The organism is Pseudobacter sp. (assembly GCF_051955275.1).
In the GTDB taxonomy this organism is placed as follows: domain Bacteria; phylum Bacteroidota; class Bacteroidia; order Chitinophagales; family Chitinophagaceae; genus Pseudobacter.
In genome coordinates this window covers 1-57,671 of record NZ_JBQCGW010000033.1, presented here as the reverse complement: position 1 = coordinate 57,671, position 57,671 = coordinate 1, and the positions used below count along the sequence as shown (strand labels likewise).

Annotated in this window: 42 protein-coding genes and 1 pseudogene (1 of these 43 running past the window's edge); 34 read left to right on the top strand and 9 right to left on the bottom strand. The window is 47.5% G+C overall.

What is annotated here, in order from left to right; translation table 11 throughout:
• The 3 genes in view from ACTHMC_RS03690 to ACTHMC_RS03680 are tightly spaced (at most 53 nt apart) and all read left to right on the top strand, a layout consistent with a single transcriptional unit that may run on beyond the window.
• Window positions 1-2,218: the 3' portion of a SusC/RagA family TonB-linked outer membrane protein gene (locus ACTHMC_RS03690; RefSeq protein WP_440410916.1), read on the top strand. Its footprint begins 1,439 nt before the window's first position; only the last 2,218 of its 3,657 coding nucleotides appear in the window; its start codon lies off the left edge, out of view; its stop codon occupies window positions 2,216-2,218.
• A 16-nt stretch (window positions 2,219-2,234) separates the two neighbouring features.
• Window positions 2,235-3,542, top strand: a complete 1,308-nt coding sequence (locus ACTHMC_RS03685; protein WP_440410914.1) for a RagB/SusD family nutrient uptake outer membrane protein — start codon at window positions 2,235-2,237, stop codon at window positions 3,540-3,542.
• Between the two features lie 53 nt (window positions 3,543-3,595).
• The gene (locus tag ACTHMC_RS03680) at window positions 3,596-5,026 is read left to right on the top strand and encodes a TlpA family protein disulfide reductase (RefSeq protein WP_440410912.1); all 1,431 of its coding nucleotides are present in this window, start codon (window positions 3,596-3,598) and stop codon (window positions 5,024-5,026) included.
• A gap of 202 nt (window positions 5,027-5,228) precedes the next feature.
• On the opposite strand, the gene ACTHMC_RS03675 is transcribed toward ACTHMC_RS03680, so the two are convergent.
• Together ACTHMC_RS03675 and ACTHMC_RS03670 are read right to left on the bottom strand one after the other, a co-directional pair.
• Window positions 5,229-8,618 carry a DEAD/DEAH box helicase gene (locus tag ACTHMC_RS03675; protein WP_440410911.1) on the bottom strand — a complete coding sequence of 1,130 codons (3,390 nt, stop codon included), beginning with the start codon at window positions 8,616-8,618 and terminating at the stop codon, window positions 5,229-5,231.
• A gap of 70 nt (window positions 8,619-8,688) precedes the next feature.
• A complete protein-coding gene (locus ACTHMC_RS03670; RefSeq protein ID WP_440410909.1) occupies window positions 8,689-8,898 on the bottom strand; it encodes a hypothetical protein in 210 nt (69 codons plus the stop codon).
• 57 nt (window positions 8,899-8,955) lie between these two features.
• On the opposite strand from ACTHMC_RS03670, the pseudogene ACTHMC_RS03665 reads away from it, so the two are divergent.
• A pseudogene (locus ACTHMC_RS03665) lies at window positions 8,956-9,078 on the top strand (DUF2196 domain-containing protein); the annotation flags it as partial.
• Here the strand turns inward: ACTHMC_RS03665 and ACTHMC_RS03660 are convergent.
• Together ACTHMC_RS03660 and ACTHMC_RS03655 are read right to left on the bottom strand one after the other, a co-directional pair.
• Window positions 9,042-9,542, bottom strand: coding sequence for an FMN-binding negative transcriptional regulator (locus tag ACTHMC_RS03660; protein WP_440410907.1), 501 nt, complete (start codon window positions 9,540-9,542; stop codon window positions 9,042-9,044). The pseudogene ACTHMC_RS03665 and the gene ACTHMC_RS03660 overlap by 37 nt on opposite strands.
• Window positions 9,543-9,551: 9 nt before the next feature.
• Window positions 9,552-10,442, bottom strand: a complete 891-nt coding sequence (locus tag ACTHMC_RS03655; protein ID WP_440410905.1) for a DMT family transporter — start codon at window positions 10,440-10,442, stop codon at window positions 9,552-9,554.
• Between the two features lie 91 nt (window positions 10,443-10,533).
• Here ACTHMC_RS03655 and ACTHMC_RS03650 point away from each other — a divergent pair, with 91 nt between their 5' ends.
• Window positions 10,534-11,970, top strand: a complete 1,437-nt coding sequence (locus ACTHMC_RS03650; protein WP_440410903.1) for a PLP-dependent aminotransferase family protein — start codon at window positions 10,534-10,536, stop codon at window positions 11,968-11,970.
• Between the two features lie 8 nt (window positions 11,971-11,978).
• Here the strand turns inward: ACTHMC_RS03650 and ACTHMC_RS03645 are convergent, their stop codons facing one another.
• From ACTHMC_RS03645 to ACTHMC_RS03635, 3 genes are all read right to left on the bottom strand, one after another.
• Window positions 11,979-13,016 (bottom strand): cupin domain-containing protein, encoded by a 1,038-nt coding sequence (locus ACTHMC_RS03645; RefSeq protein WP_440410901.1) that lies wholly within the window; start codon window positions 13,014-13,016, stop codon window positions 11,979-11,981.
• A gap of 87 nt (window positions 13,017-13,103) precedes the next feature.
• Window positions 13,104-13,868, bottom strand: a complete 765-nt coding sequence (locus ACTHMC_RS03640) for an alpha/beta hydrolase (protein ID WP_440410900.1) — start codon at window positions 13,866-13,868, stop codon at window positions 13,104-13,106.
• 30 nt (window positions 13,869-13,898) lie between these two features.
• On the bottom strand, window positions 13,899-14,372 hold the full coding sequence (locus ACTHMC_RS03635; protein ID WP_440410898.1) for a Dps family protein: 474 nt from the start codon (window positions 14,370-14,372) through the stop codon (window positions 13,899-13,901).
• A gap of 145 nt (window positions 14,373-14,517) precedes the next feature.
• Between ACTHMC_RS03635 and ACTHMC_RS03630 the strand changes: the two genes are divergently transcribed.
• From ACTHMC_RS03630 to ACTHMC_RS03600, 7 genes are all read left to right on the top strand, one after another.
• Complete coding sequence (locus ACTHMC_RS03630) at window positions 14,518-15,210, top strand: LytR/AlgR family response regulator transcription factor (RefSeq protein WP_440410896.1); 693 nt, start codon at window positions 14,518-14,520, stop codon at window positions 15,208-15,210.
• Window positions 15,211-15,341: 131 nt separating this feature from the next.
• Complete coding sequence (locus ACTHMC_RS03625; RefSeq protein ID WP_440410895.1) at window positions 15,342-17,504, top strand: response regulator; 2,163 nt, start codon at window positions 15,342-15,344, stop codon at window positions 17,502-17,504.
• 64 nt (window positions 17,505-17,568) lie between these two features.
• The gene (locus tag ACTHMC_RS03620; protein WP_440410893.1) at window positions 17,569-18,165 is read left to right on the top strand and encodes an RNA polymerase sigma factor; all 597 of its coding nucleotides are present in this window, start codon (window positions 17,569-17,571) and stop codon (window positions 18,163-18,165) included.
• A gap of 92 nt (window positions 18,166-18,257) precedes the next feature.
• Window positions 18,258-19,424 carry a FecR family protein gene (locus ACTHMC_RS03615; RefSeq protein ID WP_440410892.1) on the top strand — a complete coding sequence of 389 codons (1,167 nt, stop codon included), beginning with the start codon at window positions 18,258-18,260 and terminating at the stop codon, window positions 19,422-19,424.
• 134 nt (window positions 19,425-19,558) lie between these two features.
• Entirely contained in the window at window positions 19,559-22,840 is a 3,282-nt protein-coding gene (locus ACTHMC_RS03610; RefSeq protein ID WP_440410890.1) for a TonB-dependent receptor, read from the top strand.
• 32 nt (window positions 22,841-22,872) lie between these two features.
• Window positions 22,873-24,264, top strand: coding sequence for a RagB/SusD family nutrient uptake outer membrane protein (locus ACTHMC_RS03605; RefSeq protein WP_440410888.1), 1,392 nt, complete (start codon window positions 22,873-22,875; stop codon window positions 24,262-24,264).
• Between the two features lie 2 nt (window positions 24,265-24,266).
• Window positions 24,267-26,072, top strand: coding sequence for a TlpA family protein disulfide reductase (locus ACTHMC_RS03600; RefSeq protein ID WP_440410886.1), 1,806 nt, complete (start codon window positions 24,267-24,269; stop codon window positions 26,070-26,072).
• A 36-nt stretch (window positions 26,073-26,108) separates the two neighbouring features.
• Here the strand turns inward: ACTHMC_RS03600 and ACTHMC_RS03595 are convergent, their stop codons facing one another.
• On the bottom strand, window positions 26,109-27,392 hold the full coding sequence (locus ACTHMC_RS03595; protein ID WP_440410884.1) for a cation:proton antiporter: 1,284 nt from the start codon (window positions 27,390-27,392) through the stop codon (window positions 26,109-26,111).
• Between the two features lie 106 nt (window positions 27,393-27,498).
• On the opposite strand from ACTHMC_RS03595, the gene ACTHMC_RS03590 reads away from it, so the two are divergent.
• From ACTHMC_RS03590 to ACTHMC_RS03510, 17 genes are all read left to right on the top strand, one after another.
• Window positions 27,499-30,048, top strand: a complete 2,550-nt coding sequence (locus ACTHMC_RS03590; RefSeq protein ID WP_440410883.1) for a hypothetical protein — start codon at window positions 27,499-27,501, stop codon at window positions 30,046-30,048.
• A gap of 95 nt (window positions 30,049-30,143) precedes the next feature.
• Window positions 30,144-30,713 carry an RNA polymerase sigma factor gene (locus tag ACTHMC_RS03585; RefSeq protein WP_440410882.1) on the top strand — a complete coding sequence of 190 codons (570 nt, stop codon included), beginning with the start codon at window positions 30,144-30,146 and terminating at the stop codon, window positions 30,711-30,713.
• Window position 30,714: 1 nt separating this feature from the next.
• A complete protein-coding gene (locus tag ACTHMC_RS03580; RefSeq protein WP_440410880.1) occupies window positions 30,715-31,467 on the top strand; it encodes a tetratricopeptide repeat protein in 753 nt (250 codons plus the stop codon).
• A 14-nt stretch (window positions 31,468-31,481) separates the two neighbouring features.
• On the top strand, window positions 31,482-34,697 hold the full coding sequence (locus ACTHMC_RS03575) for a CHAT domain-containing protein (protein ID WP_440410879.1): 3,216 nt from the start codon (window positions 31,482-31,484) through the stop codon (window positions 34,695-34,697).
• 10 nt (window positions 34,698-34,707) lie between these two features.
• Window positions 34,708-35,220: a DinB family protein gene (locus tag ACTHMC_RS03570; RefSeq protein ID WP_440410878.1), complete on the top strand. Its 513-nt coding sequence runs from the start codon at window positions 34,708-34,710 to the stop codon at window positions 35,218-35,220.
• 85 nt (window positions 35,221-35,305) lie between these two features.
• A complete protein-coding gene (locus ACTHMC_RS03565; RefSeq protein ID WP_440410877.1) occupies window positions 35,306-35,878 on the top strand; it encodes a TetR/AcrR family transcriptional regulator in 573 nt (190 codons plus the stop codon).
• A gap of 126 nt (window positions 35,879-36,004) precedes the next feature.
• Entirely contained in the window at window positions 36,005-37,318 is a 1,314-nt protein-coding gene (locus tag ACTHMC_RS03560) for a TolC family protein (protein WP_440410876.1), read from the top strand.
• A gap of 30 nt (window positions 37,319-37,348) precedes the next feature.
• A complete protein-coding gene (locus tag ACTHMC_RS03555; protein ID WP_440410874.1) occupies window positions 37,349-38,464 on the top strand; it encodes an HlyD family secretion protein in 1,116 nt (371 codons plus the stop codon).
• A 12-nt stretch (window positions 38,465-38,476) separates the two neighbouring features.
• Window positions 38,477-40,057 (top strand): DHA2 family efflux MFS transporter permease subunit, encoded by a 1,581-nt coding sequence (locus ACTHMC_RS03550; protein ID WP_440410873.1) that lies wholly within the window; start codon window positions 38,477-38,479, stop codon window positions 40,055-40,057.
• 125 nt (window positions 40,058-40,182) lie between these two features.
• On the top strand, window positions 40,183-40,707 hold the full coding sequence (locus tag ACTHMC_RS03545) for a hypothetical protein (protein WP_440410871.1): 525 nt from the start codon (window positions 40,183-40,185) through the stop codon (window positions 40,705-40,707).
• A 247-nt stretch (window positions 40,708-40,954) separates the two neighbouring features.
• Window positions 40,955-41,518: an RNA polymerase sigma factor gene (locus ACTHMC_RS03540; protein WP_440410869.1), complete on the top strand. Its 564-nt coding sequence runs from the start codon at window positions 40,955-40,957 to the stop codon at window positions 41,516-41,518.
• Window positions 41,519-41,577: 59 nt separating this feature from the next.
• Entirely contained in the window at window positions 41,578-42,795 is a 1,218-nt protein-coding gene (locus tag ACTHMC_RS03535) for a FecR family protein (protein WP_440410867.1), read from the top strand.
• 99 nt (window positions 42,796-42,894) lie between these two features.
• Window positions 42,895-46,191: a SusC/RagA family TonB-linked outer membrane protein gene (locus ACTHMC_RS03530; RefSeq protein ID WP_440410865.1), complete on the top strand. Its 3,297-nt coding sequence runs from the start codon at window positions 42,895-42,897 to the stop codon at window positions 46,189-46,191.
• 4 nt (window positions 46,192-46,195) lie between these two features.
• Entirely contained in the window at window positions 46,196-47,614 is a 1,419-nt protein-coding gene (locus tag ACTHMC_RS03525) for a RagB/SusD family nutrient uptake outer membrane protein (protein ID WP_440410863.1), read from the top strand.
• Window positions 47,615-47,617: 3 nt separating this feature from the next.
• Window positions 47,618-48,076 (top strand): hypothetical protein, encoded by a 459-nt coding sequence (locus ACTHMC_RS03520; protein WP_440410861.1) that lies wholly within the window; start codon window positions 47,618-47,620, stop codon window positions 48,074-48,076.
• A gap of 18 nt (window positions 48,077-48,094) precedes the next feature.
• Window positions 48,095-49,555, top strand: coding sequence for a hypothetical protein (locus tag ACTHMC_RS03515; protein WP_440410859.1), 1,461 nt, complete (start codon window positions 48,095-48,097; stop codon window positions 49,553-49,555).
• Between the two features lie 13 nt (window positions 49,556-49,568).
• The gene (locus ACTHMC_RS03510; RefSeq protein ID WP_440410857.1) at window positions 49,569-50,444 is read left to right on the top strand and encodes a metallophosphoesterase family protein; all 876 of its coding nucleotides are present in this window, start codon (window positions 49,569-49,571) and stop codon (window positions 50,442-50,444) included.
• A gap of 56 nt (window positions 50,445-50,500) precedes the next feature.
• Here ACTHMC_RS03510 and ACTHMC_RS03505 read toward each other — a convergent pair whose 3' ends face one another.
• Window positions 50,501-50,680, bottom strand: coding sequence for a hypothetical protein (locus ACTHMC_RS03505; protein ID WP_440410855.1), 180 nt, complete (start codon window positions 50,678-50,680; stop codon window positions 50,501-50,503).
• Between the two features lie 461 nt (window positions 50,681-51,141).
• Between ACTHMC_RS03505 and glgX the strand changes: the two genes are divergently transcribed.
• The 5 genes from glgX to ACTHMC_RS03480 all read left to right on the top strand — a co-directional run.
• Window positions 51,142-53,304 (top strand): glycogen debranching protein GlgX, encoded by a 2,163-nt coding sequence (gene glgX, locus ACTHMC_RS03500; protein WP_440410854.1) that lies wholly within the window; start codon window positions 51,142-51,144, stop codon window positions 53,302-53,304.
• 128 nt (window positions 53,305-53,432) lie between these two features.
• Window positions 53,433-54,089: a DUF6766 family protein gene (locus tag ACTHMC_RS03495; protein WP_440410852.1), complete on the top strand. Its 657-nt coding sequence runs from the start codon at window positions 53,433-53,435 to the stop codon at window positions 54,087-54,089.
• 10 nt (window positions 54,090-54,099) lie between these two features.
• A complete protein-coding gene (locus ACTHMC_RS03490) occupies window positions 54,100-55,065 on the top strand; it encodes a TIGR03885 family FMN-dependent LLM class oxidoreductase (RefSeq protein ID WP_440410851.1) in 966 nt (321 codons plus the stop codon).
• A gap of 35 nt (window positions 55,066-55,100) precedes the next feature.
• Window positions 55,101-56,918: a malto-oligosyltrehalose trehalohydrolase gene (treZ, locus tag ACTHMC_RS03485; RefSeq protein WP_440410850.1), complete on the top strand. Its 1,818-nt coding sequence runs from the start codon at window positions 55,101-55,103 to the stop codon at window positions 56,916-56,918.
• On the top strand, window positions 56,918-57,671 hold a 754-nt coding region (locus ACTHMC_RS03480), incomplete at its 3' end, for an alpha-amylase family glycosyl hydrolase (protein ID WP_440410848.1). The genes treZ and ACTHMC_RS03480, both read left to right, overlap by 1 nt.

Here is a 57,671-nt window from a genome sequence, read left to right as displayed (position 1 = left end):
CAGCTTCAGCGGAGCTCCCAGTTCATTCATGAACTATTATGCTTCACTTGGCTATACCAACTCTTCCGGCCTTTACAGGGGAGATGGCCGCAGGCATACCAATGCCAACTTCAATACGGAACTGAAAGTTACGTCCAGGCTGAGAATATTGATGGGATTGAACTACAGCGATGCCAATATCGACAGGTCGTCCTCAAAAGCTTTCAGTTCACTGGGAGTGGATATTCCCTATATTCTCAGGTTACTGCCCTATGAAAGGTTTTACCAGGCTGATGGCAGTCCTGCAAAACTTGCACGCAGGTATTCTCCTGAAGTGAATACTGCCCTCACTGACATGGGTTATTATGATGCCGGTTATTATCCTGCCAACGACTGGAAGTATTATGATTACCAGCAAAAGGAGAACAGTCTTCGTTTACAGACCACCGCTTCATACAAGATCAACAAGACTTTTACATTCCAGGGTGGTTTCAAAACCGAGACCGGCAATTCACTGAGCACCGAACTGAACAAAGAGCAATCCTATTACGTGAGGTCAATGCTCAACCGTTTTGCAGCTCCCAATGCTTCGGGTAAACTGGTGTTCAACCTGCCCAAAGGGGATATCCTGAGAGAGGGCAGCGGAAGGGTCAACAATTTTTATGTCCGGGGACAGCTGGATATGGACCATTCTTTCAAGAATCATCCTGGCCGGATCAATGCGCTGATCGGTACGGAGTGGCAGAAGACTCAACAGATCTCCTCCACCGATACACGTTTTGGATATGGATCTTCCAGTGGACTCAGTTTCCCTGTTGATCAGAATGCATTGCTCAATTTCTACAACACACAGTTTGAAGAGACCATAAATTTTGAGTTTACCAACTTTTATAATAAGTCACTTGCAGATGACCGCTATGTATCCTATTATTTCAGCGGAGCTTATGAATATGACCAGCGCTATTCTTTAAGCGCGAGCGCGCGCATTAATAAAAGCAGCCGCTTTGATGCATCTGCAGGCCTCAATAAAGAATTGCTGGGCTCGCTCGGGGCCAAGTGGAACCTCCATCATGAAAGATTCATGGAGAATGTTAAATGGATCAATACGCTCTCATTGCGTGTTACTACCGGTTTAACGGGAAATGTTCCCGGGTTCACTCATTCGCCATACCATACCAGTGCATTCAATGCGCTCAGCACTTTCACCAATTCATTTACACTGACGGTGCTCAATCCTTACAATAAAAAGTTGAAATGGGAATCTTCCCTCACACAAAACCTGGGAGTGGATTTCTCTTTTCTGAATGGAAGGATCAGTGGTATGCTGGACCTGTATCATAAAAAGACGGTTGATCTGCTGGGTGTTCAATCCATGGACCCCACCATCATAGGCCGCTCGCTGGTTACACAGAATGTTGCCGATATGACCAATAAGGGGATCGAGCTGCAACTGAATACCGTTAATATCAAAACTAAGGATTGGGTCTGGAGAACCACCATCAATGCCAGTTACAACAAGAATACGGTAGATAAGGTAACGGGCAATTATGGAACAATAGTGCAGCGTGTGGCGCAGGTGCAGGGATATGCTGCCAATAGCCTGTTTGCTTACCGCTGGGCAGGGCTCAGTGATAAAGGTTATGGACAGTTCTACGATAACAAAAACGGTAAGGATGAAATTGTAGGCGCTGTTGGTGGTCTTACTCTTGAAGACCTCAAGCATGTGGGAAGCATCACACCAGTATACACAGCAGGTTTGATGAACGCTATCGGTTACAAAGGACTTGAGCTTAGTTTCCTTTTTGTTACCAATGGAGGGCATTACCTGCAGACGGATTCCTATAATGATGGGATCTATACCCAGGATTTCAGTACGGGCGACCAGGTTTTCCAGGCACCGGATGCAGCAGTAAAGGACCGCTGGAGAAAAGCGGGGGATGAGCAGCATACGAATATCCCGGTACTGGGAAGGTCCTTTGAATACAACTACACGGATATCAAGTACCAGTCAGCTTCCTGGATCAAGTTGCGGGAGGTTGTATTGAGCTATCTGTTCAGCAAGAGAGCTATGCCCCGGCTGCCGGTGCAGGACCTGAAAATTTCAGTGCAGGGGCGCAATCTCTGGAAGCATGTAGCCAATGATGCCGGTATCGATCCGGAGGCATACAGGCTGCACCAGGGATATCGCACACTGCCGTTGATGCCTTCCTGGTCATTCAACCTGCAGGTTAATTTTTAATTGTAAAAGAAGATCAATGAAACAAAAGCATATATTCCTTTTGCTGCCACTGCTGGTGTTGCTGGCTGGCTGCGAGAAGAAATTCCTTGAATCGCAGCGCACAGGAGAGATCATTCTTTCCGATACCCGCGACTACGATCTGCTCCTCAATTCCGATAAACTGGTGGTGTGGTTCAGTTATCCCCTTTTGATGCTAAGCGATGATGTACAACTGAATCCTGCTAGGCAACTCAATGCTGCACCGCTACGGGCGCTTTACACCTGGCAGGATGATATTTACCAGGATCAGGATCCCGTTTTATGGACCTACCAGTATAATAATATCAACCAGTATAATGTGATCATCGATGAGGTGGACAAAGCTGCCGGTGGAACAACAGAGGAGAAAAAGCGATATAAGGCGGAAGCGAAGCTGGGCAGGGCATTTTCTCATTTCCTGCTGGTGAACCTGTATGCAAAACTATATGATGCTGCCACAAGTGCCACCGATCCTGGCGTGCCATACATCACCACTACTGATATGTATGCACCCAATCCAGGTAGAAGTACCGTGAAAGATACCTACACAAAGATCATCAACGATGTGAAGGAAGCCATTCCTGATCTGCACAGTAAGCCGGAGAAAAATCACCGGGCCGGCAAGGCGGCAGCCCATGGATTCCTGAGCAGGGTATACCTATTCATGGGAGAATACACGCTGGCGGCAGAGCAGGCGGATCTCAGCGCAGCTATCGATAAAACAATACTCGATTACAGGCGTACAGGGTTTACCAAACCTGTGAAGCAGGATGATCCCGAAATCCTTTACATGAGAGTGATGTTTGAGACCAATACCTTTTCCATGCAGCCAACGGCGGCTGTTCTTGGGTTACTACCGGCAACGGATATACGTAAAAGGTTATATATTCCCTCTTCCTCCAGCCTGTCTGCATTGAATCAGCTCACCGTTGGTATTACAGCTCCTGAGGTTCAGCTTAATAAAGCCGAAGCCCTGCTGCGTAAAACTCCTGCGGATATCAGCGGAGCCCTGCAACTGCTGAATGAACTTCATGCAAAAAGAGACAATGCGCATGCGGATTATGTGACCAGTGATGCCGCTGAAGCGCTCACCTGGGTATTGAATGAAAGAAGAAGAGAACTGGTGAACTCCGGGATGCGCTGGCTGGATATGCGCCGCTTTACCAAAGAAGGAAGGCTGCCTGCTGTTACCAGGACACTGAGCGGAACGCAGTACACACTGGATCCCAACAGCAAGAAGTTCACGCTGATGATCCCCGGGCCGGTGGTTAAACTGAACCCCGGCATGCCGCAGAACGACAGGTGATTGTTCATTATAGAAACTAACCACAAGGCAGACCGCCTTAAAAAATAATAATTATGATCAGTTTGAAAATGACCGGTCTTCTTTGCGCCACAGCTGTTGCTGTTTCAATGCAGGCGCAAACAGGTGGACCTGTGACAATGTATACCCTCGATGGAAAATCAGTAGTGATTCCCGCAACACCCGAAGGCAAGTACTGGAAAGTGCCTGCCGTAGCAGTGGAAGGTTATTATGCAGTAAGCCGCTCCAACCCGGTTTACCTGGCTCCCGGTTTCAGCCTGGAAATACTTCCGGATAATAAAGGATACAGGTTCAAGGGAAAAGGTAGCCAGCATAATCAACTGGAAGACTCCCTGGAATCGCTGGCAGGTAAATATTTTGATCTGGACCGTGGTGCATTCAAAGGGTACTGGTGGAAAGTGGAGCCAGACGAGGTTTTTTCCCGGCTGGTGAAGTTCCGCAAAGAAGGTACTGCGATGATCCGGAAGGTGAAGGGAAGCCCTTTCTTCAATGAAGTGGCTAATGCTTACCTGAAGAGTATCGAGAGAAGAATGATGAGTTCTTACAATTTCGGGTACGGCATGAATCCAGAAACGATGAAGCGGATGGATGAAATGGTGAGCAGGGATGCACCGCAGGATAGTATCAGTATGGTTTTCAAACTGGCCAAAGAGAAAGAGCTGAGCGCTGAAGACAAGGCCAGGATTGATTCGGTGATCCTCGGAGGCATAGATATCAATGATGAGGCACTGTTCATTGCCTCCGCTGCTTTCAGGCGTGACCATGATCTGCAATTGACGAGAATGACCTGGAAGATACCCGGGAAAAAAGCGGGCAGGGAAGGTTTGGGCGAAGCTAAATTCAAGGTGGCGCAGCAACATGTGACCAGCCCCTTCATCCGTGAATTTTACGCTTTCCAGTATGTTGGAGGTATATTGAAGGAGTCAGGTGACCGTGCCAGGCTTGACTCTGCTTATAATCTGTTCATGTCACTGGCAAAGAATGAGCGGTTCAGAAGCATGGTGCAGGATGTGTACAACAGGAAAATAAAATATATAAAAGGAGCGCCGTCCCCCTCTTTTGCATTTGCCGATACCAGCGGGACTGTAATATCGCTGGAAAGCCTGCGCGGAAAATATGTATACATCGATCTCTGGGCCACCTGGTGCGGACCCTGTAAAGCAGAGATCCCTTACCTGAAAAAACTGGAAGCGAAATACCATGATAAGAACATCGCGTTTGTGAGCATATCCATCGATGAGGTAGGCGACAGGCAGAAGTGGATCAATTTCGTGAGAAAGGAAAAACTTACCGGTATCCAGATAATGGCCGATAAAGCCTGGGAAACTGCTTTCGTGAAAGATTACACGATTGTGGGGATTCCTCATTTTATCTTACTCGGACCTGCTGGAGAGATCATTGAGTCAAAAGCGAAAAGGCCTTCAGAGCCACAGCTGGAAGATCAATTGAAAGAACTGCTGAAGTAAACGCAGTTGATGATAGCCATGAATCCTTATCACCGGGCTGACTTAAAATGTCAGCCCGGTTTTGTTTCGCTGTGCCCAGCGCTCGCGTCCCCGCGAGTGACTTTTATTCCGTCGCCTCCGGCGACACGCTGCCCGCCGAAGGCGGGCAAATATTGGTCACTCGCGGGACGCGAGCGACTGGTCCCCGGGTAAATGAAAAAATTTACTGCGGTTGAAAACTGAGGAGTTTGATCAATTCATTTCTAGATAATACGGGAGCAAGTGCGTTACCGGATTTAATGAGATCATCTGCCAGGGATTGTTTGGTTTCCTGCATCTGCATGATCTTTTCTTCCACCGTATTGGTACAGATCAGCCGGATGGCAATCACTTTTTTATCCTGACCGATCCGGTGCGCGCGATCGATGGCCTGGTTCTCCACTGCGGGATTCCACCAGGGATCAACAATGTACACATAGTCTGCCTCCGTAAGATTAAGACCCGTACCTCCGGCTTTCAGGCTGATAAGAAATACACGGCTGCCGGGATTGCCCTGGAATGCATTCACTGCAGCGGCGCGGTTGCGGGTGCTGCCCGTGAGCATTTCGTACCCTATTGCGCGTTGTTTCAGTTGCGTTTCTATCAGTTTCAGCATGCTTACAAACTGTGAGAACACCAGGATCTTGTGATGCGGCGATTTTGTTTCAATCTGTTCCAGCAGGGTGTTGATCTTGGCGGAACTGTAGCCGGTGAGCGCTTCATCGCCCAGGAGGGCAGGGGCGTCGCAGATCTGGCGGAGACGCGTCAGGCCGCGGAGTACATTCATGGGGTTCTGCTTCAGTTCATCATCCGTGATGGCACTCACATAGTCGCGGAACTCTTTTTCATAAGCATTGTAAATGCCTCGCTGCTCTTCATCCATTTCGCAATACACTACCATTTCGGTTTTATCCGGAAGCTCCGTGGCCACTTCTTCCTTGGTACGGCGAAGCAGGAAAGGTTGTATTTTCTGGTGCAGTTCTTTAGCGCGCCTGGAGTTTTTGAAATTATCGATGGGAATGGAAAATACATCCCTGAAATATTGCCTGCTGCCCAGCAGACCGGGACAGGCAAATGACAACTGGCTGAAGAGATCGAAAGTGTTGTTCTCTACCGGTGTGCCGGTGATGGCGATCCTGTTGCGTGCATTGAGCAGCCGGACTGCCTTATAGCGTTGCGTTTCGGGGTTTTTGATATTCTGGGACTCATCCAGGAACACATAGTTGAATGTGTAATCTTTCAGAAAGAGTACATCTGAGAGCAGGGTGCCGTAACTGGTAAGGATGATCTCATACTGATCGAAGTTTTCCGTGTGCTTGATCCGGTTCGCCCCGTGCAATGTATGAATGCGGATATCAGGTGCAAAGCGCGCCACTTCCTGCTGCCAGTTGAAGATGAGCGTGCTGGGAACCACCAGCAGGTTGGTATTCTTTTCAACTTTATGCCGCTGTGAAAGTATGAAGGCAATGATCTGAACGGATTTGCCCAGTCCCATATCATCCGCCAGGCAGCCTCCGAAATTCAGATCATCGAGGGCATTGAGCCAGTTGAGGCCTTCACGCTGATAAGCACGGAGCTCCGTTTGTAATTCAGCAGGAGTGTCTATTTCTGAAATATGACGGATATCCTGCAGCTTGTTGCGATAGCGGCTGATCTCTTCTTCCACTGCTGCATCCGGGAGGGCCGCTTCGTATAACTGCTCGATGGCAGTGAGGTTGATCTTCTGAATGCGGATGGTGGATTCATCGATGATCTCGGCATTGTTGAAATAATCGGAGAACCTGTTGATCCATTCTTCAGGAAGGATTCCCAGTGTGCCATCATCCAGCTGCACGTACTTGTTATGATTGCGGATGGATTTGTAAACCTGTTTCAGCGAGGCCTTTTGCTTACCGAATTTAACGCGGATATCAGCATTGAACCAGTTGATACCGGAGAGCACCTTGATATCGATCTTCACACGGTGCGGGTTCAGCCTGTTATTATCGAGTTCATTGAAGCCGAGCACGGTGATCCCTTCCTTGTTCCATATTTCAAAGGCATGAAGGAACCAGTCTTCGTTCAGGAAGCGGTCGCGGTGCAGGTACCAGTAATGAAGGTCGTTATCCTGCTGCTCTTCAAAATGAGGGTGCTGGCCCATGATCAGTGCCGTGAAGGACCGCTCTGCATCATCATTACGGGGAAGGAGTATTTCTTTCCCTTTGGCGTTGACAGTATGCACCTGACGCTTCGTTCTGATGGGAATCTCGGTTTCGCCGTACCTGATCACAGGAATGATCATCACGTAATTCTTCAGATCGGAGAGGTAGATGATGCGTTGCAGTTTTTCCCCGGCCTTCTTCTCTGTTTCCGTGGCGGGATTGATATACTTATAATCGATATCGAGCTTGTCCTCCAGTTTTTCCAGCAGTTGGCTTTTGAATTCGCCGTATTTGTTCTTATGAACGAGAAAATGATCTTTCTTCTTCAGTAATTCGATCATGCCGAGCGCCGGCAGTTGATCTATCAGGTACAAAGTATCGTTTGCCTGCAGGAACCAGTTGAAGCGAAGCTGCGCGTCCTTCAATGGATGTTCCGTATTGCCCAGCAGCAGTCTTCCTCCGATCGCATAAAAATCACCTTCCTCAGAAACGGTCAGACTGATACCGTTGGGCAGCATCGCCGCTTTGATCAGCAAGATGGAGCTGGCTGTAATTTTTTCTGAAACATCCGGATTGTGGATGAAAAAAGAATAACGGGCAGGGTTCCTGATAATAGCTTTCAGGGCCTTGAGGTCGGAAGCCGAACGTTTGGTGGCCGGATGGTTCTGGAACTTATGCACGGCAGTGTAGAATTTCAGGTGCTCGGGATCATCCTGCGCCCAGGCCAGGTCGAGCGGAGCAAAGGGTGACAGCGGATTCTTGATCTTCCCGTCTTTTGAAACGGGGGCGCTGTACAACTCTATCAGCAGATGCCGGTTGTATTTGTGCTGCCTGAAAACAACGATGATGGCCTTGCCTTCAGCGATGGGATCATCCAGCTGGTGTTTTTCCGTAGGCGGGTACAGCAGCTGGTTCATGGCCTGAAGGGTATCTGCATTCACGGCCAGTAACGAAGACTGCTTCGGACGGATTTCCAGTTTATTGTTCTCCCAGTGAATGGAAAAATAATCATCGGGGTTGCTGGAATCGGACAACCCATAATCCGCTCCGGCTTTCTGCAGCATTGCATGCCTGGTGGCCGTAAAGAAAAAAGCACCCAATTCCTGCCGGCGTAACAGGGCTGTCAGAACCTGAGCTTCGTGTATGCATAAACGTTGATCACTGGAATTGCAGGTGCAGCTTACCAGTAATTGCTGTTGCTGCTGTAATACGGTAACCGGGGGAAACAGGGGAAAGGCCAGGCGGTTGAGGAAAATACCATGACCTGCTTCCAGCTCGTCCGGGCTGATCAGCTGATAATCCTTCGGCTCGATAAAATGCCCGCCAGGGTGACTTCCCGCTATCAGGGGCTCATCGATCGCATCAATGGCAAACCGCTTGAAAGGAATGCCCCGCCCGGGGGTATCAATAATATTGCCTGAAGCCTGGTCCATAAGCCTGCAAATATCGGCTATTTAAAGGCCGGGCTCTTTAAAATATTTTAACAGCAAAATGTTTTGATAGTTAGGAGTAAGGCCTTCGTTCAGGCTGCTGCGTGAGATCCGCGATCAGGCCCTGCAGCAAGGGTTGCTGCCAGAAGGTGCGTATGCACTCAGCATGGGCATGAGCGGAGATCTGGAAACTGCCATTGAAGAGGGCGCTACCATTGTGAGGGTTGGCACTGCTGTCTTCGGAAAAAGACAGTACCCCGACAGCTATTACTGGAATGAGCAAAAGAACAGCGGTTAGCCGGATTACATTCGATATTTTTACAGCTGAAAACCGAAAAATATGGATGGCCAGTACAGAAAAGATATCTATCCCGGACAGGAAGTAGCTGTGATCCTGAAGAAAGACCAGCGCAGCGGAAGGCTTACTTATGGTATCGTGGAAGCTATTCTCACGTCGGCCGCATTCCATTCCAGGGGAATCAAAGTGAGGCTGAAAGATGGACAAGTAGGGCGTGTAGCGGAGACCGAAGTAGTTGATCCGGATGGTGAATAGTTATCCGGATTAACTACTTCGGAGACGACTGCTTTATCATGGATGATCCTTGCATGGCCATACGCATGTGCTGATATATAATCCCAGGTGGGAACACTTTGTTTTTTGTCATAATGTTTCGGAGAAATATAGGCATGTGGCTCTGAAAAGATCACCAGTGACGGGTTTGCTTCTATGAGCGTGGTGTGTTCATTGGCTTTGGCAAAATGGGAGCTCAGGTATAACTGATCCTCCCTTTGTTCTACTACAAAGGGAAGGTGAGTGGCAACAGGAATATTTCCCTTGCCAGTTATGATAGTTGCGAAACTGTACTGCTGCATGAAGGAGATCTTGTCTGCCGCTTCATCCCACCGGAAAAGTGTAGGTATATACATCGTATGATTTTATTTGCCGTACTTTCTGCTGCCTGCCACGCAGAGGATCACCGCGAGTGTGATGCCGATCATGCCGGTGCTCACTGTTTCGTTCAGTAAAGCAGCGGCCAGTGCCAGTCCGAAGAAAGGTTGTAATAATTGTATTTGTCCAACTGCCGCAATGCCTCCCTGCGCCAGTCCCCTGTACCAGAATACGAAACCGATCAGCATGCTGAACAGGGATACATATATCAACCCCATCCAGGCGGGTGCACGCACTCCTTCAAATGTGGGAGGCATCATCCACAGCAGTAAAGGAATGGTCACAGGCAATGAAAGCACCAGCGCCCATGAGATCACCTGCCAGCCTCCCAGGGTTTTGGACAATTTAGCGCCTTCTGCATACCCAAGTCCGCAGACGATCACGGCCATCAGCATCAGGATATCTCCCGTGTAAGAAACATGGATGCCCTGTGAAAAGGCAAAGCCGATCACCAATGCGCTGCCCAGTACAGAAAACAGCCAGAATGCGGGTTTGGGCCTTTCGCCTCCGCGCAGTACAGCGAAGATAGCCGTTGTCAATGGCAGCATACCATTGAAGATGATCCCATGTGCTGAACTTACATATTGAAGGGCCAGAGCGCTCAATAAGGGGAAGCCGATCACCACGCCACATGCTACGAGTGTGAGTGAAAACAGTTGCGCTTTGTCCGGCCGCTTCTCTCTGAATACCAGTAGCAGTATCAATCCCAGCATTCCTGCTATCGCAGCACGGGCCATCGTCAGGAAAACCGGGTTGAAATCCTGGATCGCCAGCCGCGTGGCGGGAAGTGATCCGCTGAAGATCAGTACTCCGATAAAACCATTGATCCATCCTGCAGAAAGATGGCTCTTTCTGACTAAGCTTATTTCGCTGTTCATCTTTTCTCTTTATATGATACAGTAAAATTAACAGAGTGGATTGTATGGATACAGTCTCAGTTTTGTTAGTTTTGATGGATACAGTTGAATCATGAAAGATTTCATTTACTCGGAGATCTCCGGAAAGCTGGCGCATCTTATTAAAACAGAAGTGCTGAAAGCTGGCGAGCGCCTGCCTTCCGTGCGGATGTTATGCCAGGAGCATGGCATCAGCATGAATACGGCCAAAAGGGTTTTCCTGGAGCTGGAAGCGCAGTCGCTGATAGAATCAAAACCGCAGTCGGGTTATTTTGTGAGCCGCACTGCTTATCGCCGCCTGCCATTACCGGCAGTGAGCAAGCCTTCTACTTTGCCGAAGCATAAAGAACCGGCAGACCTGATTGATCGTGTGTATGCGAATATGGGCAATGACAAGCTCACGCTTTTTTCAGTGGGGGCAGCGGTAGGCTCACTGCTGCCGCAGGCGAGGCTCAGCAAGGAGATCGTTCATGCCACCCGCGAACTGAAAGGAGCGGGGGCGAATTATGAGAACCCGCAGGGAAACGAAAAACTGAGAAGGATGGTGGCGGCCCGCGCGCTCACCTGGGGTGGTAACCTGCAGGAGCACGAGCTGGTGACTACCAGCGGTGGATTGAATGCCATCGCCTATTGCCTGATGGCCCTGGGAAAGCCGGGAGATACGGTTGCTATCGAGAGCCCCTGTTACCCGGGTATCCTGCAACTGGCGCTCAGCCTGGGTTTGAAAGTACTTGAGTTACCAACACACCCTGAAACGGGGATCCTGATGGAGGCGCTGAAGAAGGCCCTGCCGAAGATCGATATCTGTCTGCTGGTATCTAATTTCAATACGCCGCTTGGCAGCTGTATGCCGGATGAGAATAAACAGGAAGCGGTAAGATTGTTAAGCAGCCATGGTATACCATTAATAGAAGATGATGTATATGGTGATCTGTATTTTGGTACGCATCGACCCAAATGTTGCAAGGCATTTGATACGGAAGGAAATGTGTTGTTGTGCAGCTCTCTCTCCAAAACACTGGCGCCAGGCTACCGGGTAGGTTGGGTGGCGCCGGGCAGGTACAAAGAAAAAATTATGAAACAGAAACTGGTGCATACTATTGCCGGTTCTTCCATCACGCAGGAGGCGGCTGCTAATTTTCTGAAGAGCGCCCGGTATGATAACCATCTCCGCCATCTCCGCAAAACACTGCAATACAATTACCGGCAGTATGTTGACGCCATCGCGGAATTTTTTCCGGAAGGCACCCGTACCAGCAGGCCGCAGGGCGGCCTGGCATTATGGGTTGAATTTGATAAGAGCATCGATGCCGTTGAGTTGTATGAGCTGGCCATGAAACAGAAGATCAGCATTGCGCCTGGCAGGATGTTCACTTTGCAGGACCAGTTCAATCATTGCATGAGGTTGTGTTACGGATTACCATGGACGGATGACCTGCAATTGAAATTGAAAAAAACTGGGAAGCCTTGCAAAGATGATAAGGAGATAACGTTTATAAATATGCAATGAATAAAACCTTACACAGGCCGTTTGATAAAATGCCCACCCTGCATGAACTTACCGATAATGCCTCCCGATACTCCGAAATTTCCTTCCAGCAGGTCCGTGGGATTGGAAGCCAGCCAGCTGCTCAGGTCTATCGACTGATACTCGCCGCTATTGAAACCAATCAGGATCCTGCATACTTCCGCTCCTGTGTTTTTAATATAATGACCTGCACCCATGGGCACATACCCGATATCACCGGCTTCATACTGTTCCGTTACGGCATTGCTCTCCGCCAGGAAAACCGTTATCTCTGCATTGCCGGAAAGAAAATATTGCCATTCGTCTGCATTGGGGTGCCAATGCAGTTCCCGCAGTGCCCCGGGTTGCAGTTCAAGTACAGACCCCGCAATAGTTTTGCTGATGGGGAATTCCTTTTCAGTCACCAGTTTTTGCGTGCCTCCGCCCGGGATCAGCCTTGGACGCTGGGATCCCAGGGGATAACGGTGCATGCTCATCAGTTCAGGCGCCGGCAATGGTGTGGCGATCACTGACCTCTCATCAGGTCTTTCACTTTCAGCGAAATATACTTCTCCTGCCGGTAAAAGTTCCGTTTCTTCCAGACTTAATCCAAGGTTCTGCGCAGCGATCTCTCTGGGAACATGCGCAATAAAATCCGTAATGCTGAAAGTGTGGTCCTCTGAAAAATCACCATTGTCGAAAATGAGAATAAAATGCGCTGGTACATCGCCGTTATTCTGAATAGCATGACCGTATCCTCTCGGGAAATACCATACATCACCGGGATTGAATGCATCTGTGTAAGCATCTCCACCGGGATGTATGATGGTTGTACGCACTGTGCCCTGCACCACATAACCCCATTCAGCTGCATTGGCATGCCAGTGCAGTTCCCGCATGGCTCCAGGTTCCAGTCTCATCGATACACCGGCAATACCAACGGATGCGGGGAATTCTTTTACGGATGCTCCGTGTGTACTGCCACCAGGTCCCAGCCTGGGTGGCTGTTTTTCAAGGGAATATTTAAAGCGGGATGATTGCGTACTCATAAAAAGAGATTGAATGATGGTTGGTTGGTTCCGGAACGCAGAGGCAAAAGACATCGTCCTTTGCTCTGGTCCGGGGGCTTCCACAGGCTAGTGGATAGAAGTAGCCGCTTCCCCGATCAGTTTCGAAACTTCTTCAGGGTGTGAAGCGAAGATGGCATGGCTGCCTCCTTTGATCTCTGTGGTTTTGCTGCCTGCGCGCTTCGCATACATTCGTTCAAGATCCGGATTGATGATGCGATCTGACTGTGCCACCATATACCAGGATGGTTTCTTTTTCCAGGCCGGATCATGGATGATGGCATGGAATGCGCTATCTGCCACCGGCATCTGCGCATTGGCCATGAAGGCTGCCTTTTCCGGAGCCAGATCACCGGCAAAATCAGCAGCAAACATTTTCGGATCGATGATATCGAAACCGTCTGCTCCCTTGATCAGGGATTTGTATGCAGAAGGATATTGTTTTCCGTTAGCAGCTTCGGATTCTCCTTCATCAGGGGCATGCGCTGCTATGTAAACCAGTCCGGCAACTTTCGGATCATTGCCGGCGCTGGTGATCACGGCTCCGCCATAACTGTGGCCAACAAGCAGGCAGGGGCCGTCCTGCAGGCTGATTGCGCGCTTCACGGCCGCCACATCCGCCTCAAAAGAACTGAGTGGCTGCTGCGTTACAGTAACGCGATAACCTTTATCTGTGAGATCATTGTATACCGGTTCCCAGCCCGATCCGTCAACAAAAGCGCCGTGAACGAGTACAATGTTCCTTACTGTTTTGTTTGAAGTCTGTGCACTGGATCTATTGGTAAATGTGCACAATAATGCGATGCCCAGGAGGGCGGAGAAGAAGGTTTTCATGATCCTAAGTTTTAATGGTTGAAAGAAGAATTAACTGAGGTGGGCCCTGAGCATCCAGGCCATCTTTTCATGGGTTTCCATCAGGCCGGTGATATAATCACTGGTGCCTGCATCTTTCATTTCACCGGCGAAATGGTTTACATTTTCGCGGAGGTGGATGAGGATGCTCTCGTGGTCTGCCAGCAGTTCTTTGATATAACCTGCACTGTCATTGGTGTTCCTTGTAAGCTCAGTAAGATGGGTCAGTTGAAGATAATCTTTCATGGTGGCCACTGCATAATGCCCCAGTGTGCGGATGCGCTCTGCGAGATCGTCTACGATCTCATCCAGTTCCTGGTACTGCGCTTCAAAGAATTTATGTTTGTTGTAGAAGTCGGGCCCCTCAACGTTCCAGTGTGCATTCCTTGTTTTGAGATAAAGGAGGAACTCATCCGAGAGGATGCCGTTCAGTACCTGGGAAACTTTCAGAAGGTGGTCTGGGCTGATGCCGATAGAAGTGTTCATTTGTTATGGTTTTTGTTATTGGTCAGTGTTTGTTAGCAGGTGCAACTTACTTTGATCAGGAAGGGTTCGCTCCTGCAAAACGACGGGTAGGCAAAACCTGTCGACGGGAAAGGAAGTATGTCAGGCGATTTATTATATTTGATTCATGAACGTGCTGATAGTTGACGATAATGAGATTGCCAGGGATATCGTAGGTCAGATCGCAGGCAGGATAAAGGATGTGAAGATCGTGGGCGAATGCGCCGATGCGTTACAGGCCTATAACCTGCTGCAGGAAACACCTGTGGACCTGATATTGCTGGATATCGAAATGCCGGGCATGTCTGGGTTGGAGCTTACCCGCAACCTGGGTAAGGGTCCCGTCATCATTTTCACCACTTCCAAAAGAGACTATGCCGTGGAGGCTTTTGAGCTCAATGTGGCAGACTATATCATCAAGCCGGTAACGCCTGCCAGGCTGATCCAGGCTATCGATAAGGCCAGGGAACTGCTGGCCAGCGCAGAAGAGGAACTGAATATGAACGGAGAGGAATTCATTTTTATCCGCGATTCCAGTATCATCAGACGGTTGAAACTGAACGATATCCTCTTTGTGGAATCCATGCGTGATTATGTGAAACTGCATACCGCGCAGAAGTTCTACGCCATCCACAATACATTGAAAGCTGTGGAAGACCGCCTGCCTGCTGCAAAATTCCTGCGCGTGCACCGTTCATTTATCATTGCTATAGATAAGATAGATACCATCCGTGACGGTGTGATCATTGTGCAGGACAGAACAGTGCCGGTGGCTGATGCGTACAGGGCCACCCTGAACAGGCGGATGAATGTGCTCTGACCCGTCGCCCGGAAACTCCTGTTTGTCGATACTTTTACCCTGCTCATTGCTTGTTTCCGGATCCTGCTGAACTGAACGGTATTTTTGCCCGGAAAGTTGATAAGTGAGGATTCAATTAAAACGTTACCCCAATGTCTGGCAAGCGGATCATTTTTTACATCATCGGGCCCTTCATCCTGGGCACCATTATACTGGGATACCTGGAGTACAATTCAACCAGGCATGTGAATGCGCTTGTTACCAGCAATAAACAACTGATGGATGAGTTTCAGATCACCAAAAACCTGCTGGACGCAGCCAAGAGCAAGGTGGTGATCGAAAGAAAGATCCGCGGCTTTATCGAATCCGGGGATACTTCATACTTATCAGGCCTCGACAGTGAGTTCAATGAAATACAGGCTGCACAGGATTTTCTGCGCACCATTCATGATGATTCCCTGAGTGTGGTATTGATCAGGGAGCTGAATAAAAGCATTCAGCTGAAAGTTGACCTTTTCCGTGATGTACTGCGTGCATACCGCTTACATGGCGTGAGGGCGGCGGAAGATACCATCAATTCCAATCTGCCTGAATGGGTGTCCTATGATATTGAAAGAAATGTACGTAAGATCACCAACGCCAGGGGCAACCAGCTTTCGCTGATCACGGATGATGTGCAGCGAAGCGGGCAAAAGGCCATCGAGTTCAGTTATATCGTAATGGCGCTGGTATTGCTGGCAGCTGCGCTGGTGTTTATGTACATCATCTTCATCATTAAAAAACTGATCCGATCCGAAAAGATGTTGCGGGACACGGCAAAGGTGAAGGAGAATTTCCTGGCCAATATGAGCCACGAGATCCGCACTCCGATGAACGCTATCATCGGCTTCACGCAGTTGTTATCACAAAAGAAACTGAATGAAGAGGAGAAGCAATATGTGCAGGCCATCGAGAAATCGGGTGAGAACCTGCTGGCCATTGTAAATGATATCCTGGATATTTCAAAGATAGAAGCTGGCATGATGCGGATAGAGCATGTACCTTTCAGTTTACGTGGTCTCATCAATTCCATCGGTACCATGATGCAGCAAAGGGCCAAAGGCAAAGGCCTGCTGGTGAAAGTGGAAATCGATAATAATATTCCGGATATCCTGGAAGGGGATCCCATGAGGCTGACACAGATCCTCAATAACCTGCTGGGCAATGCGCTCAAGTTCACAGAAGCAGGTACGGTATCACTGAAAGTGATGATGGCGTCACAGGAAGGCAATATTGTGAAACTGAAGCTGGATGTGCGTGATACCGGTATCGGTATCGAGCCGCATAAGCTGAGGCATATCTTCGGAAGGTTTGAACAGGCAGATGATACCATCACCCGTCAGTATGGAGGAACAGGACTGGGCCTGTCCATTGTAAGAGACCTGGTGGAACTGCAGCAGGGTATTATAGATGTGGAAAGTGAAGCCGGGCGGGGAACTGTATTTCATGTAATGATCCCTTATATGGTTTCCACCAGCCAGATAAATGATAACCTGGCAGTGGCTGGATCTCTTTTGCCGCAGCGATCCGGTTCCGGCATAACGGTGCTGATCACGGAGGACAATGAATTCAATCAGAGCCTGCTCACGCATATATTCAAAAACTGGGGTCTGCAGTTTGATCTTGCAGGCAACGGCCTGGAAGCCATCCATAAGATCCGGGCAAAAAAATATGACCTGGTGTTGATGGATATCCAGATGCCGTTGATGGATGGTTATACTGCGGCACGTAAGATCAGGAATGAATTGAAATCCGATATACCCATCATTGCCATGACGGCCCATGCCATGCCTGGTGAACGCGAGAAATGCCTGAGTTATGGAATGAATGAATATATCGCCAAGCCGGTGAAACAGGAGCAGTTGAGCAGCCTGATCAGCAGGTTCACATCTTTTGTGCAACCGGGAACTGTGGATACGGAAAATAATTCAGGAACGTTTCAGATCATCAACCTGGAATACCTGCGGGATGTGAGCGCAGGGGATATGGCGTATGAGCAGGTTGCAGCACAGAAATTCATCAGGGCCGTACCGAAAGCTATGGAAGAATTGGCGCATGCAATGAAAACCCGCGATGAGCAAAGGATGCGCGCTACCGCTCATAATCTTAAAACTACCATTTCAGTGATGGGGCTGAATGAGCTCCTCAATCCTTTACTGGATGAAATCGAATATTCTGAAGGGAATGAAGTACGCCTTCAGGCAGTGTTGCAAAACCTGCAGGAATTGATGGCAAAGGCCATGGAAGAAGCGCAGCATTTTTACAGGAACCATTAATTCGATATTTTTGGGATATCATTACTGCCTGTCCTGCCAAAATCCAAATTATTGTGAGCTATAGTTGACAGCGCATCCACCATATGAAAGAGAATTGATCCTGCGGGTTGCAGCGGGTGACCAGAAAGCATTCAGGATGCTCTATGATCAATATGTAAAACATGTATACGGCATTGCACTCCGGCTGATGAAATCTCCTGAACTGGCGCAGGATCTGACCCAGGAGATATTCACCAGGGTATGGATAAAAAAGGCTGGTCTACGTGAAGTGGAACAGTTCAGACCCTGGCTGAACACCATCACCAGGAATCTGGCCCGCGACTACCTTAGAAAAAAAGTGGTATCCACTGAATATGAGCCCTATCTCCTGGGCTTCTTTGCTGATCTTTCCCCTACTGCAGAGGAAACACTTGCCAGTCGTCAATTGCAGCAGGTAATGCAGGAGGCCATCGATCAACTTTCTCCACAGCTGAAGAAGGCCTTCACCCTGCATCGTTTCCAGGGACTTACTCATGAACAGATAGCCCGGGTGATGGATATTTCCCCCACTACCTCCAAAAGTCATTTGGTGAGAGCGCTGGCTTCCATCCGGGCTTATCTCCAAAAGCATTACCCGGAACTGGGCATCGTGGCGGCGGTGCTGTTTTCCCCCTGGCCGTAAAAAAAATTTCATTTCAATGCCATACCCTTTCCCTGTTTTACGTCCATACATATACACGCTCTGGGCCAGGTCATCAACGTTAAATAATGCATATGTCCGGAAATGATTTTGAAGAGCTGTTCCAGAAGTACCTGGCAGACAGGATGACGCAGGATGAGTTCCTGCGCTGGAAGCAGTTGCTGCAGGATGAAACCTATAGCCAGCGGCTGGAGGCTCAACTGGAAACCCTGGTGAATACAGACCAGTCTGCATCCGGCATGGATGCCCAGGAAGAAATGATGTACCGGCAGATCAGCACTGCGTTCCGGCCAAAGCAACGGACGCTGCAATTGCGCCGCTTTTATTGGTATGCGGCCGCGGCAGTGGTGTTGCTGGCAGGAGTGGGGCTGTACGTTCTGTATTTAAAAAATGGAAAGCTGGATGCTTCCACCGATCCGCTGGTTGTTGATGCATCCATGGATGCTGTACCGGGCAGTAGTGGCGCTGTGCTCACACTGGCCAATGGAAAAACCATTGTGCTGGACAGTTTGCAGAACGGTGTAGTGGCGCTTGAAAACAACAATACTGCTGTGCTGGAGAACGGATCGTTGCGGTATGAAGCGCAGGGACCGGCTTCTGGTGAAACAGCAAATAATACAATTGCCACTTCCAGGGGAAAGCAATTTCAACTGCTGCTGCCAGACGGTACCAGGGCCTGGCTGAATGCCGCCAGTTCCCTGACCTATCCTACCAGGTTCAGCGGGACTGAAAGGCTGGTGCAGGTAACAGGGGAAGTGTTCTTTGAGGTGGCCAGGGACCGTAACAAACCATTCAGGGTGCAGGCTCCTGCAAATACTTTCATAGAAGTAACAGGTACCCTGTTCAATGTGAACGCCTATACTGATGAACCTGCCATTACCACCACCCTTACACAGGGAGCCGTGAACCTTCGCGCATCCGGAAGGCTGCAACCCCTCAGGCCGGGGCAACAGGCCCGGATAGAGGAAGGAAGGATCAGTGTGAACGATCAGGTAGATACTGCCCAGGTACTTGCCTGGAAGAATGGGGTATTTGACATGAACAACGCTGAATTGCCAACGGTAATGCGACAGTTGGCGCGTTGGTACGATGTGGACATTGTGTACGAAAAGCAACCTTCCTCTATCCGTTTCGGTGGTAAGATGCAGCGCAATCTGCGCCTGTCGCAGGTTTTGAACGGTATGGCCGGTATGGGTGTGCAGTTCAGGATCGAAGCAGGAAGGAAATTGGTAGTGTATTAACCAATTCATTCTTACAGTATAATCAATCCGTACCCTATCCTATACAAAAAAGAAACCGGAAGTGGTTCGAGCACTTCCGGCGAAATTTTGGATCAACTGCTATTTATTGTTCAACCCAAAACTGTTACGAAGTTATGCAAATCAAAGCGCTTTGTGACCAGGCTGCTATTGTCTGGCGCGGCCTGAGTACCAAAACAATTCTGAAAACAATGAAACTGACCGCCTTTTTCCTTTTTGCTTTCAGTATGTCCATTTCCGCAAGGGGGCTTTCACAAACGGTGACCCTTACAGGTAAGGAAATGCCACTGAAGAAGATCTTTGCCGAGATCGAAAAGCAAACAGGCTATTTTGTTGTCTGGAACAACAACCAGATCAGCCAGTCAAAACCTGTTGATGTGCAGGCGAACAAACAACCGCTTGAGAGCTTTATCAAACAGGTGTTGCGCAATCAGCCACTGGAATATACCATCGAGAACCAAACCATCTTTATCCGCCAGAAACCGAAGAGCGATCCTGCAAAAAATACGTTGTCGATTGCTGCGGCAGCCGATCCTTTTACGGGTTATGTGAAAGATAATAACGGAGATCCTCTCACCGGTGCCACCGTTACTGTGAAAGGGACCCCCATTTCTGTTGCCACAGGCATCAGAGGCTATTTTATGATAGATGCCAAACCGGGCCAGACACTGGTGTTCTCATTCGTGGGATTTGAAACATATGAACTGAAACTGGGAGATCAGAAAGAACTGACTGTGGTAATGGCCCCTTCCGCCAATGCGCTGGATGAGATGGTAGTGGTGGGCTATGGAACTGCAGTCAGAAGGAGCAATACGGGCAGTGTATCAACCGTAAAAAATAAAGACATTGCTTCACAACCCGTAGCTGATCCACTGGCTGCGCTGCAGGGAAGGGTACCAGGACTTTTCATAGCTTCATCCAGTGGATTCCGCGGCTCCAATTATTCTGTGATGCTGCGGGGCAGGAACTCTATCGGTGGAGGCAATGATCCGCTGTACATCATAGACGGTGTACCATTCTTTTCGGAGTCCATTGATCAGTTCACCAGCGCAGGAGGCAATCAAAGCCCGCTTGCTACCATCAATCCTTCAGATATAGAGCGGGTGGATATATTGAAAGATGCCGATGCTACTGCCATTTACGGATCAAGAGGGGCTAATGGTGTTATCCTCATCACTACCCGCAAAGGAAAGACCGGCAAAACCCAGTTCGATTTCAATATCTATACGGGCGCCAGTAAAGTGGTGAATATGGTAGATATGCTGAGTACACCTGAATATATTGCCCTGCGTAAAGAGGCGTTTGCCAATGATGGGAAAACGCCTGATGAATCTTCAGCTCCTGACCTGCTGTTATGGGACCAGAACAAGACCACAGACTGGCAGGACATGATGATCGGGAATACTGCCAACATCACACAGGTGCAGGCCTCCGTATCTGGCGGTAACGAACAAACGAAATTCCTCCTCAGCAGCTCTTACCGGAATGAAACTACGGTACTGCCCAATGAGCTTCCATTCCGGCGTGGCGCAGTGCATCTCAATATCGACCACAGCAGCCTGAACAGGAAATTCAATATCACTGCATCAGTGAATTATTCAGGAACTAAGGATAGATCACTTCCTTCCGATATTACTTCTTTTTACAATCTTGCCCCCAACTATCCCATTTATGATGATGACGGAAAGTTCTACTGGTTCAACGTGGAGCAAAATCCGGTAGCGTACCTGCAAAGGCGATCCACTAACAGAACAAAGAACCTGGTGGCAAACTCCGTAGTACGGTATACCGTGCTGCCCGGCCTGAACCTGAAGACGAGTCTTGGTTATACACAAACCAATATGGACCAGTTACAGGTGTATCCCAATATTGTATTCAACCCGGTTACTTCTACAGGAAGCATGACCTATTTCGGGAACAGTGAAGTATCGTCCTATATCATCGAGCCACAGTTGGATTATTCCCGCAAGATCAGTGAAGGCATGCTTCAACTACTGGCGGGTGGCAGCTGGCAGGAAAACATCAGGCAGGGAGAGAGTTTTGTAGGCGAGAATTTTTCAAGCGATGCCTTGCTGGAAGACATACGCTCCGCCGGGAAAGTAACCCTGCGTCCGACCCTCTACAAGAAATACCATTACAACTCATTCTTCGGAAGATTGAACTATAACTGGAAAGAAAAATATATCGTGAATGCCACTTTCCGCCGCGATGGTTCCACCCGTTTCGGTCCGGGTTATCGCTTTGGTAATTTCGGCGCAGTGGGCGCCGCCTGGCTATTCACAGAGGAAGGCTTCTTCCCGGATAACAGCATCCTCAGCTATGGAAAGCTGAGGGCCAGTTATGGCACAACAGGCAATGACCAGATTGACGATTACAGGTACCTTGAAACCTGGAAGTCTACTTCCTTTGCTTATGACGGAGTTTCAGGGATCTATCCCACAAGGCTTGCCAACCCTTCTTTCAGGTGGGAAGAGAACCGGAAGCTGGAAGCTGCGCTGGAACTGGGTTTTTTACAGGACAGGATCCTGCTGACCACTAATTTCTACAGGAATATATCAGATAACCAGCTGTTGGATTTTGCACTCACTCCACAGGTGGGCTTTACAGAGATCACGGCCAATTTTCCCGCTACGGTGCTCAATACAGGATGGGAATTTGATCTGAACACCACCAATATCAAAGGGCGGGATTTCACCTGGAAAACAGCCTTCAACCTTACCATCAATCAGAATAAACTGAAGTCGTTCCCCGGACTTGAGTCCTCCAGTTACAAGGACCTGCTGGTACTGGATAAATCACTCACTATTGTGAAGGGATATCAGTTCAACCGCATCGACCCCCAAACAGGATTGCCTGAATTTGAAGATATCAACAAAACAAATTCCATTTCAGAGTTTGATGATTACGTGATACTGGGCAAGACCATGCCGGAGTATTATGGCGGTTTCAGGAACACTTTCAATTACAAAGGATTTGAGCTTGATTTCCTTTTCCAGTTTGTAAAACAGGAAGGAAAGAATATCAATTATGGCTACTTGTCCCAGCAGCCAGGTTCTCTTAAGAATGCCACAGTAGATGCAGGCGAGCGCTGGCGCAAGCCCAATGATATTGTTTCCGTGCCGAAGGCAAGCACTACTGCCGCCGGTTCTGTATATGATTTTTACCGTTTGTCTTCCGCCATGTGGGGCGATGCCAGTTATATCAGGCTGAAGAATCTTTCCCTGCGCTATGATCTCTCTAAGCTGGTGAAACGCTACAAGCTGAACAGCCTGAGCGTGTATGTGCTGGGGCAGAACCTGATCACCATTACCGGGTATGATGGCCTTGATCCGGAAACGCAGGGGCTGGTGATGCCGCCGTTGAAAACCATCACGGCAGGTCTTCAGTTCACTTTCTAAACGGTACTTCAATCAATCAAAAAAAGGAATGTATGAAACGCAATTATATTTTACTGTCGCTGCTGCTGTTGACCGGGTTGTCATCCTGCAAGAAGTTTGTGGAAACAACTCAGCCAAGGAATGAGCTGGCGGCAGACCTGGTGTTCACTGATGATAAAACTGCTACGGCCGCCATGGTAGGTCTGTACAGCAATATGAACTCATTCAATTATTTCTATGCCAATGTGCTGATGAACTATCTCACCGCCATGCAGGCCGATGATATGTATTATTATACGGGATTCGAGAACTATGATGTATTCCTGAAAAATACACTGCTGCCATCAAGCCAGTATGTGCAGAGTATGTGGAGGGATCAGTATTCCTATATCTATCATGCTAACTCCTGCATTGAAGGCCTGACCGGAGCTACGGCGCTGACGCCTTCCGTAAAGAACCAACTGCTGGGCGAAGCTTATTTTATGCGCGCCTTCCTGCATTTCTACCTGGTGAATATGTATGGAGATGTACCCCTGATCACCAATACGGATTATGTTGCCAATGGTGTGAAGCCTCGTGAAAAAACAGCGCTGGTGTATGATCAGATCATCACAGATCTGAAGGAAGCCAAATCATTGATGGCGGACAATTACCCTTCCGGTAACCGCGTAAGGCCCAATAAGGCAGCTGCCACTGCATTGCTGGCACGGGTATACCTGTATACGAAGCAATGGCCGCTCGCTGAAACAGAAGCTTCGGATGTGCTTCGCAATAATCAGTATGCATTACTGAAAGACCTCAATGCAGTATTCCTGGCCAATAGCCGTGAAGCTATCTGGCAACTGATGCCGGTGAATACAGCACTGGGCCGGAATACCTGGGAAGGTTTTACCTCCACGCCGGCCACGCCCACGGGTACTCCTTTGTTCAGGCTCGATACTACCAACCTGATCAAAAAGTTTGAAGCCAATGACCTTCGTTTAGCTAACTGGACGGGCTTCCGGAAATTATCATCCGGTGCTACTGTATATTTCCCTTATAAGTATAAGATCCGCACCAATAACGGTGCTGCACTCACTGAGTACTCCATGGTGATGCGACTGGCTGAGCAGTTCCTGATACGTGCAGAAGCCAGGATACAGCAGGATAAACTGGAGGATGGCCGCGCCGACCTGGATTCCGTGCGCATCCGCGCCGGGCTGACTGCATTGCCCACAAGTCTCGACAAGAGTGCACTGCTGCTGGCAGTTGAGCAGGAACGCAAGGTTGAACTGTTTGTAGAGTGGGGCCATCGCTGGTTTGACCTGAAACGTACAGGAAGGTCCAATGCCGTGTTGCAGCCCATCAAGAGCGCCAACTGGCAGGCCACGGATACCCTGTATCCCATTCCTTCCGATGCACGTAAAACAAATATTCATCTCAGTCAAAACGACGGATACAAATGAGGATGAAAAGAATTATCAGTACAGCCATTGCTTCAATGGTTGTACTGATTGTTGCTGCACAAAAGAGAGTGAGCATCACACCGGAATACCCTCAGCGCGGACAAACCGTTACCGTTACTTTTGATCCGGAGGTAAAAGGTGGAGAAGCTGCTGCGGGCCAGATTACAACGGCGGCCACTGAAGTAACGCTTGTATTCAGTACTTCCAATTTCTATAACCTGCCTTACCGGATCAGGATGGAAAAGAAGGGTAATGTCTGGACTACTTCCCTTTTCCTGGAGCGTTATGCAAGCTTTGCCAGCTTCTTCCTGGAAGCGGGGGAGCATACGGAAAAGCCGGCCACCGGGCATTTCGAAATTATGGTGTATGATCAAAAGAAAATTCCTGTGCTCAATGCCCTTTTGTACCGGGGGTACAGCCTGGCGCAGCAGTTCGGTAAATCACCGGGGCTTGCCGCTGCGGAAGCTGCAGAGTACAGAAAAGAACTGAAGCTGTATCCTTGGAACTATGAAGCAAAGCTCAGGTTGCTGACCAACCAGATGAATTCTGCTTCCGGTCATCAAAAGGAAAAGTTCAGGCAGCAGGCGCTGAAAGTGATTGCAGACCGTTTTTATGCTGCGCCAACAACCAGTGGCAACCTTGATAAAGTGACCATGGGGTATCATATCATCGGTGAACCGCAGCGGGTGGACAGCATCCGGAAAGTGGTGGTGGAAAAATATGCCGGATCGCCACTTGCCTGGGATTATTACGCAATGCAGATCGCCAGGGAAAAAGATACAGCTACAAAAATTTCTCTTTTTGAAAAGGCACTGGAAAATGAGACCAGCGAAACTGCGGACGCATTTTCAGATATTCACCGCCATCTTTTTAAAATATATGCTGCAAAGAAAGACAGCGCCAAAGCCCTGTACCATGCAGGTTTTATGACCAGGGAAAAGAAAACCCCTTTTACTCCCGGAACCTACAAGGATATTACCCAGGTACTCCTGGATAATAACCTGGCACTCGACAGCGCTGCCTGGTATGCGAACTATACATTAGCGATGGCAGACAGCTTCCCGGTTGGGTTGATCAGGTACTGGCCGGAAACAGGGTATGTATATCCTTACACTACTGACAGCATGCGCCGGGAAGTGTACAGTACCGCCCGCGGCAACCTGCTGTCTATGCTGGCAATCATCAATTACAAACGTGGCCGTATAACCGAAGCTCAGGGAAATATCGATGCAGCTTTGAGAGCATCTGTTGATAAAGAGACTGCCGGTAATGCCACCTGGTTCTTCAGGGAAACCAACCAGCCGGACCGCTTACAACAATTGCAGGATGCCCGTCTGAAACTGATGGCGGCAGAAGTGATCAAAAAAAGGATCAGCAGGCTTGCTCCTTCGCTCAGGCACTTCACCACCCTGGATGGAAAACCTGTTGACACCAATGCCCTGAAAAATAAAGTGATCCTGATCGACTTCTGGGCTACCTGGTGTGGGCCTTGCATGGAAGAAATGCCTTATTTGCAGAAGCTGTATGATGCTTATAAGACAAATCAGGATATCGTGTTCATGGTAGTGAACAGTGGTTCCCGCAATACCCTGGCTGATGCGCAGAAATGGTCCGGTAACCGCAAATACAGTTTTCCTGTGTATTACAATACAGACCCTGATGTATCAGCTAAATTCAAATTCAGTGTAATTCCAGCCACCTATATCATCAACCGGCAAGGGGTGATCGAGTTCAGCAATATTGGGTTTGAAGGAGCGGATATTGAAACGAAGCTGAAGCTGCAGATTGATATGGTGTTACAGAAATGAAAGCGAACGGGTTTGTAGATAAAGGTGTTGAACTGCTTATGCTTCAAAAGAACCTTGTGACTGTTCTTCCGGATTTGACTTCGCAATGAATGGCAGCAGCAATCCCTGTCCTACAATAGTCAGCAACACCACTACAGTTGTAATATAGATGATCACACTTTTCATAAATGGAAATTCTTCACTGTTCACCACCGTTGGAAGACCGATAGCGATGGCCAGCGAAATAATGCCACGCATGCCTGACCAGCTGATGATCATGCTTTCCTGAATGCTTAACAGGATGCTTGCAGGAATAGCTCTCCGGGAGGACTGTATCCTGGGATCGTTGAATCCCCTGTGCAGTTTCCGGTGATTCAGGAATACGCTCAGCGTTCTCAGGAAGAGTGCGGCAATGGTGATGATCAACCCATATACGGCATAGATGAGCAACTGGTCGTTGTTCAGTTCTTTCACTACTATCGGCAGTTCCAGTCCTATCAGGATAAAGATCAGTCCATTCAGCATGAAGGTGATCATGTCCCAGATAGTAGCAGACTGAGTTTTCAGGGTTTCCGGAAAACGCATGGCGCTTAAACGGCTCATACTGAATCCCAAGGTCACTACAGCAATAACTCCCGATGTATGAAAATGTTCCGCTACCAGGTAGGTAACGAAGGGGGCCAGCAATTGCAGGCTCAGTATGGCTATGGAATTGTGGCGGATCAGTCTGAGTACCAGACCCAGTATTTTTGCAATGATCAGTCCAATTGCAAAACCTCCCACCAGCAATATCAAAAAGGTGAGTGATGCATTCCAGAAGACAAAAGCGGAGCCGGACAAGGCTGCCAGGGCAAACCGGTAGGCAACCAGTGCAGATGCATCGTTGAGCAGACTTTCCCCTTCAAGAATGGTAGTGGTCAGGTGAGAAAGCTTCATGCTTTTAGTGATGCTCAGTGCAGCCACTGCATCGGTAGGGGCCAGGATGGCGCCGAGCACAAAGGCCAGTGGCCAGGTCATGCCGGGTATGAGAAAATGGGCGATCACGGCAATGCCTGCGGTAGTGGCAAACACCAGGCTGAAAGCCAGTGATGAAATAATGCCGAGGTTGGCCTTGAAGCCGGCAAACGGGATCTTGAAAGACGCATCATAGAGCAGCGGTGGCAGGAAGAGCAGGAAGATGATCTCTGAATTGATCTGCATCTCAGGCATGAAGGGTAGAAAGCCGATGGCTACTCCTCCAAGGATAAGGATGATGGGGGCAGATACTCTTATTTTCTCTGCCATGGTGCTCAGGATTACCATAATGCCCAACAGGACCAGGATGACGGTATAGTTTTCCATGGGACTAAAATAAGATAAATAAATATTTCAAAAACGCTGATGACCTTTTGCCTCATTGTCCGATTACAGAGATAAGAACAAGCAAACCTTTCTCAAACTAATGACAATGACACGTAATTACCGCTTTCTGTTGATGGTCTTCAGCCTGCTGCTGGCTGGGCTTTCCTGTAAAAAAGACAAAGATTATGATGAGCCGCCGGTCCCGCCCGTGGCTGGAGCGAAAGAAGTGCAGATCCAGCTGCCATCCGGCGTGAGTTTTGATCTCAGCGGCGCACAGCTGTCCTCTTTCGGACAGACTTTCGAGGTGAGCAAAAGTGGAAAAACACAGGCATTCGACCTGAAAGCAACGCCTCATATCGCCTGGCTTTTTGATAAGGAAAATAAACCCCTGATGGCCGGGTTCATTACAGACAGTACTCCTCATCTTTCTCCTGCATCAACAGCCAAAGTATTGCTCTACCTGGCATATGGCGTACGATACCGCTCAGATACCGTCACCAAAATATTCATCAATAAGATCGGTCAGTTGCCGGGTGTGAACGAGTGGATCGCGGAGTTCACCGGCCTCTGGAACAATGACCCGCTGATCTTGTCCAAAGCTGCTTTTGTTGCTCCGCTGAGGAAAACAATGGAAGCCCTGAAGGTTGACCGCAATCCCGTTGACATAGCTGCCAATAGCAAGCCCTCAGATCTGATAGTGGATGAAGGGGATTTCAAGAGTGGTGTACAGCTTTTCCAGAGTGAGCTCAGTCAACTGAGTTTCCATAATAATTACCGCAGACGTGCCCATGCTTTCCTGTACAAAATGAAATACAGGCTCAATAATGGCGATGAGCATGTGATCCTGAAAGATATCAACAGCAATACTGCGGCTGATAAGGACCTGGCCATCGATCCGGCCGCAGCCAATACCAGTCTCACCGGTCAGCTGGGCGCTTTGATCGAAGGAAAGGGTGATGATATCTTCCTCGCTAAAAGCGGTCCTGTTACACTCGAACTGAACGACACGGAAAGCGAAGTGATCTGGAAAGTGCATGTGGTAGGGCCAGGCGTTCCATATAGCAGTCAACCCATTACCAATTCAGAGATCGCTAAACAGACAAGACTGGAAGTGGAAACTTTCGCCATCGATTTCATGATGCCACTGATCATGGAAACCATGGGATGGAGTGAAAGCCTGGCAGGGAAGGGAATCGATATCGGCTCCGGTCCGGTGGAAAGTTTCATCGATAAGACCGATGTATTCATCAAGTCTGCTCCGGATGTATATGAAGAGATCAAGAAAGGTGATTACAAGCAGGCTGCCTACAAAGCACTGGCAGGCCTCAGCTCCAATGTGACCGATAAATTTACGGAAGACCTGATCCTGGCTGCCTATGAGCTTACCCAATACCTGGTAAAAGAAAAACTGGGCAATTCCATCGGCCAGCCGAAAGTGGATATCCCGAAATTCACGGAGAAAGGATTAGGCATATTGAAAGTGGTGAATGCCGCCATACTCGGCACTGATTATATGCGTATGCTCTATGCAGTGAGCAGCTCGCACCAGATGGAAGAATGGGAAGTAAAGGCGCGTAGCGGACAGGTGAAACTCAGTCCCAGGGAATCCAAAATGATCCCGCTCGACCAGCAGAAGATCACAGCAGAGATCAAGAATGTGGCAGAGACAGGTGGTGATACCCATCCTTTCTTTGAATGGAGCAGTTCCGGCAAATTCGGATACCTGAAAGATACCAAAGGCAATGAGGGTAAAGCGTTCGGAAGCGCAGATAAAGATGTGTTCTATAACTGTACCGCCAAATCTGCAGACCTGAGTGATGGTGATAACTGGGAATACATTTATGTTACGGCGAAGATGGGCGATAAGGTGATTGGTAAAGACACGGCAAGGATCAATGTCCGGAAATACAAATACCGGATGCTGCCAAAGGATATCACGCTCTCAGGAAGGAAAGGATCTGCCAATGAAGTGAAGATGTACCTGGAAAGGCTGGATGGTGTGAATGATATCAAACCCAATAGCCAGATCGATTTCAAGATCGTTTGGACTACACCTGGCAAGCATGGAGGACTTTCGGCTCCGGATCTGGAAAATGCAAAAACAGTTACCACCTACGATAAAAATACAGTCACCTACAGCTGCAAAGATGAAGATGTGAAACAAAGCACGGAAACAATAAAAGCACGGATCTATTCCAAACGAAAAGATGAAGCCACTTTCCGTCTTTTTGATGAAGTGAGTGGCACGGTGAAGATCGAGAATGATGAAAAGAAAAAGATCATTCACGTTCCCCTGACCTACCTGAATGGTTGCTGGACGGAAGGAAATTGCTATACCTACCCGGTGGCTGTTTTCAAAGTGGAGGATTCTGCCAAAAAATACCGCGTAAGGTTCTACAACTTTACAGGCATCATAAACATCGGAGATAATGAGTATGTGTATTCATGGGATAAAGACAAAGTGCCTCCCACTTATTACAGCACTTATCCGGAAACCAAAGATATAAAAGGAGGCAATTACTATATCAGCACGAGCCGCACCTGGTGCACCGGCCCGCCCAGCGGTTGTAATTCCGGCAGTTCAGCGGAATGGGTTGCCCGGTACCGGGAATTGTATGGTACATCGGTAATGGCAGAAGTAACATATTACTACTGACCCTCTTGATAAATGACGAATTAATTGGATAGTGATGGATGAAAATACGGCAGGGATTGAAATTTAAAGTAGTTTAGCTGCAAACTTCGCCCTTGATGGCCCAATCCGGCACTGATCTGCTTTCATCCATCACTTTTTTACAGACTCTTGAGTCCTCTGACGAACAGCTGCTGAAAAATCTCTACAGCAACAACTACCGGGGAGTAGAACAATACATCACTCGGAACAGTGGAAGTACCGAGGACGCAAAGGATCTTTACCAGGAAGCTTTTCTGGCTGTATGGCGTAATGTACAGCTCGGTAGTTTTAAGCCGGCCAATGAAAATGAATACGGAGCCTATCTCTTCCGCGTGGCTAAAAACAAATGGATCGACCAGTTACGTGCGGGCAAAAACAGGCAAATCATACCACTCGGAGATGAGTCACTGTTAGCTGCAACTGACGGAATGGAACAAACCGAAACCAACCAGTACATCGATGAAGTGATAAAGAAATTCTCAGCACTCGGAGAGCGTTGCAGGAGCCTGCTCGAGCTGTTCTATTTTAAAAAGCAGTCGATGCAGCAGATCGCAGCCTTTTTTTCCTGGACGGAAGAGAGTGCAAAGAACAATAAATACCGCTGCCTCAAACAACTGAGGGAATCGGTGATCAACAAGTTAAAATAATATGGCCAATCATCCACAATATGAAATAACACAGGAGGAGCTTGAACTGATTGAAGCGTATCTGTCCAAACAGCTGAACGCACCGGCGCAACAGGAACTGGAGCAACGCATGCAATCAGATCTTCCATTCAGATTGAAAGTGGAGGAAGTGAGAAACCTGATCATAGGAATTCAAGAAGCCTCCCTGGAAAGCAAACTTAATTCATTCCATGCAGCTGTTGAGAACGGGAAGCCAGCTGCATCCGGTAAAACTATCCTTCTGTATCGTCGTTGGTGGGCCGCCGCCGCAGTGCTATTACTGCTCATCGCTGCCACCTGGGTGTTATGGCCGAAAGCCGGAAAAGATGAACGCCTCTTTCTCGCATATTTCACCCCGGATACCGGCCTGCCGGTAGCTATGGGAAGTGCCGATTCTGCCAGCTACCTCTTTTATGATGGCATGATAAGCTACAAGGAAGAAAAATACGAGACCGCTCTTCAGAAATGGCAGCGCCTGGCCAGGGCAGGGGTTTCTTCGGATACGTTGAAATATTATATGGCCATGGCATTACTCAACCAGGGGCAAAACAGTGAAGCGGAAAAAATATTGTCGCCACTCGCTGAAAAGCCCGGCAGTTCTTTCAGTGAGGATGCCGGCTGGTACCTTGCGCTCATCCATCTGAAGAATAGTGACAGGATCAATGCCATTCGCCTGCTCAAAAAAATACCGGGCCGTGAAGATGCCCGCAAACTCCTGGCAGAACTGGAACAGTAAATACCTACACTTCTATGCGTGCAGTATATTTATTCTTACTGGTTATTTTGAATTGTAACGTACATGTATATGCGCAATCACCGTTTGACCGCTCTGTAAAATCATACAAGGAAAACAGGCTCGACAGTGCGGATTATTTCGCTCAACAGGCTATCCGTAATTACAGGCGGTCCGGGCAAAAAGACAGTCTGGTGCTGGCCTATGCGCAGCAGGCCCTGATCAGCTGGGATGCAGTGAGTGCAGCACAGGCAGTGCTTGTGCTGGATACTGCTATGAAATTGCTGAAGCAACTGCCCGCAAAAAGTCAGGCAGCAGTAGCGGTGTATAGTCGTGCTGGCCAGATCCTGAATCAGCAACAGGAATTTTCAAAAGCAAGTGCTTATTTAAAGAAGGCGATGCAGGCCGTTCCTTTCCCTGATACGGTGAACAGGCATGTAGTGGCCCTCTACAATAATACAGCCATTCATTACCTGATGCAGGACCACTATGATCAGGCCAGGTCCTGGGCAGATCGCGCTTACCAACTCAACCTGAAATTGCAGGGAGCAGATGGAGCGGATATGCCGGGTGTTCTGCAGACAAATTATTATATCAGTCAATACAGCGAGCACTACCAGCAGGCTCTGAAAGAAGGACTGGAGCTGCAGCGGGTGATGCAGCTGCATTATCCCGCCGGGCATCGAAATATCGGCATCATGCATAATAGCCTGGGTAATATTTACGAGGCATTGCTCCAATTTGAGGAGGCACTTTATCATCGCAGGAAGGCAGTGGACATTCAGCTGGAAAATTATACAAGGACCAGGAATAATGGTTTCTCGCTCGCTACTGCTTATCAGAACCTGGGCAATCTGTACAGTTATATCAATGAATATTCTCTGGCAGAGCAGTACCTGAGCCGGGGCACTGCTATGTTTGAGACCATCTATGGTGCAGAAGAAGCAGGTATGATCAAAATACTTACCGGATTGGCGGATAATAAAGCAAAACTGCAACGGTACCAGGAAGCAGGACAATTATTCCAACGTGCCTATAATCTGCAGCAGAAGCATGGAGCGGATGATTTCAATGGAATGGCCTACGTGGAATCTTTTTATGGAGATCTGTATCTGAAACAGCAGCAGTATGATAAGGCCGCTTCTTTTTACAATCTTTCGCTGAAGCATTTTAAACAGGCAGGCGCTTTGCAAACCAGGCTGGCGCTGCAAACCCGTAAGGCTCTGGCAGATGTTCTATCAGCAACCGGAAAACAGGAGGATGCCATTCTTATCTATAAAGAACTGGTGCAGGCTTTCCGGAATATCTATCCTGAAGGGAATGATGGAATAGCGGATAAATTGCAGGGCCTCAGTGAAATTTATTTGTCGGCCGGTAAACCCGTCCAGGCGCTGGCTTATTCAGACAGTGTATTTGCTGAGTTGACCGGAGAAAAGAAACTGGCTGCCAGTGCTGCCTGGATTGCCCGTTTGCCATTCAGTTATACGGTTTCGTTATACATGGTTCACCGCCTGAAAGTGATGCAACAATTGTTTGCTTCGTCCGGGTTGCAATCGCAGGCCACAGACATCCTGCAACTGACGGACATGTACAGTGATTTTATTGCGGTGCACCTGGCTGCTTTCAGAACACAGGCAAGTCTGAAAGAGTTGGCGGCAGTGCATAAACAATTATATGCTGTTGCTATTGAAACCTGCTGGGAGCTGAGTGCAGCGGGCAGCAGGCAGACAATGGTTGAGAAAGCGCTTGGCTATAGTGAGCAGAGCAAGGCATTGCTGATGCGGCTTGCTTCCAATAATCTGCTGGTGGATTTGAATGCCAGTGGTGCCGATGCGATTTCTGTGCGCGATCATGGGTTCCGTAAACGGATCGGGGAGCTGAATGCACAATACCTGAATGGCAACAGGCAATCGGATTCCTTGCTGCACCTGCTTACCGCTGCGATGGAAACCTATAAAGTATTTCAGGACAGTATCAGGAGATCAGGCAATACGGCATTGGTTGCAAAATACCGGTTGACGCCATTTCCCCTTGCTGACATCAGGAGAATACTTCTTCAGAATGAGGAAACCCTGGTGGAATACGCTGTAACAGGTAAATGGGTGTTTGTAATGGTGGTGAACCAGACTGTTTGCAGCATGAAAAGGATACCTGCTGATGCACTGAAAGATGTGCAGTCGTTGCAAAAACTGAACGATCTGTCTGCTGAAGCATTTGGAGCTCCGGCTTTCAGATTATACAATCGTTTGCTGCAGCCTGAAATTGGTGCAGTTGCACATAAACGCTTGCTGATCGTTCCTGATGGCCCCCTTTTCTATCTCAATTTTGATTTGCTGGTATCACAGAAACCTGCGGGCGGTTTTGCAGCCATGCAATATCTGATACGCGACTATAATATCAGTTATCTGTTATCTGCTGGCAGCGCCATTCAGTTCAGGAATGGGTTTAACCAGAATGAACAGCAGAAGGCTTTGTTGTTTGCTCCGGTTTTTACAGATGAAATGAAAGATCTTTACCGTAAAAGGGCAGCGGCAACCGGTTCTGAAGATTACCTCTATCTGCACCGGCAACCTTTTGCGCTGCTTGCTGCTCAAAAGATCGGAAAGCTGATCCCCAATGATCTTTATGCTGAGCAGCAGGCGCAGGAAAGCGTGTTCAAAGCCTCTGCCGCCCGTTACTGCTTATTGCACCTGGGAACACATGCGAGCATCAATGATGCAGACCAGCTGCATTCGAGGCTATACTTTGCGCAGGCAGATGACAGTTCCGGTACGGATGACGGCTATCTTCATGCCTATGAGATCTATACCATGCAGCTGCGTGCTGACCTGGCAGTGCTCACCGCCTGTGAAACCGGCGCTGGTGCTTTACAGGAAGGAGAGGGCGTTTTATCTTTATCGCATAGCTTTATGTATGCGGGCTGCAAAAGTGTGATCATGAGCCTTTGGAAGATAGATGAGAAAACAAGCATGCAGGTGATCACGGATTTCTACGATCTTCTTTCTAAAGGATACAGTAAGAGTGAAGCGCTGCGCAAAGCCAAACTGAAATTGCTGGAATCAAAAGGCGATAAGATGGCGCACCCGTATTACTGGGCCGGTTTGATGCTGATGGGAGATGATGCCGCCGTGTATGAGAAGAGTTTCAGGTGGTATTGGGTTATTGGAGGAGTGGCTCTGGTGGTATTAATTTTGCTGCTGGTAAGGCGTCGTACATTCAGAAACGCAGATTAAAAGATAAACTATGATACTGAAAGCATTGTCCGGGGAATTTGAATATGAAGTGAACAGCACCAGGAAACTGCTGGAGGCTGTGCCGGAAAAAGACATCGATTTCAAACCTTCTCCCATATCCTGGACCATGGGCGAGCTTGCCCAGCATATTGCAACTATCTATTACTGGTATGTAGGAACGCTTACGAAGGATGTATATGATCTGTCAACCGACACGTTGGAACGTGGCGCCACTTCCGATATACGGGCCACCCTGGCGTTGTTTGAAAAGAATGTGGAGCTGGCCAGGACGGCCCTGCAATCCATTAAAGAAGAAGACTTACTGACCGAATGGACCATGAAGATAGGGGAGCGGGTGGTGATCGGGCCAATGCCCAGAGGCGTCGTAGCACGCAGTTTTCTCTTCAATCATATCTATCATCACCGCGGCGAAATGATCGTTTACCTGCGCGCAACGGGTAATAAAGTACCGGGTTTGTACGGCCCTACTTATGAGCAGAACCCTGCAAATCAGGGGAAATAGCCTTTGCTCCTTCCAAAAACAATTCATTAACAAAAATACCTTCTCTTTCTTTTTAGATGAATATTTATTCATTTAACTTTGTGCCGTGAAACCGAAAGACGAAGGAAAAATAGAAGAGATCTTTGCAGCGACCCTGGCCCTGGTGAAGGAACAGGGGCTGGCGGGCATTACCATGAGCATGATTGCCCGGAAGGCAGGGTTCGCCACTGGCACGGTTTACATCTACTTCTCCAATAAGGATGAGCTGATCGTGAAGCTGTTCGACAAATGCGCCAATCATTATACCCGGGATTATTTTGCCGGTTACAATCCTTCTGATCCCTTCAAAGTAGCCTTCCACACCATCTGGATGAATATGCTCCGCTATTCCATTGAGCATTTCGACGAGCTGGTGTTTATTGAACAGTGTTTCCATTCCCCCTTCATTTCAGAGGACACGAGGAAAGAAACCAAAGACAGGATGCTGCCCTGGCGCGAGCTGATCGAGCGGGGAAAAAAGGAGAAACTGATCAAGCAGGTGGATGCCAGCTGGATCATGCTCTTTGTGAAAGGCAGCGTACGTGACCTTGTCAAACATTGCACCTACAATAATCTCAGGATCACACCGGAATTCAAGGAAGCCATGTTCGGAATGTGCTGGGATGGGATCAAAGACTGATTTTTTTGCTTCACAGCTGAATATTTATTCATTTATCGATTGATTGTCATGGCCTGTACATACAGGCAGTAACCCGTTTATGCTTTAACTATTATGAATATGCGCGCAACACAGAAAAGGGCTTTGATGGCGTTTTGCTTAGGACTGGCGATAGTGAGTTCCTTTGCCGCGCAGGCCCAGGAACCGATGCCCCTGGCATTGAATCAGGCGATAGACCTGAGTTTGCAGAACAGCAAACAGCTGAAAGTGAACAGAGCAAGGATCGAAGCAGCTACCGGTCAGCTGAAACATGCGCTGGATAACCGGCTGCCCGATGTGAAAGTAAGCGGAGCTTATATGTTCCTTACTTCTCCTAATATCGATCTCAAAACAGGAGGTGATGGTGGAAGCAGCACTGCTTTCCCAAAGCCCAACCAGGCGATGTATGGCATGGCCTCTCTGAATATGCCACTGTACTCAGGCCTCAGGATCCGCTATGGTATTGAGTCTGCAAAGTTCCTGGAGAAAGCTGCTGAAGCAGATGCTGATTACAGTAAAGAAGAAGTGGTGCTCAATACCATCAATGCTTACTGCAACCTGTATAAATCTATTTCAGCGGTGAGACTGGTGAAGGAGAACCTGAATCAGTCGCAGCAAAGAGACAAAGACTTCAGCAACCTGGAAAAGAACGGACTGATGGCCCGCAACGACCTGCTGAAAGCACAGTTGCAGACCTCCAATATCGAACTGGCGCTGGTGAATGCAGAGAACAATCTCAAGCTCGCCACCGTGAGCCTGAACCTGATGATGGGCCTGCCCGAGCAAACGGCTCTCCAACCGGATACTACCGGTTTCGATCATACGCTGACGGCTGAAACCATCGACTCCTACGAGCAACAGGCTCTTCACAACCGGAAAGACATAGAGGCACTGGTCCAGCGCAGGAAAGCAGCTGGCGCAGAACTGAATGCTGCCAAAGGAGAATACTATCCCAGCATCGGTCTGACCGGTGGATATGCAGCGGGATATATTCCCAAACTGCTTACTGCCACCAATATCGTGAACATTGGTGTGGGCGTTCAATACAACCTCGGATCATTGTGGAAAGCAAAATCCGGCATCGCCACGGCACAGGCCAATGAAAAAGAAATTGCCGCCAGCCAGGAGATGCTGAACGATAATATCAGGCTGCAGATCAACAAAGCCTACCTCAACTTTCTCTCTGCACAAAAGCGGATCGAAGTGCAGGGTAAATCAGTGATCAACGCCACCGAGAATTATCGTATCACCCGGAACAAACACGAGAACAACCTGGTGACCACCACTGAACTGCTGGACGCCAATGTGGCCCTGCTGGAATCGAAGATCGCACTGGAAGAAGCAAAAGCCGATATAGTAGTGGCTTATAACTCGCTGCTGGAGCAGGCTGGTATCTTAACGGCCAATCAAACCCATAAATAACGAAACCCTTAAAGGATAAAAAATATCGATATGTCTGCAAATAATGAACATACTAAACAAGGCGTAAAGAAAAAGCGCAGCTATACATTCCCGGTGATCCTCGCCATCCTGGTGGTGGGCGGTGGCTGGTATGGTATCAGCAAATATATCCATGCACAGCATCATGAAGAAACGGATGATGCACAGGTAGAAGCCAATATCAGTCCGGTTATTCCCCGCATCTCCGGTTATGTCACCGAAGTGCGTGTGAAGGACAACCAGATGGTGAAGAAAGGGGATACCCTGCTGATCCTGGACGACAGGGATATGAAACTGAAACTGGAACAGGCCGAAGCTGCATTGCTCACTTCGCGCTCCAACCTGGAAGTGGTGCGCGCCAATGCCGGGGCCGCGCATGCGAATATCGCCACTACCGAAGCTTCTGTGTCTACCATCGATGCGCAGATAGAAACAGCCAAAGTGAATGTATGGAGGGCCAGCGAGGATTTCAAACGTTTTGAAAACCTGATAAAAGACCATTCCATCACCCAGCAGCAATTTGAACAGGCGCTTGCTGCAATGCAGACTGCCGAGAAACAATTGCAGGTATTGCAGCAGCAGAAAGGACAGGCATCGCGCCAGGTGACTGCCGTGAGTTCACAAAGCAATGCCACTGCATCTCAGATCGGTGTGGCTTCAGCAGCTATCAGGGAGAAGGAAGTGGCAGTGGATGATGCAAAACTGAACCTGTCGTACACCGTGGTTACCGCCTCTTCTGATGGCAAGATATCCAAAGTGAATGTGCGTGCAGGCCAGTTTGTGAATGCAGGTGCTGCATTGTTCAGCATCGTACAGGGAGATGATGTTTGGGTTGTGGCCAATTTCAAGGAAACACAGGTGGGACGGATCCGCGAAGGACAGAAAGTGATCGTGGCAGTGGATGCGTTCCCCGGTCATGAATTTGAAGCAAGGGTAGGCTCTTTCTCTCCCGCTACCGGCGCACGTTTTGCCCTGTTGCCTCCTGATAATGCAAGCGGCAACTTCGTGAAAGTGGTGCAGCGTCTTCCTGTGCGTATAGAGTTTACGAACAACAATGATTCCCTGGTCAATCTGTTGAAAGCAGGTCTCAATGTGGACGTGGACATTCACCTGGATACTTTCAATTAATCTTTTAAAAAGATGCAAGATCAAAATTCACTGGTAGAGTATGGAGCGCGGCGGGTGATCATCACCATTACAGCCGTGATCTGTGCGCTGCTGGAAATCATCGATACAACCATTGTGAATGTTGCTATCAGCGACATGCGTGGTACGCTCGGTGCTACGCTCAACGAGGTGAGCTGGGTGATCACTGCCTATGCAATTGCCAACGTGATCATAGTGCCCATGACCAGCTGGCTCTCCCAGCAGTTCGGCCGTACCAACTATTTTGCGGCTTCGATCATTCTTTTTACCGTTTCATCTTTTCTCTGTGGCAATGCCACCGGGATCAATGAACTGATCATATTCCGTTTCCTGCAGGGCCTGGGTGGCGGAGCATTACTGGTTACCTCTCAAACCATCATTACTGAGATATTCCCGGTAGAAAAACGCGCCATGGCCCAGGCTATTTATATGCTGGGTGTGATCGTGGGGCCAACACTCGGCCCTCCGCTCGGTGGATATATTATCGAACAGTATGCATGGCCATATATCTTTTACATCAATATCCCGGTGGGCATCCTGGCCACCTTGCTGACTCTCCGGTATATCAAAAGCCCGAAGTATGCCGACAAGCGTAAGCCCTCTGAGGTGGACTGGCTGGGCATCGGCCTGCTGGCAACAGCAGTAGGCAGTTTGCAGTATATCCTGGAAAAAGGACAGGAAGAAGACTGGTTCAACAATACAACTATCATTGTACTTACTGTAACAACTGTGCTGGGCTTCTTCTTCTTTATCTGGCGGCAGCTCACCTTCAAATATCCCATTGTGGAGTTGCGGGTGCTGGGGAACAGCAATCTGCGTATTGGTGTGATACTCTCGTTCATCATGGGATTCGGTTTGTACGGATCTACATTTGTGATACCTGTTTATACGCAATCCATTTTAGGATGGAATGCGCAGCAGACGGGCATGCTGATGGTGCCCAGTGCGCTGATGATCGCATTTATGATGCCGATAGTGGGGCAACTGATCCAGAAAGGCGTATCGCAGAAACTGCTGATCGCAGGAGGGTTCATCATTTTCTTCCTCTTCTGTATGGGCTGTTATTATATTATCACTCCATCAACAGGCGGGGATAATTTCTTCTGGGTGCTGATGGTGCGTGGTGTAGGGCTGGGTTTCCTGGCTGTGCCCGTTTCAGTGATGTCGCTCTCCACGTTGAGAGGGCAACAGATAGGGCAGGGGGCAGCCTTCTCCGGAATGATGCGCCAGCTGGGCGGATCGTTTGGTGTGGCGATGATCTCAACATTCATCTCACGGCAGAATATGCAGCACCGGAGCACACTGGTGTCTAAACTGGATATATATGATCCCGATGTGCAGAACAGGGTGGAGATGCTGAAGCAATCTTTCATTGCGAAAGGGCAACCCGTGAATGTGGCGGAAGGCTCTGCTTACAAACTGCTGGAAGGCACGGTGAACCTGCAATCCACTGTATTGTCGTACATGGATGTGTTTTTATATGTAGGATTGATGTTCCTGGTTTGTGTGCCCATCGTGGTCTTGTTTGTGAAACGTTCTAAAAATAAAGTGAGTTTGTCCGAAGCGGCACACTAAAATAAAACGGGCTATTGAAGTTGTTATGATGACTACCGGGAAACCAGTAGTTTTAAAATACTACTCTTCGGGTATTGTTACCTGTTGTACCGGCTGATATTTTTGCAGCTAAATTTTCTTTAGTCATGAAACAACTCTCTGTTTTACTTTTTGCCCTGTTCCTTTCCCTTGCTGTGAGCGCTCAGAACGGCGCCTATTCCAAAGGTGATAAATTATTGAATGTAGGCGTGGGCCTTAACTCTTATTACAGTGGTGGTCTTCCTGTTGGTGCTTCATTTGAATATGGAGTAACGGAAGATATCAGTGTTGGTTTGAATGTTGATTACCTGTCTCATAAATACAAAGCATTTGGTGAGTACAAATTCACTGCCCTGTATTTTGGAGCGAGGGGATCTTATCATTTCAATACACTGCTGAATATCGAAAATGAAAAGATCGATGTGTATGCCGGTGCAACCCTGGGATACCGTTCTTTCAGCTGGAGCGATGATTATACTGCTGGTGGTTTGAAGAACAGCTATGGCAGTGGTGTATACCTGGGTATCTTTGCAGGTGGTAAATATTATATTACCGACAATATCGGAGCTTTTGTTGAGCTCGGAGCCATCGGGTCAACCAATGCCCGTCTTGGTGTAGCTTTTAAGTTTTAAGGTTAACTGGCTAAATAATGAACGCCTGCAGGTGAAAGCCTGCGGGCGTTTTCCGTGTTGGGGGCTAACGGTTGTTCGGAACCGGGGGCTTTTCTACCTGTTTACCCCGATAATATATTTTGAAAAAAGCGCTTATCTTTATTTTTGCTAAGCCGAACTGCTGTTCCGCAAGGCTGAACTGATTTATTGCACCGTTTACCCTGCTATACCCCTGATGCTTCTTTATAGCACATACACAGATGAGCAATTGTTCCAACTTCTTCAAAGCGGGGATCAGAAGGTTTTTGAAGAGATCTATAATCGTTACCATAAGCCTGTTTACGCCTATCTGCTGGGTTTTGTAAAAGACAATTCCCTGGCGGAAGACCTTACCCATGAGGTGTTTATGAAGATCTGGGACATTCGTAATCAGGTTACTTTACATACTTCTTTTTCTTCTTATTTATTCAGGATCTGCCATAACAAGGCTATCAACACCCTGGAGAAAATAGCGTCAGACAACAAGCTGCGCAATAGGGTAATGCTTCATTTGCAAACCCTTTCCTCTTCTGAGATCCAGGATGCAGGCAAGTTGAAAGAGTACGATCGTTTGCTGGAAACTGCGCTCGAATCCCTGCCCCCTCAGCGCCGGAAAGTATTCCAGCTCTGTCGGGAAGAAGGCAAAACTTACGATGAAACGGCCTCCCAGCTTGGTATTTCACGAAACACCGTTAAGGAGCATATGGTCAAAGCCCAGAAAGCGCTCCGCAGTTTCCTGGACGAAAAAGGAGAAATCGCCTTCCTGCTCCTGGTAATTGCCAATTATTTCTAAAAATTTCCATTTTTCGGACCACCCTCTTTTTATGGTTTCCTGTCTGCCTGATAGGAACTATGCAAAATTCATTGTCATATTACAGGCAGCTACTTGATCATTACCTTGATAGCGCCATTACCACAGAGGAAGCCGATAAGCTGTTTGATTTTATTAAACAACAACCTGAGCAGGCCCGTGAGCTTTTGGATGCTTACCGGGATGCAGACCTCGGCGAGCGTTTCAGGCATCTTGAAAACATAGAAGCGGCTACCAGCCGCCGTATGTTTGACAGGTTGGTCGGAACAATCTCTGCAACCCCTGAGCAACCTGGTATTGCTACCGTTCACCGTGTTCATTTCCTGAAAACAGGCTGGTTCCGTTATGCGGCGGCAGCTGTGCTGATCACTGGCGCCGTTGCTACGGTTTACCTGCTGAACAGGCCGGAAGAGAAGGTGGTGGCCACCGTTGCAAAAAATATCCAGACCGATATTCCTGCAGGTACAGATAAAGCCACGCTCACTTTGGGCGACGGCAGCAGGATTGTGCTGGATGATGTGCAGAACGGAGAGCTAGCACAGCAAGGAGATGCCAGGATCAAAAAACTCCGAGATGGTCAGCTGATCTACGATGCAGCAGAAAACAGCAAAGCAAAAGTTGCTTCCAATACGCTCAGCGTTCCCCGTGGCGGCCAGTACGCACTTACATTGTCCGACGGAACGAAAGTCTGGCTCAATGCATCCTCATCCATAAAATATCCGTCTGTTTTTGCGGGTGCGCAAAGACTGGTGGAGATCAGCGGTGAGGCATACCTGGAGATTGCGAAGAACACGCGTCAGCCTTTTGTGGTGAAGACCGATGAAACGGAGATCCAGGTGCTGGGCACCAGTTTCAATGTGAATGCTTATGAAGATGAGCATGCAGAAAAGACCACATTGATAGAGGGCAGCGCCAGAGTGATCAAATCATCTTCAGCTCAGGCGAAGCTGCTGATCCCCGGTCAGCAGGCTGAGGTTGCGGAAAATGTAGATGATGTAAAAGTGCAGGCCGTTGACACCGAGCAGACCATCGCCTGGAAAAACGGATTTTTCAGTTTCAACAATGCAGATATCAAAACTGTGATGCGGCAGCTGAGCAGGTGGTATGATATCAATATAGTGTACGAGAACGGAGTGCCTCAGCAGCGCTTCGTAGGAGAGATGAACAGGAGCCTTACGTTATCACAGGTGTTGAAAGGCCTGGAAGTGACAAAGGTGAATTTCAGGTTAGAAGGCAGGAATCTGATAGTGATGCCTTAGAAATTAAATTAGTAACTCCCAACCCAAAATACAGTTATGGTATTCTTCTCTCCACCAGGTTCAGCCTGGTTTTCAACCAAAACACTGCGCGTCCTGAGGATGTTGGCAGTATTAATTGTCGGCTGTGTGATCCAGGTGTCGGCAAGTTTTTCACAGGCAGTAACCCTCAAGGTTAAGAACGCTCCGTTAAAGGAAGTACTTGCTGCGGTGAAAAAGCAAACAGGCTATTCATTTTTTTACAATGCGGAATTGCTGGCTGATTCAAAGCCAGTGACACTGGACGTGCAGAAAGCTTCATTGGATGAAGTGTTGAAGGCGGTGTTCAACGGACAGTCATTAAATTATGTGATCGAAAACAAAACGGTTTTCATCAGCCGGACCACAAAGGTGAAGGCAATGACTGATGAAGGTATTCCGTTTTATGTGTCGGTGGCTGATCCGATCAGGATCCGGGTAACGGGTGCTGATGGTCAGCCGCTTTCTGGCGCTACGGTGGTGATTAAGAAGTCGAAGAAGTCGGCGGTTACTGATGCGCAGGGTAATATTACTGTGAATGCGGATGCCGGAGATATTGTTACCGTGTCATATGTAGGATACGCTACACAGGATATAAAGATCGGAGAGGGGCAGAATTCGCTGATGGTAACGCTCCAGACAAAAACGGATTCCAATGAGGAAGTGGTTGTGATGGCATATGGTCAGAAAAAGAAGAGATCAGAAGTTGTTGGTTCTGCTTTCCAGATCAATGCAGATAAAATAGCCACCATGCCTGCAGTAAGACTGGATGCGATTCTTGAAGGTCAGATGCCAGGCGTTAGCGTTACACTCAATAATGATGGCGCCAACAGCACCAAGCAAAGAATGAATATCAGGGTTCGTGGTACCGGTTCATTCAATGCCTCCAATGAACCGCTCTGGGTTATCGACGGTACTCCTGTTTATACAGGTGATAATACCAACCTGATCCCTGGCATTCAAACAGGTGTTACTCCCTTGTCTTATATCAATCCGGAAGATATAGAATCGATCACCGTTCTCAAGGATGCATCGGCTGCAGCTATTTATGGAGCGAATGCATCCAATGGTGTTATCCTGGTTACTACCAAGTCCGGTAAAAAAGGCAAACCACAATGGGGTGTTTCGCTTCAGAATGGTTTTTCGCATATCAATGAAAGTACAAGATTCAAAACATTGAATGCTTCTCAATACATGGAGCTTGCGAAAGAGTCCTGGATTAATTCAGGAAAGGATATGACCACCTTCCCGTACAATGACAATGAGCTTAACAATTATAGTACAACCAGTACCGACTGGCTGGATCAATACTATGGTGTGGGTGTGGTGAATAATCTCAATCTGAACCTGAGCGGGGGAACAAAAAAACTGGAGTACAGGGCATCAGGTGGTTATTATAACAATAAGTCCACTATCAAAGGAAACTCGCAGAACAGGGCATCCGTGATGGCCAGTCTGAAATACAATATCAGTGATAAACTGTCTGTAGGATTGATTTCCAGATACTCTTACAACAAGAACACAAACTTCAATCCTTCTCAGGATTATATTCAGTTCCTTCCGATTTACTCTCCTTACAATAATGATGGATCTTACCGTTTGTATAACAGAAGGATCGATGGAGCAGATGTTGATGGTAACCCCATTTATATCAATCAAAGGTTCCTGAACTCAGTTGCTGCCAGAGAAGAGAATGATGATAATCAGTACACCAACCTTTTCAATAATAATATCATGGTAGATTGGAAGATTCTGAAGAATCTGCAATCCACCACACAGGTAGGAGTGGATTACTCTCAAACAAATGAGCGCATGTACAGGGCCAGAACCAACTGGACCGGTATGCAAACAGATGGTACTCCTGTTGGAAATGCTTACAGGTATGATAACAGAACTACCACAAAAACACTCGTTCAACGCCTGGATTATAGAAAATATATCGGGCTTCACACGTTTGGCGCTCTTGCTGGTCTTGAACTTAATTCAAGGAGATACAAAACAACCGGCGCCTGGGGTACCGGGTTCAATGACGATAATCACAGGTCTGTTGATTATGCTGCTACCATCAATCCAAGTGATACTAATATATCAGAGGAAAAAAAGGCTTCTTATTTTGCCCAGCTCAGCTATAATTACGACAGCCGTTATTACCTGGTTATGACTGGGCGCAGGGATGGTAGTTCCACCTTTGGTTCTGACTCCAGGTGGGGTGATTTCACTTCCATTGGAGTGAACTGGAATGCGAAGAGAGATCTCCTTCCGGAAAATAAAACAATTACCACTTTGCGTGCCGGTGTTACTTATGGCAAGACCGGTAACTCCAGGATCGGAGCCAATGATACTTATGGTAATTATTCTTACAGTAACTCTTATGTCTATGACGACCTTACCGGAGCTGTAATTGCGAATATTCCTAACAGAAAGCTTCGGTGGGAATCGGCATTGCAAACCAACCTTAAACTTGAAGTGGGGCTGTTTGATCGTGTACACTTCCTGATTGAAGGGTACAGGAAAAAAACAAGAGAGGCGATTGTTGAAGTACCCATATCGCGTACTACCGGGGAGAAGCTGGCTGCAACCAATGCCGGTGTGCTGCAGAATGAAGGTATTGAAGCTACAGTAAGCATTGATGTTATCAGAAATGAGAAGAAAAGTATCTACTGGACAATCGAGCTCAATGCTGCTCATAACAGGAACAAAGCCCTTAAACTCTATAATGAGAACGATAGGACGCATGGTAATTTCATCTGGAGAGAAGGGTATGATATCAATACCTTCTATCTTATCAGGTGGGCAGGAGTTGACCCAAGGGACGGTGTACCTTTGTGGTATGATGCAGAAGGAAACATTACACGTTCCTACAGCATCAATAACAGGGTAGCATGGAAATCAGCCAACCCCGATGTAGCCGGTGGGTTCAGGACCAGTTTCAAGTACAGGCAATATTCACTTTCTGCACTGTTTACCTATTCTATCGGCGGTTACCAGTTCAGCACATTCAGCAGAAGCATCAATTCTGATGGTTTGAATATCGGTGCGCAGAATCAGTCTGTGAACCAGCTCGACAGGTGGCAGCAACCGGGTGATGTGGCAATCAACCCCAAGCCTATCTGGGGTGTAACCACTCAGTCAACCATGAACTCCACCCGCTTTGTATTCAATACAACAAATATGCGCTTGAGCAATCTCGTGCTCGGTTATGAGCTTCCACAGAAAACCATTGAAAGATTTAAGTTGAAGGGAGCTACGGTTCAGTTGATTGGAAATGAACTGCTTTTTGTAACTCCATACGACAAAAAGGACAGGAATGGGTTTAAGCAATCAAGAGGCGGATACCCACTTGAGGCAAGCTATTTGTTAGCCATAAACGTCAATTTTTAAGATCATGAGAAATAAATTTATTTATATAGCGATTCTCCTGTTTGGACTGGGCACCAGTTCCTGTGAGAAATACTTTGAAGTGGACAATTCTACGAGGCAAACTATCCCCAAGAACTTTTCTACCATCGAAGGTTTCAGAGCAAGCATCATTGGAACTTATAATACAGTGATCGATTATTATTCTGAGAACTCCTTCTACATGTATGCTGATGTTGCCGGGAATATGACCAATATCACCAAGCCTGGTTTCGGTTATCTGAGGGAACAGCATGATTTCATATCGTCACCTGATGACGAGTTGCTGGCTGTGGGGTATTACTGGCGCTTTGCATGGACTGCCATTGCGAATGCCAACAATATCATTGAATATTATCCCGGCTTTTTGGAAACGAATCCCGGGACCAAACCAGAACTGGACCTGATCAAGGCGCAGGCGCTTTTTGTAAGGGCGCTTGGACATTTTGATCTGTGCAGAACCTATGCCCAGCCTTATAATTATACGGCAGATGCCAGTCATCCCGGTGTTCCGGTGGTTACAAGGAACCCGGCTCCCGAAGATGGATTTGCAAGATCAACTGTAAAGCAGGTGTATGATCAGATCATAAAAGATCTGAAAGAGGCTGAGCAATTGTTTGGGAATTCTGCTGCTCCAACTCAGTATTATGCATCAAAAAAAGCTGTGCAGGCATTACTGGCTAGAGTATACCTCTATTCTGAAAACTGGGATGAGGCTATCAATTATTCCACTCAGGTGATCAACGCAAGTACACTTGCAAATGCATCTAATTATGCTGACATGTTCAATAAGCCGGTACCTGGTGTTGAAACCATTTTTCTTTTGAACGGAAAATTGAAATCTAAAAAGTTGGGTGAAGCATATTCATTGAAGGACCCTACCTATATACCAGCCGACACGTTGATTAAATTGTTTGATGATCCAACGGATATCAGGTTTCAGTTATTCCAGCTGGATGGGTCTAGATATCTTACAAAAAAGTGGAATCTTATTCCTGCTCCTGCAGCCAGCCAGGACCACTATGATCCTATCATTCTCCGTGCTTCTGAAATGTATTTCATCAGGGCTGAGGCCAACCTGGCAAAGGACCGTTTCACAGAAGCTGCTAATGATATGAAGGTGATCATCGGACGAGCTCTGAACAAGCCTGTGAATGACATTGTACTGGATGAGACAGAAGCGGGACTGAAAAGTACTATTATAAGAGAGCGCGCAAAAGAGTTTTGTTTTGAAGGACAGAATTTCTTTGACATTACGAGAATGAAACAGGACCTGATCCGTGGAAGCACTACCACTTCGCTGGTAAAGCGCCTGAATTATCCCAGTGATCTTTTTGTGCTGCCTATTCCTCAGCAAGAGATCGATGCCAACCCCGCCATGCGCGGCAACCCAACCGTAAATAAATAGCATATGAAACTGATATTATATACTGCTTTTTTTGCTCTCCTGTTCAGTTCATGCTCTAAGAACGAACATGAAAGATATGATCTGCGTTTTGTTCATATCATGGACAATGGAGCTTCTACTGTCAACATAAGCGAAAAAGGAAATTCCATAGGAACTTACAATATCTACCTGAGCGCTCCTCAATTTCTGGAACCTGTAACTGTTACGTACAAAATCACAGTAGGTGCAGGACTCACCGAGGGAGTGGATTATGAATTATTAAATCCTGCTGAATCTGTTACTTTCCTGCCTGGCATTTATGATATGCCTGTAAGGATCAGGTGGAAAGCAAATCCTGTGGATCCGGCCGCAGACAATACAATTAAGATTGAACTGCTCAGAGCGAGCAATGGTGATTTTACTATCGGTTTACCAGGTAAAGACCAGCTGCAGAAAAGCCTGACAATAACCAAAATCCCTTAACCCAACTAAAAGATTAATATGAACCTAAGATATATTGCTTTTGCAGTCTGCATGTTAGTCGCTTTTGCATCCTGTACCAAAAAAGCAGATGTTTGGAAAAGGGCTGATGTAAACGAGGCGAAAATGCTTTCCTTCGGATTTTACAAAGCTGACAATCCTGATGTACTGGTAAAAGATTATGTAATTACGCAGGTGAATTCCAGTAATATTTTGGTGCTGATGCCTCCGAATATTGACAGAAATGGCCTGGTTGCAAGATTTACAGCCGGTGATAACGATATTATCCGCGTAGGTAATACCGTGCAAAAGAGTGGCGAAACAGTAAATGATTTCAGAGTTCCGGTTGATTATATTCTGACTGATGGAAATAATAATGCCAAGTACACTGTAACTATTGCCAGGGGCGGTGATTATATCTGGAAACCTGTTCCTTTCACAATTGTAGATTCTTCTACAACAATCAGTATGAAAGTAAATCCGGTTAACGGCAGTCCTTATATCATGTATGCTCAATCCAGAACTTCAACCGCTGATTCAAAAGCTGCTATGGCAGTGTATGAAAATAACCAATGGGTTGATCTTGGAGCCATCTCCGATGGAAGAGCGGGTAACTTTGATTTTACTTTCAGCAGCACAGGAGTTCCCTACGCATCCTATGCTGATTACACTACACCAACTGCACAATTCAATACAGTCAAAAAACTGGACGCTTTATCATGGACCCTGGTAGGTAATAAGGGATTTACTCCAGTAAGGGTTACTTATAATGCTATTGCTTTTGATAATGAATCCAGATTGCAGGTGTTCAGTGCTATGGATGCCGTTGGTGGCGGATTTGCGAGAAGAGAACTCGGGGTTTCTACATTCGAGAATAATGTCTGGACAACTGCAAAAGTTCCAGGGCGCTTGTCAACATTGTCCACTTATTTAAATGTAGCCAAACTGAAGAATGGAGCTCTATATGTTGGTATTTATAATGCTATCACTCCTAATTCATTCTCAATATATAAGTTTGCGAATAATACCTGGACAACACTGCTGGATCAATGGCGTGATCCTGCTGCTACAACCGGAAATATCTATGATTTTGATATAGACGTGGATGATAATGGAAATGTATACGCAGCTTTTGTTGATAACAGCGATGCCGCTGTATCAAAACATCGGGTTATTAAATACAATGAGGCTAGTCAGACTGTTACATCTGTTGGAAGATATCTTACAGGTGCTACAGGAAGTTCCGTAAACTTTGATCTGGCGCTCTCCCCCAATGGTGTACCATACCTGTTTTACAGAGCAAGCGGTAACTACCCCACTATTGTTTCATTTGATGAGGATTCGCAGGATTGGACAATTCCTGCAAGTTTCGAGTCTGAGGCTGCAGATCAGCTGATGCTTGATTTCGCTCCAAATGGTGAAGCATATCTCGCTTATCTCAAGAACAGGAAATTCTTCGTTCAAAAATATTCCGCACCCTAAATACCCGCCCCCAGTGAAAAAGATCTGTGCCCTGGTGTTAGCAACTTTATCTCTCACAATAGCTGGACTTGCGCAAAGCAAGTTCAGCTTTGTGTTCATGTCAGACATCCACTATACCCAGAAGTTCAATGCGCCCAAAGGCTTTCAAATGCTGATAGATACATTGAACAAGCTGAACCCTGACCTGGTAATGGTAGGAGGGGATATCATCTATGATGCGCTTCGCGTTACGGAAAAAGAAGTAGTGGGTAATACCAATGCCTATTTAAAGGCTGCGTCAAATATCAAAGCACCCCTGCATTACGCAGTGGGTAACCATGAGATCTTTGAGCTTTACCAGAAAACAGCCGATACCAGCGGCGCCCTCTATGGCAAACGCTTCTACGAAAAGTTCTTCGGTAAAACCTATTATTCATTCGACCATAAAGGCTGGCACTTTATGGTGCTCGATAATATTTTTATCACCCCCGACAGGAAGTATATAGGAAAGATCGACAGCGTGCAACTGAACTGGATCAAAGAAGATCTGAAGAACCTGGACAGCAAAACACCCATTGTAATGATGATGCACGTGCCGCTGATCACTACGCTCTCTCAACTATATGGTGGTGGCACCAATGCAAACGATGATAAGGTAGCGGCTGTTGACAGTCACAGACTGCTCAGGTTGTTTGAGTCAAAGAACCTGAAGCTGGTTCTGCAGGGACATCTGCATTATTTTGAAGCATTGAATGTGCTCAATAAAACCACGTTCATTACTGCCCCCTCTGTTTCCGGAAAATGGTGGCGCAGCAAACAGCATGACATCGAAGAAGGATTTATCAAGATCAATGTAGACGGAGATAAATTCGATTATGAGTATATCGATTTCGGATGGGAAGCTAAATAACCCAACGGTTCAGGCAATGGAGGATGCTACTGGTAACAGTGGCATCCTCTTCCTTTTTATAAACAGTCATTATCCCGGCCTTTAAAATAACCCTGAGGTTGAGGCGGCATAATATAGTTCATCTTGTTGGTTGGTTCACTCACCGGAGGCTGTAATGGTATTACGGTAGCTTCTTTCCGGATTACAGGAGTGATCACGGCCAGCTCCATTTTTTTTACAGGGATTGTGGTATTCATAATCAAAAGTTTTTCAATAGTAAGATTCAAGCGCCGGATACATCCAGTGACTTCAGGCTTGACTCAATAAACAAAAATCTGTTTCGTGAATTTTCAGTCTCAATGCCATGTTTGATCATGGCTGGAGGAAAGGTGCACTGGATTAATTCAAAGCTCATGCCATCAACTGATTACCCGTAACATGCCAGAGAAACCTTGCATCAAAGGGGAAACGCATTTCTGGCTTACCCTGACCCATTTCCAATCGTGGAGTATATTGGCCAAACCTGTCCCATGTTGCACCATAGAATAATCCAGTTTCAATTCAAAAAAGCCGCTTCTGTAGAGACAATAGGATAAAGCTTATTCTTTGTTTTCAGTACACATTCTGTTTACCGCTTCCCCGGGTTTTGGCACTTGATTTATGCAAGTAGCTGTGATTCCAACCTTTGCATCTATCTCTATGTCAAACTACCCACAATATGAAAATACGAACTAAGACAGGCCAGCCATCCCCACTCGGAGCAACCTGGGATGGTAAAGGAGTGAACTTCGCGATCTATGCCTCACATGCGGAAAAAGTTGAACTTTGCCTTTTTGATGATCCCGATGCCTGTACTGAAGCTACCCGGGTAGAAGTCTCCAATACATTTGATGGCGTATGGCATGCATACCTCGAAGGTATACAACCAGGGCAACTCTACGGCTATCGGGTACATGGTCCTTATGATCCGGAAAATGGATACCGGTATAATCACCATAAATTACTCATAGATCCTTACGCCAGGGCTATTACCGGCCATCTCAAATGGGATAATGCAGTTTTCGGTTATGAGATCGGGCATCCCGATGGAGATTTACACTTTTCTGAAACGGACAGCGCTCCATTTATGCCAAAGTGCGTGGTGGTGGACCCGGGTTTCAACTGGGGGAAGGATAAATCGCTTAATATCCCTTTCGATAAAACCATCATTTATGAAGCACATGTAAAAGGTCTTACCATCAACCATCCCGATATCCCGGAAAATATCCGGGGCACCTATTCAGGCCTTGCTCATCCCGTAATGATCAGGTACCTGAAAGAACTCGGCATAACGGCCGTTGAGCTCCTGCCCGTTCATCATTTTGTACAGGACAAACACCTTATAGAAAAAGGGCTCAGCAATTACTGGGGGTATAATACCATCGGATTTTTTGCGCCAGAGCCGCTGTACTGCAGTACAGATCAGGTAGGCGACCAGGTCAGAGAATTCAAATCGATGGTGAAGACATTGCATGCGGCTGGTATAGAAGTGATCCTGGATGTGGTGTACAATCATACCGGAGAAGGTAATCACTTCGGACCTACCATCTGTTTTAAAGGCATCGATAATGAGGGCTATTATAATCTTTGTGATAACAAAAGGTATTATGAAGATTTTACCGGTACTGGAAATACGTTCAATACCGCCAATCCGAATATACTGAAACTGATCATGGACAGTCTCCGTTACTGGGTCACTGAAATGCATGTGGATGGCTTCCGTTTTGATCTGGCCTCCACCCTGGTGAGGGAGCTTAAGGAAGTGGACCGGCTGAACGCCTTCTTCGATATCATTCACCAGGACCCGGTGATCTCAAGAGTAAAGCTGATTGCAGAGCCATGGGATATCAGTGAAACCGGTTACCTGCTCGGGAAATTCCCACCGATCTGGGCGGAATGGAACGACCGCTACAGGGATTGTATGCGTAATTACTGGCGTGGAGCAGAAAGCCAGCTGTCTGAATTTGCTGCCCGCTTCACCGGCAGCGCCGATCTCTATGAGAATACCAACAGGCAACCCACCGCCAGTATCAACTTTATCACTGCGCATGATGGATTTACTTTACGGGACCTGGTAAGCTATAATGAGAAACACAATGAAGCCAATCTCGATGATAACAAAGATGGCAATAACGATAACTACTCTTGCAATTACGGAGTGGAAGGTCCAACAGATGATGCCACTATTAATGCTGTCAGAAGCAGGCAGCAGCGTAATTTTCTGGCCACCCTGTTGCTGTCTCAAGGGGTTCCCATGATCGCCGCAGGTGATGAGATCGGTAAAACACAGCAAGGTAACAATAACGGTTATTGCCAGGACAATGAGATCAGCTGGATCGATTGGGAAAATGCGGACCGCGAGCTGTTGCATTTCACCAAACTGGTGATCAGGCTCCGGAAATCCCACCCTGTATTCAGACGAAAAAGATGGTTCAAAGGAAGAGAAATGGCTGGTGGCGGTATGGAAGAGATCGCCTGGTTCATGCCAAATGGAAATTTTATGAATGATGATGACTGGAATAATGGCTTCGCGAAATGTCTGGGTGTAATGCTGCAGGGATTGGAAGAAGACATCGATGACGATGAAAAACAAACGATGCAGTATAATTTTTACCTGCTCTTCAACGCGGATGGTAGTGAAGTCCCATACACCATCCCCTCAACATTGAAGGATGCATCCTGGAAGAAGGTGCTGGATACGTCTGCACAGGGATTCCGCGGCGACCGGAAAATTTACAAAGCAGGTGATACGCTGCCTGTGTCAGCACAGTCATTGGTAGTTCTTCAAAGTAAGAAAGGATCGAACGAAGATGTGTCCCCGGAAAAACTGCATACTGTTTAAAGTAGTGCGTGCAGACATGTATAAACAATTACACAAAGAAAGGGAAGCGAGTGCGCTGATAAAAGACAGGTACGCGCAGTAAACGTTGGTATATAAATGGTATGGTTCAGAGAAAACAAACTATCTGTATGATTAAGTATATACGGACAAATAGTTTATCGGTTGTTTTCCTGTTGTTATTCGTTTTCAGTTTGATCGGCCAGTACTTTACCGGCCTGCAGGAATATAATAAAGAAAGACAGGATAATGGCCAGGCACCTGTATCAGCAGGCAATTATATCCGGTCGGGACATTTCATTCAATCCACTTTTGAGAACTGGGAAAGTGAATTTCTTCAAATGGCCCTCTTTGTGATCCTGACCATCTTTCTGTATCAGAAAGGCTCATCGGAGTCCAAGAAATTTGAGGGCGAGGAAGAAGTGGACAGAGAGCCTTCTCCAAAACGTAAGGGCGCTCCCTGGCCGGTCAGGAAAGGAGGGTGGGTGTTAAGCCTGTACAAGCATTCACTGAGCATTGCGTTACTCCTGCTCTTCCTGCTTTCCATGTTGCTGCATCTGCATGGCAGTCTGAAAGACGAGAATGAACAACTGGCTGCCAAAGGCCTTCCACCTGAAACTCTGGGTAAATACATTGCCGACAGCCGGTTCTGGTTCGAGTCTTTTCAGAACTGGCAAAGTGAATTCCTGTCGGTCTTTGCCATAGTGGTGCTTTCCATTTTTCTCCGGCAGAAAGGCTCCTCACAGTCCAAGCCGGTTGATGCTCCTCATGATGAAACAGGCGAATAAAAAAATACAAATGGCAACTGTAGCGTATCACGCATCACATGAACAATTTTCTCCTTCGCACCTGCTTGAACTGGCCATCAAGGCTGAGAAAGCCGGATTCGATGCCATTCATTCCTCTGATCATTTTCATCCCTGGAGTAAAAGGCAGGGGCAGAGTGGGTTTACGTTCAGCTGGATCGCAGCTGCATTACAGGCCACCCGCATCCCTTGCAGCATGGTATGTGCACCCGGACAAAGATATCATCCTGCCATTGTAGCCCAGGCCATAACCACTTTAGCGGAAATGTATCCTGACCGGTTCAACATCGAGCTCGGTAGCGGTGAAGCATTGAATGAATGTATCACCGGAGAGCCCTGGCCGGATAAAAAAGACCGGAATGCAAGACTGCTGGAATCTGCGCAGGTGATCAGAAAATTACTGAATGGAGAAGAAGTCACTCACAGGGGTATGATCAATGTGAAAGAAGCAAAATTGTATACGCTTCCCCTGTCGGTACCGCTTTTGTTCGGATGTGCATTGACCCTGGAAACTGCCAGCTGGCTGGGTGAATGGGCTGATGGCCTGCTTACTACCTGTGATGATATCGAAGATACCAGACAGAAAGTGGATGCATTCAGAAGTAAAGGCGGCGAAGGAAAACCGGTATTCCTTCAGTTGTCTTTTTCCTATGCAAGAGAAAAGGAGCAAGCCGTTATGAGTGCATGGGATCAGTGGCGATCCAATATGGTAAGTGTTGAAAAACTGGCAGATCTTTCACTGCCTGCGCATTATGATGAAGCTTCGCAGGATATTACGCCTGAACAGGTGGCTGAAAGAATACCGGTTTTCACTTCCATGGATGAAATAGCTGAACGTATCCGGCTACTGGAGGATAATTGTCGGCCGGACCGTGTTGTTCTGCATAATGTGAATCATTACCAGGAGGATTTCATTGAAGACTATGGTAATTATAAGCAACGCACGCATATCCTGTAAGCGGGCCGGTTCTGTAACTATTTCAATACTTATCTATGAATATTCAATGGCCTGATGTTGGGGCATTTTTGCATGAGGGCAACAGTTGCACATTCATACTTTGGGCGCCGGAGGCGGAAAAAGTGGAACTGCTGGTAAATGGAAATAAATATTCTCCGGAGAAACTGGAGCATGGATATTATTCCATCACGCTTCCGGATATTACCGAAGGTACCAGGTATCAGTATAGGATTGATGACTCGGAACCCATGCCGGATCCGGCTTCCAGGCACCAACCTGATGGTGTGCATGGCGCTTCGGCCGTTGTTGGTAATAGCTTTGTGTGGACGGACCATCAGTGGAAAGGAATGAATACTGGCGAGCTGATCATCTATGAGATCCATACGGGAACATTTACACCATCAGGCAGTTTTTATGGGATCATTGAAAAACTTCCCTACCTGCAATCCCTGGGTGTAAATGCTATAGAGCTCATGCCTGTTGTTGGTTTTGCCGGGAACCGGAACTGGGGGTACGACCTGGTCTGCCCGTTTGCCGTTCATGAAACTTATGGTGCTGCCAGGGGACTGAAAGAACTGGTAAATGCAGCGCATGAAACGGGAATTGCCGTAATACTGGACGTGATCTGTAATCATCTCGGGCCCGAAGGGAATTACCTCACCAGTTATGGACCTTACCTGACAGAAAAATATAAAACACCGTGGGGGCCGGCCATCAATTATGATGATGAATGGGCTGATGGCGTGAGGCATTATTACTGGCAGAATGCACTGATGTGGCTGAATGAATTTCATATAGACGGATTAAGACTGGATGCCGTTCATGCCATCAGGGATTTCAGCGCCGATCATTTCATTGCGGTTTTACAGCGCAAGGTGAATATGCTGGAACAGGAATGCGGGCGAAAGAAATTCCTGATTGCCGAGATGGACCTGAATGATCCGAAATACATAAGTGATACCGCCAGAGGTGGCTATGGGCTGGCTGCTCAGTGGATTGATGAATTCCACCACGCTTTGCATTCCCTGGTCACCAAAGAGAAGAATGGATACTATGAGGATTTTGGCGAACCCTGGCACCTGGTGAAATCCATCCGTGATTCTTATGTGTACACAGGTCAGTTCTCCGTTCACCGGAAAAAGCATTTCGGTGTACCGGCCGGAGACTTGCCGTATGGACAATTTGTAGTATTCGCCCAGAACCATGATCAGGTGGGCAACCGGAAACAGGGCAACAGGCTGAGCACCATGCTGCCATTCGAATGTTTGAAACTGGTAGCAGGTACTGTTTTATTATCACCGCATATTCCCTTGCTCTTCATGGGAGAGGAATATGGAGAAAAGAACCCCTTCCTGTTTTTTGTGAACTACAGCGATGAGCAGTTACGCGAGGCTACCAAAAAAGGAAGAGAAGAAGAATTCAGCTATTTCAAAGATGATAGTGTTTCGCCTGATCCGAACCTGCTGGAAACTTTTCAGCAAAGCAGGCTTTCCTGGAACACCGGGGAAAAGCAGGCTGCTGCACTCTTTTCCTATTATCAATACCTGATCAACCTCAGGAAAACCAGAGCAGCGCTGCGTTGCCTGGACAGGAAGCATCTTCAGATCCTTCCTGTTGAGGAAGAAGGTCTTATTGGCTTCAGCAGAACATCCGGTAAAGAACAGTTGCTGATATTCCTGAATTTCAATCCAGCCGCTGTTACTACTGAATTCCCGCTTTCTGGCGGGGTAAGTAGAATATTCGATTCGTCATCTGTTGAATGGGGTGGTGAAGAGAAGCCTGCTAAGGATGTAATGAAGGACACCTGGCAGATCAACCCGTATTCCGTTGTCATTTTTGAAAAACAATTATAATGTATCTTCCAGCTTCTACCTACCGCATACAATTGCATGCTCAATTCAATTTCAATGCTCTCCGGGAGCAACTGGATTATCTCCATCAGCTTGGGATCAGTACCATTTATGCTTCTCCTGTTACAATGGCATCAAAAGGAAGTATGCATGGATATGATGTTACTGATCCATCAGTATTGAATCCTGAGATCGGAACCGAAGAAGAACTGAGTCTGATCAGCCGGATGCTGCAACATAAAAAAATGGGTTGGCTGCAGGATATCGTTCCCAATCATATGGCGATGTCAACGGAGAACAGCAGACTGAAGGATGTTCTGGAACGCGGCCCTGACTCCGCATTTTATGAATACTTCGATATCAACTGGAAGCATCCTGACTTTCCCGGAAAACTAATGCTGCCTGTACTGGAAGAAGCCGGACCTGCGCCTGGTTCCTTCAGCATCGTCAAAAAAGAAGATACATTTTATCTGAAGTATAAAGAACTTTTGCTGCCGGTTTCTTTGCCGGCTTTACAGCTGCTTCAGGAGCAGTTGAACGATGCGTCAGGTAAAAATGAAGATACGCGGCTGGATGCAATCAATACTGATGAAAAACTGATAAAACAGCTGCTGAATAAGCTGTATTATGTCCCATGCTATCATCGTGATACCGCCACCCGCATCAATTACCGTAGGTTCTTTACGGTGAATTCGCTCATTTGCCTGCGGATGGAAAGAGAGGAGGTCTTCAACGATTATCACAGCAAGATAAAGG

Coding starts and splice junctions, on each gene's coding strand:
- ACTHMC_RS03685 (WP_440410914.1), top strand. CDS start 2,235: ATGAAACAAAAGCATATATTCCTTTTGCTGCCACTGCTGGTGTTGCTG.
- ACTHMC_RS03680 (WP_440410912.1), top strand. CDS start 3,596: ATGATCAGTTTGAAAATGACCGGTCTTCTTTGCGCCACAGCTGTTGCT.
- ACTHMC_RS03675 (WP_440410911.1), bottom strand. CDS start 8,618: ATGGACCAGGCTTCAGGCAATATTATTGATACCCCCGGGCGGGGCATT.
- ACTHMC_RS03660 (WP_440410907.1), bottom strand. CDS start 9,542: ATGTATATACCTACACTTTTCCGGTGGGATGAAGCGGCAGACAAGATC.
- ACTHMC_RS03655 (WP_440410905.1), bottom strand. CDS start 10,442: ATGAACAGCGAAATAAGCTTAGTCAGAAAGAGCCATCTTTCTGCAGGA.
- ACTHMC_RS03650 (WP_440410903.1), top strand. CDS start 10,534: ATGAAAGATTTCATTTACTCGGAGATCTCCGGAAAGCTGGCGCATCTT.
- ACTHMC_RS03645 (WP_440410901.1), bottom strand. CDS start 13,016: ATGAGTACGCAATCATCCCGCTTTAAATATTCCCTTGAAAAACAGCCA.
- ACTHMC_RS03640 (WP_440410900.1), bottom strand. CDS start 13,868: ATGAAAACCTTCTTCTCCGCCCTCCTGGGCATCGCATTATTGTGCACA.
- ACTHMC_RS03635 (WP_440410898.1), bottom strand. CDS start 14,372: ATGAACACTTCTATCGGCATCAGCCCAGACCACCTTCTGAAAGTTTCC.
- ACTHMC_RS03630 (WP_440410896.1), top strand. CDS start 14,518: ATGAACGTGCTGATAGTTGACGATAATGAGATTGCCAGGGATATCGTA.
- ACTHMC_RS03625 (WP_440410895.1), top strand. CDS start 15,342: ATGTCTGGCAAGCGGATCATTTTTTACATCATCGGGCCCTTCATCCTG.
- ACTHMC_RS03615 (WP_440410892.1), top strand. CDS start 18,258: ATGTCCGGAAATGATTTTGAAGAGCTGTTCCAGAAGTACCTGGCAGAC.
- ACTHMC_RS03610 (WP_440410890.1), top strand. CDS start 19,559: ATGCAAATCAAAGCGCTTTGTGACCAGGCTGCTATTGTCTGGCGCGGC.
- ACTHMC_RS03605 (WP_440410888.1), top strand. CDS start 22,873: ATGAAACGCAATTATATTTTACTGTCGCTGCTGCTGTTGACCGGGTTG.
- ACTHMC_RS03600 (WP_440410886.1), top strand. CDS start 24,267: ATGAAAAGAATTATCAGTACAGCCATTGCTTCAATGGTTGTACTGATT.
- ACTHMC_RS03595 (WP_440410884.1), bottom strand. CDS start 27,392: ATGGAAAACTATACCGTCATCCTGGTCCTGTTGGGCATTATGGTAATC.
- ACTHMC_RS03590 (WP_440410883.1), top strand. CDS start 27,499: ATGACACGTAATTACCGCTTTCTGTTGATGGTCTTCAGCCTGCTGCTG.
- ACTHMC_RS03585 (WP_440410882.1), top strand. CDS start 30,144: ATGGCCCAATCCGGCACTGATCTGCTTTCATCCATCACTTTTTTACAG.
- ACTHMC_RS03580 (WP_440410880.1), top strand. CDS start 30,715: ATGGCCAATCATCCACAATATGAAATAACACAGGAGGAGCTTGAACTG.
- ACTHMC_RS03575 (WP_440410879.1), top strand. CDS start 31,482: ATGCGTGCAGTATATTTATTCTTACTGGTTATTTTGAATTGTAACGTA.
- ACTHMC_RS03570 (WP_440410878.1), top strand. CDS start 34,708: ATGATACTGAAAGCATTGTCCGGGGAATTTGAATATGAAGTGAACAGC.
- ACTHMC_RS03560 (WP_440410876.1), top strand. CDS start 36,005: ATGGCGTTTTGCTTAGGACTGGCGATAGTGAGTTCCTTTGCCGCGCAG.
- ACTHMC_RS03555 (WP_440410874.1), top strand. CDS start 37,349: ATGTCTGCAAATAATGAACATACTAAACAAGGCGTAAAGAAAAAGCGC.
- ACTHMC_RS03550 (WP_440410873.1), top strand. CDS start 38,477: ATGCAAGATCAAAATTCACTGGTAGAGTATGGAGCGCGGCGGGTGATC.
- ACTHMC_RS03545 (WP_440410871.1), top strand. CDS start 40,183: ATGAAACAACTCTCTGTTTTACTTTTTGCCCTGTTCCTTTCCCTTGCT.
- ACTHMC_RS03535 (WP_440410867.1), top strand. CDS start 41,578: ATGCAAAATTCATTGTCATATTACAGGCAGCTACTTGATCATTACCTT.
- ACTHMC_RS03530 (WP_440410865.1), top strand. CDS start 42,895: ATGTTGGCAGTATTAATTGTCGGCTGTGTGATCCAGGTGTCGGCAAGT.
- ACTHMC_RS03525 (WP_440410863.1), top strand. CDS start 46,196: ATGAGAAATAAATTTATTTATATAGCGATTCTCCTGTTTGGACTGGGC.
- ACTHMC_RS03520 (WP_440410861.1), top strand. CDS start 47,618: ATGAAACTGATATTATATACTGCTTTTTTTGCTCTCCTGTTCAGTTCA.
- ACTHMC_RS03515 (WP_440410859.1), top strand. CDS start 48,095: ATGAACCTAAGATATATTGCTTTTGCAGTCTGCATGTTAGTCGCTTTT.
- ACTHMC_RS03505 (WP_440410855.1), bottom strand. CDS start 50,680: ATGAATACCACAATCCCTGTAAAAAAAATGGAGCTGGCCGTGATCACT.
- glgX (WP_440410854.1), top strand. CDS start 51,142: ATGAAAATACGAACTAAGACAGGCCAGCCATCCCCACTCGGAGCAACC.
- ACTHMC_RS03495 (WP_440410852.1), top strand. CDS start 53,433: ATGATTAAGTATATACGGACAAATAGTTTATCGGTTGTTTTCCTGTTG.
- ACTHMC_RS03490 (WP_440410851.1), top strand. CDS start 54,100: ATGGCAACTGTAGCGTATCACGCATCACATGAACAATTTTCTCCTTCG.
- treZ (WP_440410850.1), top strand. CDS start 55,101: ATGAATATTCAATGGCCTGATGTTGGGGCATTTTTGCATGAGGGCAAC.